This window comes from Wenyingzhuangia heitensis (genome assembly GCF_011762155.1).
Lineage (GTDB): Bacteria > Bacteroidota > Bacteroidia > Flavobacteriales > Flavobacteriaceae > Wenyingzhuangia > Wenyingzhuangia heitensis.
Map to the genome: position 1 here is coordinate 1,441,790 of NZ_JAASQL010000001.1, position 57,671 is coordinate 1,499,460.

Consider the following 57,671-nt stretch of genomic DNA (forward strand, 5'->3'; position numbering starts at 1 on the left):
ATTCATAATCTGTTCACTAGTAGTTGCTTTAAGTTTATGTAGCAGTTTTAAATAATATTTATAAGCCAAATAAACTCCCATTTTACTTTCTAAAGGCAATTTTTTAATTCCGATTAAAGCTTCTTCAAAATCATTTTCTATATCTAAAATAATATCCTGTTTGGTTTGTGCATCCATGGGGAAACTAGTTAAGTTAGGAAAGTAGGACCTATCTAAACCTTCAATGTCATCTTTTAAATCCCTTAAAAAATTTACTTTCTGAAAAGCTGAACCTAATTTCATCGCATAAGGCTTAAGCTCTTGGTATTTTTCTTCATCATTGTTTACAAAAACACGCAAACACATTAAACCCACAACATCTGCAGAACCATAAATATAAGCTTCATAGTCTTGTTGAGAGGCATAAGTGGTTTGAGACAAATCACGTCGCATACTTTTTAAAAAGTCTTTTACAAATGGCTGCAAATCATAACGATGAACTACTTCTTGAAATGCATTTAAAATAGGGTTTAAACTAATTTTTCTATCTAAAGATTTATGGTACTCTTCTTCAAATTCGTTTAATAATATTTTTTGCGGATAGTCCATAAAGGTATCTACAATCTCATCGGCATAGCGAACAAAACCGTAAATGGCATATATAGCAGGTCTTATAGTAGGTTTAAATAGTAAAATACCCATAGAAAATGAGGTACTGTAACTTTTGGTAATCAATTGGCTGCATTGGTAGCTGGTACTGTCAAAAAGTGCTTTCATAATTACTGATTTTTGTTGATTAAAGTACTTACAATTTCACCCGAAATAATGGCAGGTGGCACTCCAGGTCCGGGTACCGTTAATTGTCCTGTAAAATATAAATTGTTAATTTTTTTACTTTTTAATTTAGGTCTTAAAATATGTGTTTGTAATAAGGTATTTGCCAAACCGTAGGCATTTCCTTTATAGGAATTAAATTGCTCTTTAAAATCGTTTACACAATAACTCTCTTTAAAATGTACGAAAGGAGCAATGCTTTGGTTTGTTATTTTTTCTAATCTTTCTATGATAATATTAAAATAAGTTTCTCTAATTTTTGGAGTATCTTCTAATCCGGGTGCAATAGGAATTAAAAATGTACCTGCTTCTTTTCCTTCTGGTGCAAAATAAGCATCTGTAATACTAGGGAAACTTGCGTAGAATAATGGTTTTTCTGGCCATTCGGGAGTATCGTATATAGATTTTGAATGTGCTGAAAAATCGGTATCAAAAAACAAGGTGTGATGTGATACATTTTCTATTTTTTTATCAAAAGCCACAAAAAATAATAGGGCAGAAGGAGCAAAGGTTTTTTTGTCCCAATAGTTTTCAGAATATTGTCTAAACTGCTTGGGTAGCAATGTTTCTGTAAAATGATAATCTGCACCACTTAATAAAATATCACAAGTATAGGTTTTATTGTTTGTGGTAACAGAAGTAACCTTATTGTCTTTTAGGTTGATATTGGTAATGTCTTTATTACATAAAATTTTAACTCCCAATTCTTTTGCCAAATTGGCCATTCCCACAGCAACTTGATGCATTCCTTTGTTAGGATGCCAGGTTCCTAATTTAAAATCGGCATAATTCATAAAGTTGTAAAAACCAGGAGTAGTTTCTGGTTTGGCTCCTAAGAATAATACTGGGAATTCTAAAATTTGTTTTAACTCTGGATTTTTAAGATGTTTGGCAACTTGCGATTTTATATTGCTAAAAAAAGCTCCTACTTTTAAAGCTGTTTTGGGTGTAATAATTTCAAAAACATTTTCTCCAGGTTGATACACCAAATCTTTAATGGCTAAATTGTAGTTTTCTTCGGCATCTGCAATAAACTTTTGCAAAGCTTTTCCGGCACCTTTTTCTTTTTCTTCAAAAGTATTTACAATGGTATCAAAATTAGCAGCAATGCAAATGGAATTTTCAATATCTGAATAAACTTGATATCCAGGATCTAGTTTTGTAATTTGATAATAGTCTGAAGTTTCTTTTCCAAAATCGGAAAAAAACTTATCAAATACATCTGGCATCCAATAAAAAGTAGGTCCCATATCAAAAACATAACCTTCTTTTTTTAGTTGTTGCGCTCTACCTCCTACATGACTGTTTTTTTCTAAAATGGTGACATCATATCCCATTTTAGTCAAATAACAACTAGCAGATAAGGATGAAAATCCTGCACCAATTATGATTACCTTTTTCTTGTTCATACTCATAAATATAATCGTTTATTCGTTATCTAAGAACAATATTACAAATAGGATTTGTACAGAACTAAAAAAAGGGGTGGTTTGGTAGTATTTGTGATTGGTGGGATGATTGGACTATTTACAACACTAAAAATGGGTGAATTGGTTGCTTGTTACAGTAATTGTTCTTTGGGAAAAGATCTAGAAACAGGAAGTATATCGTCCGTTTGTTTTAAATATACTTGTAGAGATCTAGCGTTTCCTTCCACTTTAAAAATTTCATCTTTATTAACTAAATAGGAACGATGGCATCTTACAAATTGAGGATACTTTTCTAAAATAATAGCTACTTTTTTTAAAGTAATACGAATGAGTTCTTTTTTTTTTTTTTTGTTTTCTATAAAAAAGATAGTTGTGTAGTTGTTGTTAGATTGTGCGTATATAATAGAGTCAATATCTAAAACTAAAGGAGCTTCTTTTAAATTGTCTGATGGAATCTCTATTAGTTCCTTTCTTTCTTTTCTAATAGTTTCTATAATTTTTTGTGTAGGAATATTATGCTTTCTGTACAAATAACGTTCTATCATAAAAATGATAAAAAACACAGGGAATACTCCAATAGAAAATACAACAGAAACAAATCTTAAAAAAGAAAAATTAGGTAAATACTGCGCTACGTATATAGTATGATAAAAATAATTACTGCTACTAATAATAATAAAAGAAATAAGTAGGAATAAAGCTTCTTTTTGAACCGTCCAACTTTTAACGCTAAAGTAAAACGGGAAAAGTTTGGGTAAAACAAAATAGCTAATAAATAAACTTACACTTACCAAAGCTCCGTAACCTGCAATTAAAAAGTGATTAGTCTTAACTATTCGCTCAATTCCATAGGGTTGAAAGATGAATAAAAATAAATAAGTAAACAATCCAACACCTAAAACCATGGTTAGTTTAATTGATGTATTATCAATTAAAAAATAAGGTTTGTTGCACCATGTTTTAAATTGTTCTACCATGTTTATTTCTTTTTAACATATATTTTTTCGGTACTACCGTCTTTTTTCATGTGTTTAAACCTGTTGTGAGTCCAAAAATAAATTTCTGGATTGGCAGTAATATCTCTTTCTAATTTTTTCCAATAAAGATCTGTTAGCGGATATTTATCTGTTCTTTCCGGAGCTTTAGAAATTAGTTCAAAAGTAATTTCGTAATGACCACGTTTGGGCATTTCTACATGCATGTAAATTACAGCAAAATCAAAACGAGAAGCTAACATTTCTGCACCTGTATGAATAGGAACTAGGTTTCCAAAAATAGGAGCCCAATAATGTGTTTTGCTAGGTCTAGGAGATTGATCGCTAAGCAAACCATACATAGATTTTATACCCTTTTTGTGATTAGAAATAATAGTAGGAATGGTTTGGTAGGTAGGAATAAAATGAGAACCAAATCGACCTCTGTTTTCTTTTACGTATTTATCAAAATAAGGATTTTCTACCTCTGTATAAGCACCAAAACATTTTAAATTGGTGTGGTTGTTAATGTTAAAAAGCCATTCCCAGTTCCCTTGGTGTGCTCCTAAAAGAATTACGCTTTTGTCTAAACTTTCAATTTCTTTAAAAATCTCAGGATTTACGTATTTGTATCTGCGGTCTAATTCTTTTTGTGGAATGCTAAACCCTTTTAACATTTCTATAAAAATATCAACAAAATGTCTGTAAGATTTTTTTTCTATTTGTAGTCGTTCTTTATCTGATTTGTTAGGGAAACAAAGCTTTAAATTCTTTTTTATAACTTTTTTTCTGTAACCAAATATGTAGTAAATAAAATAATAGATGATATTTGATACTCCATATAATATCCAAAGTGGTAATTTTGATATTAGAAAAATAATAGGATATAAAATCCAAAATGTTATTTTGTCTTTATTCATTTTTTATAAATAGGTAAGAGCAAATATCGGATATATATCGGACAAAACTAAATCAATTAAAATGAAATTTATATCAATAGCCTTAATCGTAGCCAATGTATTGTTTAGCATACAAGGCTTTAAAGATCTTGTGTTTTTTAATAAGTATAAATTCAGTGTGTTAGCTGTGCAAAGAGGAGAGAAATACCGATTGTTTTCTTCGGGTTTTTTACATGCAGACTATATGCATTTGGGTTTTAATATGTTTGCCTTGTACTTGTTTTCGGAAACTGTGTTGAATTATTTTAGCCCCCTACAATACCTTATTATTTACGGATTAAGTTTGTTGGCAGGTAATTATTTGTCTTTGTTAATTCATAAATCAGAAAGTTACTACACCGCAGTAGGAGCCTCTGGAGCAGTTACAGGAATTGTGTATGCAAGTATTGTGTTATTTCCAGACATGTCTTTGTATATTTTTCCACTGCCCATAGCTATTAAAGGATATGTTTTTGGAATAGGGTACTTGTTTTACTCTATTTACGGAATGAAAAATCAGGTTGGGAATATAGGTCATACAGCTCATTTAGGCGGTGCTGTTGCAGGTTATGTTCTTTCTATAGTGTTTATGCCTAGTGTGTTGCAGGTGCATTCATTACAAACATTATTATTGGCAGTTCCTATTGTTGTATTAATTGTATTGCAAAAAAAGAACTTATTTCAATAAATAATTCAGAACTGTATTGTTGGTTTAGGTCACTTTTAAATCCTATTTTTGCCGTTCAAAATAAAGAAAATGAGTAAGTTTTTTAACGGGTTTACTATAAACCCAAAAGATGATATTTTAGCTGGGATGACTGTGTCTTTAGCTATGATACCCGAAGTAGTTGCCTTTGCTTTTGTAGCACAAATAGATCCTCTAGTAGCTTTATCAGGAGCTTTTATTATTGGAATTATTACGGCTGTTTTTGGAGGTAGACCAGGATTGATTTCTGGAGCTGCTGGTGCTGTAGCTGTTATTTTTGTTCATATGATTCAAGAAGGTCACCAAAAAGGTATGTTGTTTGATAATCCGATAGAAAATATGGGGTATTTCTATTTGTTAGGAGCCGTTATTTTGATGGGATTGATTCAGATTTTTGCAGGAGTTTTTAAATTAGGACGTTTTGTACGTTTAATTCCGCACCCCGTAATGTTAGGGTTTGTAAACGGATTGGCAATTGTTATTTTTTGGGCACAAGTAAAAATGTTTAGCCATAAAACGTTAGAGGTTTCTACAGAGGGAGTAAAAAACTACGTAACCACTTTTATGTCTGGTACCGAGTTGTATATCATGATTGGATTGGTGGCTTTTACTATGGCGATTATATTTTTATTACCTAAACTGACTAAAAAACTACCAGCATCTTTAACGGCTATTGTAGTGGTTACTTTAATTGTAGTTGTTTCTGGAATGGATGTTTCTACCGTAGGATCTTATATTCGTGAAGGTGGAGGAGAAGGTTTAAAAGGTGTGTTTCCTACACCTAATTTAGAATTGTGGCAAAATTTACCAATTAACTTAGACACATTTAGTTTTTTATTGCCTTATGCATTTTTAGCAGCTTCTGTTGGTTTGATAGAATCTTTAATGACCATGAATTTAGTTGATGAATTAACAGACACTAGAGGAGATGGAAACCGTGAGTGTATTGCACAAGGAGTTGGTAATATTACTAGTGGTTTGTTAGGAGGAACAGGAGGTTGTGGTATGATTGGACAAACCGTAATCAACATTAATGCAAAAGGTAGAGGACGTTTGTCTGGAGTTATGATGGCTTTAACTTTGCTATCTTTTATTTTATTTGCAGATAAATATATAGAGCAAGTGCCAATTGCAGCTTTAATAGGAGTAATGTTTGTAATGGTGATAGAAACTTTTGCTTGGTCTAGTATTCGTATTTTAAGAAAAATACCAAAAGCCGATGCATTTGTATTAATAGCAGTATCTGCCATTACAGTAGTGTTCGATTTAGCAATTGCAGTATTTGCAGGAGTAATTATTTCTGCCTTAGTTTTTGCATGGGAAAATGCGATTAGAATTAGAGCACGTAAAAGAATTAAAGACGGAGTTCCTACATACGAAATTTGGGGGCCTTTATTTTTTGGTTCGGTAAATGTGTTTAATGAAAAATTTGATCCTAAAAACGATCCTAAATACGTTGAGATAGATTTTATTGAATCTAGAGTAAGTGATCATTCAGGTCTAGAAGCTATTAAAAACATAGTAAATAAATACAATGAATTAGGAAAAGAAGTAAAGTTAAGACACTTAAGTACTGACTGTAAAATTCTATTAAAGAAAGCAGATCCTAAGTTTGCTGATATGATTGTAGAAGATATAGAAGATCCTCGTTACCATTTGGTAGAAGATCCTGAAAAATTTAAAAAAGGATTAAACGAAGCATAATAATTCGTTCACATAAACAAGAGAAGAGAAAAATGGTATCACTGTTTTTCTCTTTTTTTTTAGAGATTATTAGAAATTTATATACAGATTAATTGTAGTTTGGATTTATAGATTTTTTTATATTTTTAGGAGTTATTATTATAGGATCAAAGTCAAAATGCATAAAATATTATTAGTAGAAGATGATGTAAAAGTTTGTTCGTTTATCAATCAAGGGTTGACAGAGCAAAGTTTTGATGTGACCATTGCTTTAAATGGAACGCAAGGCTATGAATTGGCTAGTAATACAAATTTTGACTTGCTAATTTTGGATATTATGCTACCGGAAATGAATGGATTGGATATTTGTAAAGCCGTAAGAGCAAAAAATAACCAAGTCCCTATTTTATTTTTAACAGCTTTGGGGAGTTCAGAAAATATAGCTTTAGGATTAAATAGTGGTGCAGATGATTATTTGACAAAACCCTTTAAGTTTATTGAGTTGACAGCTCGTGTAAATAGTTTGATAAGACGTTCTGTTAATTTTAAAACACAAGATGTTGCCGAAACTGTTTTTTCTTATGCAGATGTAACTATAAATGATACCGCTAAAAAAGTCACAAGAAATAATGATACTTTAAACTTAACATCTACAGAATATAAGTTGTTATTGGCATTTTTAAAAATTCCTAATAGAGTTGTTTCAAGAACAGAATTATTAGAAAACGTATGGGGAGTAAATTACGATATAGGGACTAATGTGGTAGATGTTTATGTAAATTATTTACGTAAAAAATTAGAGAAAAATAATCCTCAAAGATTAATTCACACAGTGATAGGAATGGGTTATGTTTTAAAAGAAGAGAATGAAGACACAAACTAAAATACTCATAATTTCTACCTCAATATTTCTTACCTATATTCTTATTTTTAGTGGATTTATTTATTACTCAATTAGTGATTACACCTATACTGATTTTTATAAACGTTTAGAAATTAGAGCCATTACAATGGCCAAAATAGAACTAGAAAGTCATAAAAGTGTAGAAATGGTTAAAGAAATTCGACAAGAATTTTTAGAGCAACTCCCCGATGAAAAAATTTCTGTTATAGAAATAAATAAAGAGTCTAATTTACAGTCTAAAATAGACTTTCCAACTTCTTTTATTCAACAGATAAAGTTAAATGAAAGAGCCTTTTATCATAACGAAAATATTTTTTATTCAGGAATAAAATACCTAACCAAGGGGAAAGAATATTTAGTTATAGTATCTGCAAAAAACGAATACAGTATTAAGTTGGTAAAATATTTAAGGAACCTATTGTTTGTTGCGTTAGCTTTTTCAGTTCTTATTTTAGGAATGTTGGTTTTTGTGTTTTCTAGAAAAATAATGAGACCTATAAAAAAAATGGTATCAGAAATAAAGAAAATTAGCACAGAAAATTTAAACTTTAGATTAATAGAACCCAATAATAATGATGAGTTAAAAATATTGGCCTCTGCATTTAATGATATGCTAAATAGATTAGAAACATCTTTTGAAACTCAGAAAAATTTTATAAGTAACGCATCACATGAATTAAATACACCACTAACTTCTATTATAGGTGAAGCAGAAGTTGTACTGTCTAAAGAGAGAACCGTAAATGATTATATAAAATCGTTAAATACCATTTTAGAATCTGCAGGCAAGCTAAGTAAAAAAACAAAAGCATTGTTGTTTTTGGCTCAAACCGGGTATAATGGTAAAATTCAACAGGTTAGTGGGTTAAGAATTGATGAGTTGGTAATTGATGTAAAAACAACAGTAGCAAAAATATATCCCGAAGCTAAAATTCATTTAGATTTTAATTTATTACCAGACAATCCAGAAGATTTAAAGGTGAAAGGTAATGAACAACTGCTGCATTTGGCAATTTCTAATGTGGTGATGAATGCTTGTAAATATTCAGATTTTAAAAAAGTTGATGTAGCTATTTTAGTCCTTAATAAAGATGTGGTTGTAAAAATTAAAGATAATGGTATTGGAATACCAAGAGAAGAAATACAATACATTTACGATCCTTTTTTTAGAGCATCCAATACCTCAAAATATGGAGGTTATGGTATTGGGTTGCCATTAACAAGAAATGTAATGAGAATGCATAACGGAATTATTATTGTAAATTCTTATCAAGATCAAGGAACAATTATAGAATTAAAACTTCCTGTGGATCAACTTTAAATTCTAATCTCATTCTAATGTTGCTTTAATCTCTTTTTAAAGACTCGGTCATAGTTTTGTTTTAACAAAAAGAAACAAATTATGAGTAAAATTTTAATACCCACAGACTTCTCTGTATCATCATTGTCATTGTTAATAGATGCTATTGAAAACGAAAATGAACAAATAGATATTGTTTTGGTTTATGGTATGTCTTTGCCAACTTCTATAACAGAATTGTTATTCTTTTCTAAACAGCAAACCTTAAATGAATTACAAAGTGCGGAATTTTTAGATGCCTTATACAGCATTCAAAAAAGGTATCAACATAAATTAAATTCTGTTGTCTCAGATTTTTTTCATGGCTTAAATAAAAATGCTTTTCATAGTTATTTAGAAGGACAAAAGATTAACAAAGCATATATTCCAAACGACAAAAATTCCATTTTAACAAATACCAAAAAAGGATTTAATATGATTTCTTTTATTAAGAAGTCAACTATCAATGTGTGCGAAATTACGTACCCCAATGGAGATAATTTAAAGCTAGTAGGTCTTAATACATTAATTGCCAGGTAATGAAAAATAAGGTTTTGTATATATATACTGCCATTGTTATTGCTTGTACTTTTTTAGTTTCATTGGCTATACATAAAACAAAAAATCCTACAGAGGGGATTGTAGGAACTTGGAAAGAGGTTGAATGGAGATATGAGAAAATTCCGCATAAAAACACCCCTGTTTTAATAGAAGAAAACAAAAAACAAATTACAGAAGATTTAATGATTCATAAAGCTGAACTATGGCAGTTTTTGCCCAATGGAGAAATTAAATTGACCAGTGGAAAGGGAGGTACAAAACTTTTAAACTGGACCTTAAAGGGGAGAGGACACGTTTTAAAATTGACAGAGAAAAATGTAAATAATGAACATTATAATTTATACTATATAGGTAATAATACCATGGAATTACATTTTAGAACAGATTTACAAGCCAAGGGAATTGTAAAATTAACTTTTAAAAGAATAAACAACACAACAAAGTATGCTCAGGAAATTTAACAACAGTAGAACAGTAAAAGATAATATGCAATTAGGTGCTTTAACAGCTTTTTCTGCTGGAATGGTAAATGTAGTGTCTGTTATTATATTTTTTGCTTTTACGTCTAATGTAACAGGTCACTATGCAATTTTGGCAGAAGAGATGGCTAAAGGGAATTGGAATCAGGTTTTTGTAGTTTTAACATGGATTTTTTTATTTTTTATAGGAAACTTTGTATCCAATTTAATCATTATTAATTTTAATGAGAAAAATTCTTATATAGCTCATTCCACCCCTTTAATTTTAGAAATACTTTGTTTGTTTGCAGTGGGGACATATGGTGCATTTTACTATACAGAAACTTTGTGGGAAACAGAAATAATGGTTGGGTTTATGTTATTTGCTATGGGATTGCAAAATGGATTAACGGCAAGTATTTCTAATTTTTCTGTAAAAACAACTCATTTAACGGGTCTGACTACAGATCTAGGGATTCTAGCCTCCTTGTATACTCAAAAAAAATACAGAACGAACAAAGTGTTAATTGCAAAAAGAAAAATTTTATTATCTATTGTTGTGGCTTATTTGTTAGGAGGAGTTTTTGCAGGAATGGTATATTTAAAAATTCAGTTTTTTGTATTCTATGTTGCTTGTTTGGTAATTGGTGTTATTATAGGTTATGAGTACTATAAATTAAAAATAAATAAATTAATGCGTTATAAAAGGCATAATTTTTCTAGAATGAAAAGAAGAGTTGCTTAAAGGAATTTAGTTTCGTTAGTTTTTTTATGTAAAAGTCTCTCAGCAAATTTTTGTTGTAGAGACTTTTCTTTTACTATAAAATTTTAGATTATAGTAACGTGTAATTTATCCCACAAGGAATTCCCTTGTAAAAACAAAAAAACCTTATAAACATTAAGTTTATAAGGTTTTAGCAGAGTTTAAATAAACTCTTGCGGTCTGGACGGGACTCGAACCCGCGACCCCCTGCGTGACAGGCAGGTATTCTAACCAGCTGAACTACCAGACCGTTGCTGTTAGCGGTTGCAAATATACAACCTTTTTAGAGTTACACAATAAAAAAATAAAACTTTTTTCAAAAAAAATAGCGATGTAGAAACATCGCTATTTTATATTTTTTTAGTTGAATATTAGACCAGGTTTAACCAGGTGCTATCTTCTTTATAATCAGTTATTAATGCTGTGCTTTCTTGAAAAGTTAAAGAGCTTACACAAGCTGTAACTTCATGTTTTAAAGAGGTAATGCATTCCGATACCAAATCAGATCTAAACCCTTTAATCCCTAAATCTACTACAAAGTTAGCAGAAACTACTCTACCAATAATCTTACCTAAATCTACCATTTTACGTTGTGGCAACTCCATGTTTAAATTAAAGTTTAGTAATTCTTTAAAAAATTCAGACGACTTAATTGTTAAATCATAACTGCTTAAAAAATCAAATAAGTTGGTTACTTTCTTACGTCTCATTAATTTCATTACTGCTTCAGAAATTTGAGTATATAACATTTCGTTAGATCCTTCAAAAATCATAAACGCTCTACTGTCCATAATTCCTCTAGCACCAATGTTTTCTTCTTTGTATCCAGATGAACCAGATAGTTGAACTAAAGTTTGAGCAGAAAATTGCATCATGTCTGTAATTACAGATTTCATACTATTTGCTTCAACTTGACTCATAGCCAATTCATTGTCAATTCCGCTATTTTCACTACTACGTGCACACATGGCAGAACATACTGTAAAAGCAGCTTGAATATTAGAAATTTGTTCTCTAACCTTGTCTAAAGCTAATAAGTTCTTACCACCAACAATTCTGTTGTTACAGTGGTCAATAGCTTCATCCATCATTCTTTTAATGAATCCCATGGCCATACCCGGAAACTGCATTCTAGATCTGTGTAATAAATCTAGCATCAGTTTAATTCCTGTGCTACCTCCTTCTAATTTTTGATTTTCAGGAACTTTTAAATCTAGTTTGTTGTTTCCGTAAGGAATTGCATACAAACCAGCATTGTTGTAATATTCTTCTACAATCACTCTTTGTTCTGGATCTTGATTGTCTGCAATAAAGAAGTCAATATCTCTTCCTAATTGCCCGCTTTCAGCTTTTTTACGAGAAGTAATCAACCAATAATCGGCCAAACCAGTTAATCCTTGCCAGTGTTTGTAACCTTCTATATGGTATTTTCCATCTTTAAAAGTGTTTGATGTTTCCATGCTTAATGCATCCGAACCAAAACTAGGTTCTGTAATCATCAATCCTCCCATGTTTCTATCTTCTAAGAAACGCTTAAATATAGGGGCTTTCACTTCTGGTTTTGCATATTTAGCAACAGGTTCTAAAAACAAAGCAATGTTAATTCCAAATGTTAAAGAAAGGGGCAGCGATTCATATGAAGCAGCTTCTAAAACACCTAAACATTCTTTTACTTTTACACCTCTACCTCCAAATTCAGTTGGAATGGCTACAGATAAAGGTTTTTTAGCCATTATATCTCTAAAAACTAAAGAAGGAAAACCTCTTACTTGGCTAAATTTTTGAATATCATCTTTTTCGTAAAAAACACTCTTTAATGTTTCTTTAAAATCCTTTAAAAAATCATTGTAAGAAATGTTTTGAATATCTTTAATTGACATAAATTTATTGTCTTTACTATTTATTGTGACAAATATACAATTCTTAAAGTGATATAAATGACTACATTGTCTTAAATACCATTATTTATAATTAATTTTATGTAGATTAAAAGGGTGGTTTTTAAATAATTTCTTAATTTTGAAACCGTGAAAAATATAGAGACTACATATTTAACAACTTCTTTCTATACAACCCTTTGGGGTTCTTCTAGTTATTTATATATATAAACCGTAAAATCTTGAAGTTAATTGATATGATTTCCATTAAACATCAAGTATTGTCTTTTTTCTCAATCATTCCAAGAAACTTATGAAAATCTTAAAATTTGGAGGTTCATCAATCGCCTCAGCTCAAAATATCGTTCGTGTACTAGATATTTTAAAATCAAATAACAACCAACAAATAGCAGTGGTTTTTTCTGCCATTGGTAAAACGACCGATGCTTTATTAAATATAGCCTCTAAAGCACAAAAACAAGAAGATGCTTATAATAATTTATTAAGTGAATTAGAAAACATTCATTTTGATATTGTTAGAGAGTTAATTCCTGTAAACAATCAAAGTGGAGTTTTAAGTGGTGTTAAAAAAATATTTAACGAATTAGAAAATATTTTAGAAGGTGTGTACTTGTTACAAGAACTATCTCCTAAAACCAAAGATACTATTGTCAGTTACGGAGAGTTTTTATCAACTTTTATTATTACAAAAGCATTACAATGTCAAGAAATTGATGCTGTTTATAAAAACACAGGAGAACTAATTGTAACTAATAATTACTTTGGAAATGCAACTCCTATAGTAGATCTTACAAATAACAATATAAAAGAATACTTTACAAACAACAACCATAGTATCACAGTACTTCCTGGTTTTGTAGCTTGTACAGAAAACGGAGACAAAACTACTTTGGGTCGTGGAGGTTCTGATTATACTTCTGCCATTATAGCTGCTGCTTTAGAAGTAGAGCAATTAGAAATTTGGACAGATGTTAGCGGTATGTATACAGCAAACCCTACCATTGTAAAACAAGCAAAACCAATTAAAAGTTTGTCTTATAACGAAGCAATGGAGTTGTCTCATTTTGGAGCTTCTGTTTTGTACCCACCAACAGTACAACCTGTAATGCACAAAAACATTCCGTTATACATTAAAAATACGTTTAAACCCGAAGATTCAGGTTCTTATATTTCTAATGAAAATATTAAAGATGGAGGAGTGGTAAAAGGAATTAGTCATATAGATAATATTGCTTTGGCTACCGTTGAAGGAAATGGGTTAATTGGTATTCCAGGAGTTTCTAAAAGATTGTTTAGTGCTTTGTCTGAAAAAGAGGTGAATGTAATTTTAATTACTCAAGCATCATCAGAACATTCTATTTGTATTGCTATTGATGGAGATGATGTTGAAAAAGCAGAATTGGCTATTCAAGATGAGTTTGCTTTTGAATTAAGTTTGGGTAAAATAGATCCGTTACATACACAAACTAAAATGGCAATTGTAGCCATTGTAGGTGAAGAAATGAAAAGTCACCAAGGAATTAGTGGGAAAATGTTTAGCGCTTTAGGAAAAGACAATGTAAATATTCATGCCATTGCTCAAGGAGCTTCAGAAAGAAACATTTCTACTGTTATAGATAGTAAAAATGTAAGCAAAGCTTTAAACAGCTTGCACGAAGAGTTTTTTGAAGGACACATTACCAAATTAAACTTATTTGTAATAGGTGTTGGTAACGTAGGTGGTAAATTAATAGAACAAATAGAAAAGCAAAAAGCTTATTTATTAGATAAATTACAATTAAGTATAGAAGTTGCTGGAATGGCAAATTCTAAAAAAATGATTTTTAATGCAGAAGGGATTGATTTAACTTCTGAATGGAAACAAAACTTAATAGACAACGGAGAAGATTTAAATTTAGATTTATTTTTAGAAAACGTAAAAGAATTAAACCTAATTAATAGTGTATTTGTAGACAATACTGCAAACGCAACAATTGCAGGTTTGTATGCCGATTATTTAAAAGAAAGTATTGGAGTGGTTACTTGTAACAAAATTGCTGCTTCATCAGAATATAGTGTGTATGCAGATTTAAAAAGATTGTCTCAAGAATACAATGCTCCTTATTTATTTGAAACCAACGTAGGAGCAGGTTTGCCTATTATCAATACATTAAATAATTTGGTGCAGTCTGGAGATCAAATTGTGAAAATTCAAGCAGTAGCTTCAGGATCGTTAAACTTTATTTTTAACTCTTTTGTTGGTGATGCTAATTTTGCAGAAATTGTTGATGAAGCAGGAGCGTTAGGATTTACGGAACCAGATCCAAGAATTGATTTAAGTGGAGTAGATGTAGCTCGTAAAATTTTAATTTTAGCTCGTGAAAGTGGTGCTAAAATGGATTTAGAAGATATTGAAAATAAATCATTTTTGCCAAAATCTAGTTTAGAAGCAGAGTCTATAGCAGATTTTAAAAAGACATTAATTACAGAAGCTGCTCACTTTGAAGCAATCAAAGAAAAAGCTGCAGCTAACAATGCAGAATTAAAGTATGTAGCTGAATTTGTAAATGGAAAAGCCAATGTTTCTTTGCAAGAAGTAGATAATAAGCATCCGTTTTCTAACTTACAAGGAAGTGATAATATTGTTTTATTCTTTACAGAAAGATACCCAGAATATCCTTTAATTGTAAAAGGAGCAGGAGCAGGAGCAGATGTAACAGCATCGGGTATTTTTGCGGATATTATTAGAATTGGAAAAGGATAAAAAACAGTACAAAGTATTAAGTAAACAGGATTAAATACAGTGTTAAAACTCTGTGCTTAATCCTAAATACTATAAAATAATGAACGAAATTAAATTGTTTTGCCCAGGTACTATTGCCAACGTTTCTTGTGGGTTTGATGTGTTAGGATTGTGTTTAGATACTACAGGTGATGAAATGATCATCCGTAAAGTTGCAACTCCTGGTGTAAAAATCACAAAAATTATAGGTCAGGACTTACCTTTAGAAACAGAAAAAAATGTAGCTGGTGTAGCAGTTGTAGCGATGTTACAAAAGCTAAACAATACTACAGATGGTTTTGAAATTGAAATTTACAAAAACATAAAACCAGGTAGCGGAATTGGTAGTTCTGCTGCAAGTAGTGCTGGTGCTGTTTATGGGGTAAATGAATTGTTAGGAAAACCATATAACAATCACGATTTGATTGAATTTGCCATGAAAGGGGAAGAGTTAGCAAGTGGTGTACCACATGCAGACAATGTAGCTCCTGCTTTGTTGGGTGGTTTTACATTGGTTCGTTCTACAACTCCTTTAGATGTGATTAAATTAAATACACCTTCTCAATTATACGCAACGGTTATTCATCCACAAATAGAAGTGAAAACGGCTGATGCTCGTCAAATTTTAAAAAGTAAATTAAGATTAAAAACAGCCATCACACAGTGGGGGAATATTGGTGCTTTGGTAAGTGCTTTGTATACCGAAGATTATGATTTATTATCTCGTTCTTTACACGATGAAATTATAGAGCCTATCCGTTCTATATTAATTCCGGCTTTTGATAAGGTAAAAGAAGAATGTAAAAACGCAGGAGCTTTAGGATCTGGAATTTCAGGTTCTGGTCCCTCAATTTTTGCATTGAGTAAAGGTGAAGAAACAGCTAAAAAAGTAGCGGAAGCGATGAAAGCTGTGTATAATAAGGTGGGGGTTGATTATGATATTCACATTTCAAAAATAAATACAAAAGGAATAAAGATTATTTCTTAATTCTAAAAAAATAGATGATTGGTGTTCGATTGGATTCGAGAACCAAATAATATCAAACAATATAATACCATGAAATATTTTAGTTTAAACGAAAATGCACCAAACGTATCTTTTAGAGATGCTGTTGTTAATGGAATTGCTCCAGACAGAGGATTGTATTTTCCTGAAAGTATTACGCCTTTATCCAAAGAGTTTATAGATAACTTAGACAACTACAGCAATGATGAAATCGCTTATGAAATCATCAAACAGTTTGTAGGAGATGAAATTCCTGAACAAGATTTAAAGGAGATTGTAAAAGAAACATTATGTTTTGATTTTCCTGTTGTTCCTATTGAAGAAAATATAGGTTCTTTAGAGTTGTTTCACGGACCTACCATGGCTTTTAAAGATGTGGGAGGACGTTTTATGGCTCGTTGTTTAGGATACTTTAATAAAAAAGAAAAAAACGACAAAGATATTACTGTTTTAGTAGCAACTTCTGGAGATACAGGAGGAGCAGTTGCTAGCGGTTTTTTGGGAGTAAAGGGAGTTAATGTTGTAATCTTATACCCTAGTGGTAAAGTTTCTAACGTGCAAGAAAAACAATTAACAGCTTTAGGACAAAACATTACTGCTTTAGAGGTAGAGGGGGCTTTTGATGATTGTCAAGACATGGTTAAAACTGCTTTTTTAGATGAATCTTTAAAAGGACACAGAACATTAACTTCTGCAAATTCTATCAATGTTGCTCGTTGGTTGCCACAAGCGTTTTATTTTTTCTTTGCCTACAAGCAAATCAAAGACAAATCAAAAGACATTGTGTTTTCTGTGCCTAGTGGAAATTATGGAAACATTTGTGCTGGTATGATTGCACAGAGATTAGGATTGCCAATTAAAGAATTTGTAACAGGTACCAATGCAAACAAAGTAGTTCCTACTTATTTAGAAACAGGTAAATATGAGCCTAAACCAACCATTGCTACTATTTCTAATGCAATGGATGTGGGAGCACCAAGTAACTTTATCAGAATAGAAAAGTTACATGATTTTGATGTTGATAAATTACGTAAAAACTTAAAAGGATATTCTTATACAGATGCTGAAGCTACAGCAGCAATGGGACATTTATATAAAAAGTTTAATTACGTAGCAGAACCTCATGGAGCTATTGGTTATTTAGCGTTAAAAAATTATTTAAAAACTGCTGAAAATACACAAGGAGTTTTCTTAGAAACAGCACATCCTGTTAAATTTATGGACGTTCTATATCCAGGTGTAGCAGAAACTATTGAACTGCCAGAGCAGATAAAAGCGGTAATAGACAAGCCAAAAGTAGCCATCAAAATTTCGGACTATAAAGGATTGACAGATTTTTTGAAATCATAAAAAAGAAGAAATTAAATAAAAAAATCCTCAACAGCTGTTGAGGATTTTTTTATTTAGATGTTTTCAAACTTATTTTAAAAGACCTAACAAACCTGTTAATTCAGTAAGGTTTAAGCTAGAGTTGTTATTGGTGTCCAATACATTAAAGTTTTGAGAGACCTTACCAATAGCTTCAGTAGTACTAATAGCCTCATCATTATTAGTATCTAACAAACTAAAAAGAGAGGATATTTGTTGAACGGTTGAATTAGAACTCATAGATCCTAACAATTGTGCTGCACTAGCAACATTTGATGTGTTCATTTTTTTAAGACCATCACAACTAAACATCGTAAAAGCAACAGCTAACAATAATGTAATTTTTTTCATAAGTAAAAGTTTAATTTTTTAAAACTTTGGCTAAAGTAGTCTTCATTTCTGTTAAATAGAAGACGAATAGATAAACAACACTTATTTACCCGTTAATTAGTGTATCTAGTAGATAAGGTTGATTGTAATTTGTAAACTACTTAGTTCATGTAACTATTTAATTCAATTGTAAAAGGCATTCATAAAAGTCTTTTTTATGAATACATTATCCATTAAATTTGTTCTCTCAAAAGCATTACAATGAAAAACACAGCACTTACACATATACACGAACAATTAGGAGCTAAAATGGTTCCTTTTGCAGGTTTTAATATGCCTGTACAATACGAAGGAGTAAAAGCAGAACACGAAACGGTAAGAACTGCTGTGGGAGTTTTTGATGTATCTCATATGGGAGAGTTTTTATTAGAAGGGCCTAAAGCATTGTCTTTAATTCAGAAAGTAGTTTCTAACGATGCTAGTAAATTAGCCATTGGAGATGCTCAATATGCTTGCATGCCAAATAATACAGGTGGAATTGTAGATGATTTGTTGATTTATAGAGTAAAACAAGAATTGTATTTGTTGGTTGTAAATGCCTCTAATATAGAAAAAGATTGGAATTGGATAGAGAGTCATAACGACTTAAATGTAGCTATGAAAAATCTTTCAGATGTTTATTCTTTATTAGCTATTCAAGGACCAAAAACAACACAAGCTTTGCAAAGTTTAACTTCAGTTGACTTAACTTCTATTCCATTTTACAAATTTGTAGTGGGAGATTTTGCAGGAATTGAAAACGTAATTATTTCTGCAACAGGATATACAGGAGCTGGTGGTTTTGAAATTTACTGTAAAAATGATGAAGTTGCTCAGGTTTGGGAAAAAGTTTTTAAAGCTGGAGCTGAATTTGGAATTAAACCTATTGGATTGGCTGCCCGCGATACTTTGCGTTTAGAAATGGGATATTGCTTGTATGGTAATGATATTAACGATACTACTTCTCCTATTGAAGCTGGTTTAGGTTGGGTTACCAAGTTCAATAAAGATTTTATCAATAAAGAAAATATAGAAGCTCAAAAGAAAAATGGAGTTTCTAAAAAATTAGTTGGTTTTGAAGTAATTGATAAAGGTATTGCTAGACACGATTATCCTATTGTAGATGCTGATGGAAATGAAATTGGAATTGTAACTTCAGGAACCATGTCTCCAACTTTAAACAAAGCCATTGGTTTGGGATACGTAAAAACAGAATTTTCTAAAGTTGGTGATGAAATTTACATTCAAGTAAGAAAAAAACAGTTAAAAGCCAATGTAGTAAAATTACCCTTTTACAAAGGATAATCTAAAAAAGAATTGATTATGGAAATGATTTTTATGTTGATAAGCCTTTTAATAGGTGGAGGAATTGGTTTTGTAATAGCCAAAAAAATAACAGCTTTACAGGCAGATAAAGAAGCTACTGCTGCTAATGAACAATTGGTTTTGTTGCAAAAAGAAAATCAATACCAGCTACAAAACGCAAAAGAGCAAATAGCGCGTTTAGATCAATTGTTAGTAGATCATAAATTAGAGGCTCAAAAACAGTTAGAAAATTCTAAAAAGGAACTAGAGGAGTTGCGTACTCAAAAAGAAACTCAAATTTTAGAAATTAATAAAGAAAAAGAAGTATTAGCTGTTACTTTAGAAAGAGCTAATGCCAAAACAGAAGAATTAACTACAGATTTACAAGAGAATAAAGCTGAAATTGAAAAACTACAAGAAAAATTTACTAAAGAGTTTGAAAACTTAGCGAATAAAATTTTAGAAGAAAAATCTAAAACATTCTCAGATCAAAATCAGAAAAACATCAATGATATTCTTAAACCTTTACAAGAGAAAATTCAATCTTTTGAAAAGAAAGTAGAGGATACGAACAAAGAGGGAATTGAAAGAAATTCTGGTTTAAGACAGCAAATAGAAAGTTTAAAAGATTTAAACAACCGAATGAGTAAAGATGCTGAAAACTTAACCAAAGCACTAAAAGGAGATAGTAAAACCCAAGGGAATTGGGGAGAAATGATTTTAGAGCGTGTGCTTGAAAAATCAGGTTTAGAAAAAGGGAGAGAGTACGAGTTAGAAAAAAGTTTTGATACAGATGCTGAATCAAAAACCCGTTTAAGACCCGATGTTATTATTAACCTACCAGACAATCGTAAAATGATTGTGGATTCTAAAGTAACTTTAACAGCTTACGAAAAATTAGTAGGTTCTGATGATGAAACCGAGAGAGTTCAATATATAAAAGAACATTTATTATCATTACACAGACATATAGATCAGTTAAGTGCAAAAAAATATTCTGAATTGTATCAAATAGAATCACCAGATTTTGTGTTGATGTTTATTCCTATAGAACCGGCTTTTGCTTTAGCACTGGAACAAGATACAGATTTGTACAACAAAGCGTTTGCTAAAAATATTGTAATTGTTACTCCAAGTACTTTATTAGCTACTTTGCGTACTATAGAAAGTATGTGGAAAAATGAGAAACAACAAAAGAACGCTTTAGAAATAGCTACCCAAGCAACAAGATTGTACGAGCAATTTGTGTCTCTTACAGAAGAATTGATTAAATTAGGGAAACAATTAAAAACAGTTGAAGGAACCTATGACACAACAATGAAAAAGTTAACGGGTAGAGGAAACTTAATTGTAAAAGTTGAAAATTTAAAACAATTAGGAATTAAAACCAATAGTAAAGAGTTTAATCAAAAACTGTTAGAAAGAGCTTCTGAGGAATCATAGTAAAAACTTTTTTAAAGCCTAACAAATTGATATTAAATAAAATATAAAATGCGTTAAAAAAAGTTAATTTTTTCTTTTGCTATAACAGAGTTATCCCTTATATTTGCATCCGCAATGGCGAGGTAGCTCAGTTGGTTAGAGCGTCGGATTCATAACCCGGAGGTCACGAGTTCAACTCTCGTTCTCGCTACAAGTTCTTTTATAAGATGATTACCAAATAAAAAATAAGCGAAAGTAGCTCAGTTGGTAGAGCGTCAGCCTTCCAAGCTGAATGTCGCCGGTTCGAACCCGGTCTTTCGCTCTAAGTTTTTTATCTAAATTAAATATATTTTAATTATGCGAAAGTAGCTCAGTTGGTAGAGCGTCAGCCTTCCAAGCTGAATGTCGCCGGTTCGAACCCGGTCTTTCGCTCTAAGTTTATACTTATTAAATATATTTAATTATGCGAAAGTAGCTCAGTTGGTAGAGCGTCAGCCTTCCAAGCTGAATGTCGCCGGTTCGAACCCGGTCTTTCGCTCTACGAACACCATTTATTTGGTGTTTTTTTTTAGATGACTATTCGGGGTGTAGCGTAGCCCGGTCATCGCGCCTCGTTTGGGACGAGGAGGTCGCAGGTTCGAATCCTGCCACCCCGACAAAAGCCAGTAAACAATTTGTTTACTGGCTTTTTTTTACTCTTTACTTAACACTTGTTCTTAAATTGTCTAGTTATATAATAGTTTAATTGTTTTTATTCAAATAATCATCATTAAGCTTAAAAAACATATGTTCTATTCTTTTAATCTTATGTTTTTAGGTGAAAACGAATTAGTTATAACTTTAGTTTTCTAAACAATTAACTATGACAAATAAAACTACCTACATTTTTTTAGCTACGTTGATTTTCTTTACAGGAATCATAAAAACGGCTGCTCAAAGTGATATAAAATACGGAAACGACTATATAGTATTTGAAGCCGAAGACACGAATTTAAACAGCAATTGGACGATTAGGACTCCAACAGATCCAGACTATTTAAAATATTTAACGAACCTAGGTTCATCACCTGCTCCTGTTAATGATACTTACTTAGAATACACGGGACCTTGGCAGGGTGAAGGTACTGAGTTGACTTATGTTTTTACGGCTCCTAAAACAGGAACGTATCAACTGGCAATGCGTATGCATTCTCCGTTAAGAGATGGAGAGTTGGCTGATCAGAGAAATGATTTTTATATAAAAATGGAAGGAAACTTTACTAGTGGTTCTTCTAAGCATTCAGAGTCTGATTTAAGAACTTTTCATAAAATGTTTGGTAGAGGAGCTAACAAGTGGGGGACTTGTATCAACTTAGAACACAATGGAAATAATGGTGCTTTTTACAATTTAACAGAAGGAGAGTCTTATTCGTTTTATTTAAAAGGAAGATCATCAACCACAGTAGTTGATTATATAACTTTTTATGATACCAATTATTTAGCTCATGATATTAGTAATCAAGGGCCCGATTTGGCTTTACAGTTGCCAGAAGAAATAAGACCTTATGTGGCTCCTACAGCTATTAATTTTGTAAATAATATCACTAAAATTAGAGTAAATACATCTTTAGATTTAGGAATAAAAACGACTCCAACAAATGGCAATCCTTCGGTGGTATGGAGTTCTAGTAATACTAGTATCATTGCTGTTAATCAAACAGGAACAATTACAGCTCTAGGTAATATTGGAGATAAAGCAATTATTACAGCAACAAGTACTATTGATAATAGTATTATAGTTGCAAATGAAATAGAAGTGATTACGTTTTATACAATTCCAGTTACAGGTATTACAATCAGTCCTGATAAAACTGTAGTTATAGAAAGTTCTACAGAACAGTTAATGGCAACTGTAAATCCTATTGATGCAGATGATAAAACAGTTACATGGACAAGTAGTAATGAAACAATAGCAACAGTAGCTACTGATGGTACTGTAACAGGAATAAGTAATGGTGTTGTAATAATTAGAGCAACATCTAATGAAAATGCTACTGTTTTTGATGAAGCAGAAGTGGAAATAGGTCAGTTTTTTGCACAATCTATTAGTTTTGATGATAATAGTAAATACACATCAACCAATTATTATAACAACGGAAATATGGAGGTTTCCTTTAATTATCATGCAGGATCTTTAGAAACTATAAAAAGTCTTAAATTGTATTTAAGAGAGGTTGATAGTAGTTGGAAGGTAGTAAAAGATATAGTACTTGATTTAACAGACTCGCTAAGTGAAAATAACGGAAGTTATACTGCTAATATTTCTTTAACAGGTATTACTCCAACAGCAAATTTAACAGAAGGAAATTTTTATTACCTTTTTATAAAAAATGAAAACACTAGTGGTGGTAATGTTACCAAAGGTATACGAGATATTATTGTTTTAGATGAATCTGAATTATCTACAGATGAACATTTTTTTAATAAAAACTTTACCATTTATCCTATACCCGCAGATGATTATTTTATTATTGAGTCAAAGACAAGTATTGCTGAAATGAATGTAGATTTATATACAATAACAGGAAGAGTGGTTTATACGAACTTCTTTACATTAACGACTAATAGAATAGATACTTCTCTTTTAAATCCGGGTATTTATATTCTTAAAATAAAATCTAAAGGATTGGTTGTTAGTAAAAGAATACTTGTTAAATAAGTGGTTCTAAAACAACAAAGAATGCCAAGTATTTATACTTGGCATTTTTTTGTTTTCTTTATTTATGATTTTTTTTGCTTTTCTTAGCCATATTTCTTTCAAATGTAAGTAACAAAGATGGTAAAATAATCAAGTTAGATATCATAGCAAATAATAAGGTGATAGAAACAAGTCCACCTAAAGCTTTGGTTCCTCCAAAACTAGAAATAACAAAGACTAAGAAACCAAAGAACAATACAATTGAGGTGTAAAACATACTGATTCCTGTTTCTTTTAAAGCTTTGTATACAGACTTTCTAATTTTTCCGTTACTGGCTAATAATTCTTGTCTATATTTTGCTAAAAAGTGGATGGTATCATCAACAGAAATACCAAATGCTATGCTAAACACAAGTATGGTTGATGGTTTTAAAGGAATCCCTAAATATCCCATTAAACCTGCTGTTAATAGCAAAGGAAATAAGTTTGGAACTAAGGAAATTAGTACCATTTTGTAATCTTTAAAAAGAGATCCAATAAATAGTGAAATTAATAGAATAGCCAAGCCTAAAGAGATGGTTAAATTATTAATTAAATAATTAGTTCCTTTTACAAAGACCAAAGCCTTACCTGTCATACTAACCGTGTATCTTTCTGTAGGAAAATGATCGTCAATAATTAATTGTAGTCTATTTAAAATTTGCTCCATACGCTCTGTACCAATATCCTTCATAAAGGTGGTGATACGAGCATATTGTCCTTTTTTATCTACCATATTATCTAAAGCGTTTGTGTTACCGCCAGAGTTTTGTGCATAACTTAAAATAAAGTTTTGTTCTTGTGAAGTAGGCAAGGAGTAAAAATCTGCATTTCCATTGTAAAATGCTTGCTTGGAGTATTTTACTAAATTGTTAATTGAAATAGGTTTAGAGAGTTCAGGAATTTTTAAAATTTCTTCTTCCATTCTTTCAATACGTTTTAGGGTACTTAATTTCATGACCCCTTTTTCTTTTTTGGTATCTATTAATATTTCTAAAGGTAAAATTCCTCCAAACTCTTTTTCAAAGAAAATAATGTCTTTATAAAATTGAGTTTTTTTAGACATATCTTCAATCAAACTACCTGATACTTTTATTTGATCTGCTCCAATTAAAGCAACAATAGCTAAAATAAAGGTTGCTAAATATACGTAAGGTTTTTTGTGACGTACAATTTGCATCATTCCGTTAATAATATTGTCTGCCCACTTTTTTTCTAAATGCTTTAAATGCTTTGCTTTTGGCAAAGGCATAAAACTATATAAAATAGGAATTAGGCAAATAGAAAGAATAAAAATTCCTAAAATATTAATGGCCGCAATTACTCCAAATTCTTTTAAAATTTGACTTTTGGTAAAAATAAAAGTGGCAAAACCAGCAGCAGTAGTTACGTTGGTCATTAATGTTGCATTTCCAACTTTAGTTATAACTCTCTGTAAAGATTTTGCTTTGTTACCGTGTTTGTGTACCTCTTGTTGGTATTTATGAATTAGAAAAATAGCATTAGGTACTCCAATAACAATAATTAGTGGTGGAATTAAAGCGGTTAAAATAGAGATTCTGTAATCAAACAATCCAATAGTACCAAATGACCAAACAACACCTACAATTACAACAGATAGAGTAATTAAGGTGGCTCTAAATGATCTGAAAAATAAAAAGAAAATTAACCCTGTAACTCCTAAACCTAGTACCACAAACATTCCCATTTCTGATTTTACGCTAGCAGCATTCATACTTCTAACGTAAGGCATTCCTGAAACTCTAACTTGTAAGTTATTGTCTTTGTTAAATTTTGTTATTAATGGATTAAAAGTATTTTTGATAAAATCTGAACGTACTTTGGTGTTTACAACTTCTTTGTCTATATAAATAATTGTCTGTACCGTACCCGTCTTTTTATTGAATAATAAATTGTCATAAAAAGGTAAATCACTAAAAATATGTAATTTAATACTATCTATTTCTTTTTGATTGAATTGTTTTTTACTAAATAAAGGTTGTAATTCAAAACGTTTTTTTTCTTGATTCTTTTTTAATTCTTTTATGTTGCTAAAAGAAATAACACCTTCTATCTCTGTTTTAAAATTAGAAATGTCATCAGCTAGTTTTAGCCAATTGTTAAATTTAGAAACGTTGTTAAATAGGGTACTATCTTTTACCGCTAAAACAACAATGTTTCCTTCTTCTCCAAAAATGTCTAAAAATTGATTGTATTGTACGTTAACAGGATTGTCTTCCGGTAGTAAATTTGCTTCTGTATAAGAAAATTGTACATTTTTAAATTGCAGTGCTAACAAACAGGTGATTACTGCAATAAAAATAAGAGTAGCTACTCTATGAGTAAGTATGGTTCTAGCAAGATTGTTCCAAAAATTCATGCAAAAGGGGATCAAAAAAATAGTAGTTAATATAAAAGCTATCTAATGTAGCAATAAACGACTTTATTAGATAGCTTTAAGTAAGTTTTATAATGATTGAAATTAAACTTTCATTATTTCGGCATCTTTAACACCATATAATTCATCAACTTTTTTAATGAATTTGTCTGTTAAATTCTGAATATCATCTTCCGCTACTTTCTTTTCATCATCAGATACTTCTACTTTTTTAATATCATTATTAGCATCTCTACGAATGTTACGGATACTAATTTTAGCATGCTCTGCTTCTGATTTTGCTGTTTTAGAAAGTTCTTTACGTCGTTCTTCAGTAAGTGCAGGAACATTAATAATAATGTTTTCTCCGTTATTCATAGGATTAAATCCTAAGTTAGAAAGTAAAATACCTTTTTCAATTTCAGGAATCATTGCTTTTTCCCAAGGTTGTACGGTAATGGTTTGTGCATCTGGAGTACTTATGTTAGCTACTTGGCTTAATGGTGTTTTAGAACCATAATAATCTACCATTACGCTTCCTAACATTGCTGGACTTGCTTTACCAGCTCTAATGTTTCCAAACTCTTTTACTAAATGTGCAATGGCATCATCCATTCCTTCTTTAGCTGTGTCAATAATAAATGTAACTTCTTCGTTCATCTTATGTATTATTTATCTGTAACTATTGTACCAATATTTTCACCTTCAATTAATTTCTGTAGGTTTCCTTTTGTATTCATATCAAATACTAATATAGGTAAACTATTTTCTTCACTTAATGTAAATGCTGTAGAGTCCATCACTTTTAAACCTTTGTCTAATACATCTCTATAAGAGATAGAGTCAAATTTAGTTGCATCTGGATCTTTTTCTGGATCTGCTGTGTAAATACCATCTACACGTGTTCCTTTTAGAATAACATCAGCCTGAATTTCTATAGCTCTTAACACAGATGCTGTATCTGTAGTAAAATAAGGATTTCCGGTTCCTGCTCCAAAAATAACTACACGTCCTTTTTCTAAGTGCCTAACCGCTCTTCTTTTTATAAAAGGTTCTGCAATTTCTTCCATTTTAATAGCTGTAAGTAATCTCGTTTTAACTCCAACAGCTTCTATAGCGCTTTGTAAAGCCATACCGTTAATACAAGTTGCCAACATTCCCATGTAGTCTCCTTGTACTCTGTCCATACCTTGAGCAGCTCCAGAAACACCTCTAAAAATATTACCACCTCCAATAACAATTGCTATTTCTAAACCAGTATCTACGGCTGCTTTAATTTCTTGTGCATATTCTGCCAATCTTTTTGGGTCTATACCATACTGGTTGTTTCCCATTAAAGCTTCTCCACTTAATTTTAATAGTATTCTTTTGTATTGCATGATTGTTATTTAAGTAGTGCAAATATAAAATTTTAGATGAATATTTACAGATTGATGTATTGGTTTATTGATTTAATTACATAAAAAAACCTCTCATAAAAATGAGAGGTTTTAAATATGGGTATTAGGAATAAATTATCCTAAAGTAACTCTAGAGAAAGCCACAACTTCAACGTCAAAACCAGCAACATAATCAGCAACTGTTTTCTTTTCGTCTTTAATAAAGTTTTGGTCTAATAAACATTGCTCTTGATCTAAAGTAGTGTTGTCAGAAACAAATCTTTCCATTTTACCTGGTAAAATTCTATCCCAGATTTTTTCTGGTTTTCCTTCAGCAGTTAATTCAGCTTTTGCAGCCTCTTCAGCTTTAGCTAATACTTCTTCAGTTAATTGAGATTTAGAAATAAATTGAGGAACGTTTTTTAACGTTTTTCCTAATCTACCTAATTCGATGTTATCTTTTTCAATAGCAGCAATTCTAGCTTCAGTTTCAGCAGCAACAAATGCAGCATCAAAATCTTTGTAAGATAATGAAGTAGCTCCCATAGAAGCAACTTGCATAGCGATGTCTCTAGATAAACTATCAGCATCATCAATTACTTTTGATAAACCAACTAAAGAAGCAATTTTGTTTCCTACGTGAATGTAAGATCCTACAAAAGGAGCTTCTACTCTTGAGAAATCATTGATTTCTAATTTTTCACCAACTACACCTGTTTGCTCAACTAATTTATCTGCAACAGAAACTCCACCAAATTGAGAAGCTAAAAATTCTTCTTTTGTGTTATAGTTTAATGCATGTGCAGCTAATTCTTTTGCCAAAGCAACAAAATCATCATTCTTTCCAACAAAATCAGTTTCACATCCTAATACGATAGAAACTCCTGCAGTGTTAGATTCGTTAACAACAGCAATAGCAGCACCTTCGCTAGACTCACGGTCAGCTCTTTTTGCAGCCATTTTTTGACCTCTTTTACGTAGAACGTCAACAGCTTTGTCAAAATCTCCTTCAGCTTCGATTAAAGCTTTTTTACAGTCCATCATTCCAGCTCCAGATGATTTTCTTAATTTCATCACGTCAGCTGCCTTAATATCTGCCATAGTATTGTGTTTTAAAGTTTTTATAAAAATGAACGGTACAAAATTATAATTTTTTTGTACCGTTACATGTTAAGTTTGTGTGATTATTTAGCTTCTTCTACTGGAGCTTCTTTTGCTTCAGGAGCAGCTTCTTTACCAGCTTTTCTTTCGCTTAACGCATTAGCAACAGCCGATGTAGTTAAAGTTAAGATTTTGTCAATAGACTTAGAAGCATCATCGTTAGATGGGATTACGAAATCTATATCGTTAGGATCAGAGTTTGTATCTACCATCGCGAAAACAGGAATATTTAATTTCTTAGCTTCGGCAACAGCAATGTGTTCTTTTTTTACGTCAATTACAAATAACGCTCCTGGTAAACGAGTCATATCAGAGATAGAACCTAAGTTCTTTTCTAATTTAGCACGTTGACGATCGATTTGTAATTTTTCTCTTTTTGATAAAGCATCAAAAGAACCGTCAGTCTTCATTCTATCAATTTGAGACATTTTTTTAACTGCCTTACGGATAGTAACAAAGTTAGTTAACATTCCTCCAGGCCATCTTTCAGTGATGTAAGGCATGTTTACAGCTGCAGCTTTTTCAGCAACAATATCTTTAGCTTGTTTTTTTGTTGCAACAAATAAGATTTTTCTTCCTGATGCAGCAATTTTAGCTAAAGCAGCTGATGCTTCGTCAATTTTAGCTGAAGTTTTGTATAAATCGATGATATGTACTCCGTTACGTTCTGTATAGATGTAAGGAGCCATACTTGGATTCCATTTTCTTGTTAAGTGTCCAAAGTGTACACCAGCTTCTAATAATTCTTGAATATTTGCCATAATATGGGATCTTGTTTAGATGTTAGCAATAGCGGAGTAGTTCTGTGTAGAAGTCTCTACTATTTTTGCTAAACAATCGATTAATTTTATTATATAATTGTAAAAGATTAACGCTTTGAGAATTGGAACTTCTTTCTTGCTTTCTTTTGACCAAATTTCTTACGTTCAACCATTCTAGGGTCACGAGTTAATAATCCTTCTGGTTTTAAGATCAATCTGTTTTCAGCATCAAGTTCACATAAAGCTCTAGAAATAGCTAAACGGATAGCTTCTGCTTGTCCTGTTACACCACCTCCAAATACATTTACTGTAATATCGAAAGATTCTAAGTTGTCTGTTAATAATAAAGCTTGTTTTGCTTTGTACTGTAAAGTTCCAGTAGTAAAGTAAGCAGGTAAATCTTTACCATTAATAGTCATGTTTCCTGTACCTTCAGAAACATATACTCTTGCTACGGCAGTTTTACGTCTACCAATTTTGTGAATAGTATCCATAATTATAAAAGGTCGTTTAAGTTAATAGCTGTTGGCTGTTGTGCTTCTTGAGCATGCTCAGTACCAGCATATACATATAAGTTTTTGTAAAGAGCGCTTCCTAATTTGTTTTTAGGTAACATTCCTTTTACTGCTTTTTCAATTAATCTTGTAGGATCTTTTTCAAACATTTCTGTTGCAGTTAAACTTCTCTGACCTCCTGGATATCCTGTGTGACGGATGTAAGACTTATCAGTCCATTTTTTTCCAGTTAAATTAATTTTTTCAGCGTTGATAATAACAACGTTGTCTCCACAATCCACGTGAGGAGTGTAGCTAGGTTTGTACTTACCTCTAATTAGTTTTGCAACTATAGAAGATAAACGACCCAATGTTTGTCCGTCCGCATCAACCAAAACCCATTGCTTGTCAGCAGTTGCTTTGTTAGCCGATACTGTTTTGTAACTTAATGTGTTCATTTACACTAGTTTTTGTAATAATTAAACAATAATTCTTCTTGGATTCTCCAAGGGATTGCAAAAGTATAATTATTTTTCTGAATAACAATAAGATAGTACGGCTGTTTTTCTTAAAAATTAATAAATAAAATTTGATTTTTGTTTATTAAGGTTTTTAATATTAATGTGCATCTAACCAATTGTCTCCCATGTCAGTATCAACAACTAATGGAACACTAATTTTATAAGCATTTTGCATTTTTGAAATAATCAAAGGTTTTAAGGTGTCAATTTCGTCTTTGTGCATATCAAAGACCAATTCATCATGTACTTGTAGTAACATTTTTGTTTGATAACCTCCTTCTTCTAATGCTTTTTGAATATCAATCATGGCAATTTTAATAATGTCTGCAGCAGTTCCTTGTATAGGAGCGTTTACAGCATTACGTTCATCTGCAGAACGAACAATAGCATTGGCAGAGTTGATGTTTTTTAAATATCTACGTCTGTCTAAAAGTGTTTTTACATATCCGTGTTCTTTGGCAAAATCTACTTGACTTGCCATGTATTTTTTTAAGGTAGGATAGGTTTCGTAATACGTATCAATCAACTCTTTAGATTCTTTTCTACTCAAGTTGGTTTGTTGACTTAATCCAAAGGCAGAAACACCATAAATAATTCCAAAGTTTACGGTTTTTGCATGACTACGTTGTTCTCTGGTAACTTCATCAATAGTGACTCCAAATACTTTGGCAGCGGTAGAACGGTGAATATCATCTCCGTTTTTAAAAGCAGATAACATTTCTGGATCCTGACTTAACTCGGCAATTAAACGCAATTCTATCTGAGAATAATCGGCAGCGAATAATGTATAATCCTCATTTTTTTTAATAAATGCTTTTCTTACTTGTTTTCCTCTTTCTGTACGAATAGGAATGTTTTGTAAGTTAGGGTTTGTAGAACTTAATCTACCTGTAGAAGCCGTTGCTTGGCTATAGGTTGTGTGTACTCTTTGGGTAATTGGGTTTACTTCGTTTGGTAACGCATCTACATACGTATTTTTAAGTTTTACCAATCCTCTATATTCTAAAATTTTAGCCACAATTTCATGCTCAGTAGCCAACTTGCTTAAAATGTCCTCTCCAGTTGCGTATTGTCCAGTTTTGGTTTTTTTAGGTTTTTCTACCAGTTTCATGTTTTCAAACAAGACAATCCCTAGTTGTTTTGGTGATGCTATGTTAAACTCTTCTCCAGAAAGGCTGTAAATGTTTTCTTCTAAGGTTGTAATATCTGTAGTTAAAGTTTTTGATAATGTAGCTAAATAATCAACATCTAAATTAATTCCTTCTAATTCCATTTTAGCCAACACTTTTAATAAAGGAAGTTCTATGTTGTTAAATAGATTTTCTAAGTTGTTTTCTACAAGTTCTTTACTAAAATGAGTTTCTAACTGAAAACAAACATCTGATTGTTCACAACAAAAAGGAGTGATAGTAGCTAAATCTACTTCAGCTAATTTTACCTTGTTACGACCTTTACCGATTACATTGTCTTGGTGAGTTACTTCATAATTTAAATAGGTTTCTGATAAAACATCCAATTGATGTCTCATGTCTGGGTGCAATAAATAATGAGCCAAACTAATATCAAAAATAGTTCCTTGTAGGTTAATGTTGTAATGGGCTAAAAACTTAATGTTGCTCTTAAGGTCGTAAGCTATTTTTTGAATGTTGTCACTTTCAAAAAAAGGTTTTAATTCATTTAAAATAGCATTGGTGTTTTCTGTTACGGGAATATAATATCCTGTTCCAGTATCATAAGAAAAACCAAAACCAATAATAGTATCTATAAAATTTTCTCGTTGGGTAACAATTTCAAAAGCTACTTTAGGTTGATTCATCAGTTTGTTGATGAATAATTTTCTAGCAGTAGTTGTATTTATGTATTGATAAACTGGTTTTAGGTTGCTTAATGTATCAAAACCAAAAGAAGATGTTGTGTTTGAGGTTTGTTCTGGGCTTGCAAATAAGTCTAATTGTGGTTCTGTACCTGTATTAGTTGTAATTGTTTCTTCTTTTTTAGGAATTTCCATTTTAGGAGCATCCATTCCAAAAAGTTTGTTAAAACTATCTGCAATTCTTCTAAACTCTAATTCCTGAAAAATTTTAGCAGTTTCATCAGCATTGGGCTTACACATGGTAAAATCCTCTTCATGATATTCTACAGGACAATCTAAAATAATAGTTGCTAGTTCTTTGGAAAGGATTCCTAACTCTTTATTAGCTTCAATCTTTTCTTTCATCTTTCCTTTTAGCTCGTGTGTGTTGGCTAAAAGATTTTCCATAGAACCGTACTGTTTTATAAATTTTTTAGCTGTTTTGTCTCCAACTCCAGGTAAACCAGGAATGTTGTCTACGGCATCGCCCATCATACCTAGATAATCTATAACTTGTAAGGGATTTTCTACTTCAAATTTTTCTTTTACTTTTTCTACATCCCAAATTTCTATACCATTTCCCATTCTAGCAGGACGGTACATAAAAATATTTTCAGAAACTAGTTGAGCGTAATCTTTATCGGGAGTTACCATATAAACTTGGCATCCTTCTTTTTCGGCCTGTTTTGCTAAAGTTCCAATTAAATCATCAGCTTCAAAACCAGCTACTTCAATAATAGGAATATTCATAGCTTTTAAAATCTCGTGAATATAAGGAATGGCAATTTTAATAGCCTCAGGTGTTTCTTGTCTATTAGCTTTATATGCTTCAAAAGCTTCTGTTCTAGTTGCAGATCCTCCTTTGTCAAAAGCTACGGCTAATAATTCGGGTTTTTCTCTACGGATTACATCTAATAAAGAGTTGGTAAAGCCTAAAATTGCAGAGGTATCCATCCCTTTGGAATTAATTCTAGGGTTTTTAATTAATGCATAATAACCTCTAAAAATTAAAGCAAAAGCATCTAGTAAAAAAAGTCTTTTTTGACCAGCCATAAATATAGTTTTGAAAGTCGTAAATGTAATTAAAAACTACTAATTTAAATCGTCTTCAGGTCTTGTTTTTGCGTATTATATAAGTCATTATAGTGTTCTTTGTTAAATTATTGATGAATTTTGTTAAAAATTAACTTGTTTTTTTTGTTTAATTCAAAAAAAAGTTACATTGCATTGTAATTCGTGTCTATTTGTCAGATAGATGACATAAATTTTACAAACTTTATACATTTATATATGACTAAATTTGGTGATTTAATTAATGTTGAAATTCCTGTGTTGATTGATTTTTATGCTCAATGGAGTGATGAAGAAGATGAGCCAACAGGATTGGTGTTAAGAGATGTGGTTGCTGCTTTAGGAGACAAAGCAAAGGTGATTAAGATAGATATTCAAAAGAATGAAATTTTAGCATCTGCTCTAAAAGTAAAGTCAAATCCTACGTTTGTTATTTACAAAAATGGAGTAATGAAATGGAGACAAGGAGGAGAACAAGATGCAAATACGTTAATTAACTTGGTACAACAATATGTTTAGGGAATTACTTTAAACAAAAAACCTTTTTTGCTTAATTCTTCTAAGACTTTAGGAAGTGTTTCTTTTAGTCTTGGGTAGGCTTTTTGGCTATCGTGAAAAACGATAATACTTCCGTTTTTAACATTTTTTAGTACATTTTCTGTACAGTTTTTAGCCGTTAATTGTTGATCAAAATCGGCACTTAAAACGTCCCACATAATAATTTGATAACCTAGTTTTCTTAGTTTTTTAGATTGAGTATTGGTAATTTTACCATAAGGAGGTCTAAAAATTTTAGGATTATTGTGTGTTTCTAATTTTTTTTCTGCTTTTAAAACGTTTTGTATATAAACATTTGTATTGGTTTTCCATCCTTTTAAATGATTAAAGGTATGGTTTCCAACTCGATGTCCTTTGTTTGTGATTTGATTGAAAATACGTGGATATTTTCTAATATTATCACCAATGCAAAAAAAGGTAGCTTTTGCGTTGTACATTGATAATTGTTCTAGAACCCAAGGAGTAGTTGTTGGGATAGGTCCATCGTCAAATGTAAGGTAGATTTCTTTTTTATCTGTATCAAAGCTCCAAATCCATTTGTTAAAAATGGATTTGAAAATTGATATTGTTTTTACAGGATATAGCCTCATTTATTCTTGAAAGAGTTCTTCAAATAATTTAATGTGTCCTATAAATTCAGTTTCTACTTTTTTCTTGTAATTATCGTCTTTTTCGTATTTATTTACATCCGAAGCGATGGTTTGATACATTTTAAATTCTGTTTCCACTTCGCTAAATAAATATTCTAAGTCTGTGGTGTTAAATTGTGAGTAATACAATAGTTTTTCTTGAAATACTTTAATTAGTACATCTGCAGCATTTCTTGCTTTTTCTGGACGATTTAATAGATAGTATTGTTCTGGAAATGCCAAACAAACACCGTATTGGTGGTATTTTAGAATTGGCATTTTTGTATAGCTAAGATCTAGTATTTCTTCGGCTTCTTTTAATTTGTTTTCATTCATTAAAGCCTCTACCAATCTAGAGATGTTGTTTCTGTATGAAATAGAATTTTTTCTAGATTCTACATCTACATAAAAATCTTTTCCATGGTTTCCAAAATCCCAGTTCTTAACCATACTGTACATTTTGTCAGTATCAATTCTACCCATTCCTAGAATACCATATTCACTTTTGGTTCTTATTGGAACTAATTGAAAAGCCATCCCATCTAATTGTAAATAATCTTTAAGCCATAAATATTCTTCATCGGCATTAGATCCTCCTGTAAAATAAATAGGTCTTTCCCAATTGTTGTTAGCCAAAATATCTAACATTAAAGTTCTATTTTTTGTTAGACCACGGTTATCAATATCTAAATCCATATAGGCTACAATAGAATCTGCATCTTTAGCATTTACAATTCCGTTTTTTAAAACAGTTTCTTTATTTACGGGTAATCTTAGTTTATTTGTAGGATAGAATTTTTCAAACTTTCCATCTCCCACTTCAATATAAGTACGTTTGTCAGAAGAGGCAATCCACTTCATAAAATTGTCTATATCCCATCTTTCTTTAACCTGTCCTGTATGATAGGCAACATCTAAAGTACCGTGTCTGTATTGTTTGTGTTCTAGTTGAGACGGAATAGGGGGGGCTGTATATGTTTCGCGTTTCATTTGGTCTATGTACCAATCTGTAGCTAACAAGCTAGTGTTTACAATTTTTACATCAGTTCTGTAGCCTTCTACCTCTTGCATGTACCATAGTGGAAAAGTATCATTGTCTCCAATTGTAAATAGAATTGCATTCTTGTCGCAAGAATCTAAGTAGGTTTTTGCGTTAAAATAAGCGGTGTATTTGTTAGATCTATCATGATCGTCCCAATTTTCTGATGCCATTACAATAGGAGAAAGTAATAGGCATAAAGTAGGAACTGCAATGGCTATAGATTTGGATGCTTTGTAGCTATTTATTTTATCAAAAACAGCATATACTCCAAATCCTACCCACATGGCAAAAATATAAAAAGAACCTACAATAGCGTAATCTCTTTCTCTAGGTTCAAAAGGTTTAGGGTTGGTGTAAAAGATAATAGCAAAACCTGTAAACACAAAAAATAATAGTAAATTATAAAAGTTACGAGGATCTCTTTTTAATTGATAAATTAATCCAATTAGCCCTAATAGAAAAGGAATACCGTAATAGAAATTCCTTCCTTTGTTCTCTAGTGTTTCACTAGGTAAATTTTGTTGAGTACCTACAAACATTTCATCTATAGCTGTAATACCAGACATCCAATTTCCGTTTAAAGGATCCATTCTACCTTGAATGTCATTTTGTTTTCCAATAAAGTTCCAAAACAAATACCTAAAATACATATAGCCAAATTGGTACTTTACCATAAACTCTATATTTTCTGAAAAAGTAGGTCTTACTTGGCTTTTTTGAGGAATGCCTACAATAGACTTGTAGTTTTGTTCTAGGCCAGGGTTTACCATTCTAGGAATAAAACCTTTGTGTTTGTCCGATGTTTTTTCTTGAGCATTCTTGTAATCATTTACAATAATATACTTTCCACTTTTATCATCTTTTTCGTATTTGGGTTTTACATCTTCCATAATAGGCTCTCCATTAGCATCTAGTGCAGCCTCTCTATGGTATTTAGATGAATAATAAGTATCATAAAAAATATTAGCATCTCCATATTGCTCACGGTTGTAGTACGCTAACAATTCTCTGGCAGATGATGGATTGTTTTCATTAATAGTGGTATTTGCATTGGCTCTAATTGGTAACATTAACCAACAAGAAAATCCAATCATAACAAACAAAACAGATAGTAAGGCTATATTAGCTAAGTATTTTTTGTTTTTACGAGTGTAATTTAATCCAAAGTAAAAACCAGCAATAATTAGAATTGCCGCAATAATAGTTCCTGTATGAAACGGCATGCTTAAATTGTTTACAAAAAACAATTCTGAAGCACTGAAGAATTTAAGTGTGAAAGGAAATAAGAATTTAAAAATAAAAATTAAAGCTCCAATAGCAATTGCATTGGCTATTATAAAATTCTTGATCGTATATTTTTGATAGTAGTGATTTAAATAGATAAATACCAATGATGGAATTACTAATAAGGATAATATGTGTACACCAAAAGAAAGTCCAATAATAAAACAGATTAAAATTAACCATTTATTACCTCTAGGTTCAGAAAATGATTTTTCCCATTTTAAACCTAACCAAAAAAGTAAAGCCATTAAGAAAGAAGACATGGCATATACTTCTGCTTCTACGGCACTAAACCAAAAGCTATCAGAAAACGTATAAGTTAAACTACCTACTACGGCTGCACCTAATACTGCAATTGCTTTATTGGTGGTTAATTCAGCGTTTTTTAAAGCAACTCTTTTAATAAGGTTGCTTAAAGACCAAAACATAAACAAAATGGTAAAGGCACTTACCAATCCAGACATAAAGTTTACCATATAAGCCACATTACTGGCAGTGTTACTAAACATAGCAAAAAAGGCACCTAACATTTGAAATAAAGGAGCACCTGGTGGATGACCTACTTCTAGTTTTACAGCGGTTGATATATATTCTCCACAATCCCAAAAACTAACAGTGGGTTCTAGGGTTAATGTGTAAGTTGCTAAGGATATAATAAAGACAATCCATCCAAGGATTGTATTCCACTTTTGATAAGTATTTTGTTTCATTTGAAGTGTTCGAACTAAAATTTTAGTCACAAATTTAATTAAATATTAATGCTGATAGTGATATTGATGAAAAATGTTCTGATGAATTCATAAAAATGAAATCATCTATTTCATTAAACGATTGATATTCAAACATTATTATAGGGGCTTAAAAAAAAAGTGAATTTTTTTGCAAAAAAATTTTGCAGAATTGTAGATGTACTGTATATTTGCACCCGCAAACGCACTGTCCCATGGTGTAATGGTAACACAGCGGTTTTTGGTACCGTCGTTCAAGGTTCGAGTCCTTGTGGGACAACAAAAAAGTCTTAAATCTTTGATTTAAGGCTTTTTTTTATTTTAATAACTTTTTTATTTTTTAAAAAGTATCATCTTCTTTATGTTTTGTAAATTGTACTGTATTTAAATGTTGTACAAATGAAAAAAGTCTTCTCTTTATTAGTTACCGTTGTTATTACTTCAATATCATATTCACAAAATCCTTTTATTAAACATAAGTACACGGCAGATCCTTCCGCTAGAGTATTTAATGGAAGGTTGTATGTGTATACGTCTCACGATAGAGATGATGCAACTTATTTTGATATGTTAGATTGGGCATGTTTTTCTACTGATAATATGAAAGATTGGAAAGATCATGGGGCTATATTTTCTTTAAAAGACATTAGTTGGGCAGAAAAATGGGCTTGGGCTCCAGATGCAGTAAAGAGAAACAATAAATATTATTTGTATTATCCTGTAGAACGCAAAAAAATAGGAGTTGCTGTTGCAAATAAACCAGAAGGGCCTTTTAAAGATATAATAGGTAAGCCTTTGGTTGATGGAATTGCTGAACCTTTTGCAGGGGCAGAACCTATTGACCCTGCTATTTTAATAGATGATGATGGACAGGCATATATGTATTTTGGTTGTAGAGAGGCAAGAGTGGTAAAGTTAAAGGAGAATATGGTAGAGCTAGATGGTTCTTTGCAAGAGGTGATTATTTTAGACAAACAAGGAAAACGTTTGTTATGGAAAGAGAAATCTGAAAAAGAGCCTAATCTACAAATAAATCATGGAGGAGATGGGGTTTATGGTGAAGGACCTTGGATGTTTAAACGAAACGGATTGTATTATTATGTATATTCTAATGGATGGTCTAAAGATGCAACAATGATATATGCAACCTCTCAAAATCCAATGGGGCCTTTTGTGTATCAGGGTAAAGTAATGAAACCTGTTAGTTCAGGAACCTCACATGGTTCTATTGTAACGTATAAAAATCAATGGTATGTTTTTTATCACACACAAGATTTATCAGGAAATGGATTTAAAAGATCTATTTGTGTAGATAAATTATTTTTTAATAAAAATGGAGACATTATACCTGTTGCTCCAACAAAAGAAGGAGTAAAAAAAGTAGATTAAAAATATTGAAACTATTCAAATAAAAAAGTCATAAGCAAAAATGTTTATGACTTTTTTATTTTATAATACTATGAGGTACATTTAATATATTCAGAGACAAATAAGCGTAGATACTTTCTGTTAGTTTTGAAATAATCAAAAATAACAACATGAAGTATCAATTTTTATTAATAGTGTTTTTAAGCACTGTTAATTTTTCTGTATTTGCTCAGAAAGAAGAAGTTAGAAAAAAAGTAAACTTTAATGCGGATTGGAAATTTACCCTGTCTGATAGTTTAGAGTATTCAGAAGTAGGTTTTGATGATGCGAATTGGGAAAAAATAAATTTACCTCATGATTGGAGTATAGAAACAAAGCTGAGTAAAGAAAATTCAGGAAGAAATGCTTGGTTTTCTTGTGGTATAGGTTGGTATAGAAAAGAGTTTACAATAACTAAAGAACAAAAAGGAGAACACGTAGAATTGCAGTTTGATGCTATTTATCGAAATTCTAAAATTTGGATAAACGGTACCTATGTAGGGGCTCAGTATAATGGTTTTACAAGTTTTTATTTTGATATATCAGAATATTTAAATTATGATAAGCCTAATAGAGTTGCTGTAAGAGTAGATAATTCTATACAGCCAAGTGCACGTTGGTATACAGGATCTGGAATATACAGAAATACTTGGTTAACAATCACACATCCAACTCACGTAAAAAATTGGGGAACTAAAATAACAACTCCTTCTGTATCGTTAAAAGAAGCATTAATTTCTATAGAAACTACTATAGAAAATTACAAAAACAAAGAGGAGGTAGAAGTGCAAACAACGCTGTACGATGCAAACAATACTAAAGTAGGAATTGCTAAAACTAAAATAAAAACAACTTTAAATAAATCGTATACAGCTTTACAAAACATAAAAATTATCAATCCAAAATTGTGGACTATTGATAGCCCTAATATGTATACGGCAAAATCAGAAGTGCTAATAAACGGAAAAGTAGTAGATGATTATATCAGTTCTTTTGGAGTTAGGTCTATTCGTTTTGATGCTAAAAAAGGTTTTTTCTTAAATGATAAAAACATTAAAATGAAAGGGGTCTGTTTACATGTAGATGCAGGTTCTTTAGGAGTTTCCGTTCCTATTCAGGTTTGGGAACGTAGACTAAAGCACTTAAAATCTATAGGTTGTAATGCTATTAGAACTGCTCATAACGTTGCTGCTCCAGAGTTTATGGACTTATGTGATCAAATGGGGTTTTTAGTGATGGATGAGTTTGCAGATAAGTGGAATGATGATGGATTTGTAAGAAAAAAAAATAAAAAAGGAAATTTCTTTAACCCAAGTGGGTTTGCCAATCCGTATTTTGAATTAGAGTGGCAAAAAAACTATGAACAATCAGTTAGGAGAGATGTAAATCACCCAAGTGTTGTTATTTGGAGTGTTGGTAACGAGAATCACGCTCCAGAAAGTATAGAACAAAAAGTAGGATTGAAAAAATATACCAGTTTTGTGAGGTCTATAGATGATACAAGACCTGTAATATCTGGAATGGAAAGAGGAAGAGATGGAGTTCCTGCTCAAAAAGTAAAACAAATTATAGAAACTTGTGAATATATGGATTTGATTGCTCTTAATTATGGAGAACAATGGTGTACTGCTATAGGAAATCAACATCCTGGAAAACCTTTTGTAAGTACAGAAAGCTATACGTATTTTAATAGTACTCCAGAAAAAAGATTTGCCAATATAGAAAAATCTCCTTGGTTAGATGTTTTAGAAAATGATCATAATATGGGCTTATTTTTATGGGTAGGAGCAGATTATTTAGGAGAATCTAAAAAATGGCCAAAATTAGGATCAGATAGTGGTTTGTTAGATTTTGCAGGTTTTAAATCTAACAAAGCCGATTTTTATCAATCTCAATGGACAGAAGAACCCATGATAAAAACGTATGTGTATAATGGAGATGCCGATGATTTTTCTACATCAGGTCGTTGGGGGTGGCCTCCTATGCATAGCAGTTGGAACTTAGAAAAAGGAAAACAATACGATTTAGTAACCTATACCAATTGTGAAGTTGTTGAGTTGTATTTAAATGGTAAAAAAATTGGAGCTCAAAATAGGGTAGATTTTCCAAATAAAATAATGAAATGGAAAAACATCACTCATCAACCAGGAGAATTAAAAGCGGTTGGTTTTATTAATGGAAAACAGGTTTGTGATTTTATGCTTGTTACCACCGGAAATACATACAAATTAAAATTGTTGCCTCAATCTAGTAAGGTGAAGTCTGGTGATGTTGTTCATGTAGAAGTAAATATGTTGGACAAAAAAAAGAATTTGGTGAATGACTCTAAAGCAATCGTAGATTTTACAGTAGAGGGAAATGCTAAAATATTGGCTATTGAAAACGGAGACGTTAATGATGTAGCGTATTTTGGAAATAAAAAATCAATGGTGTTAAATAACGGAAAGTGTTTGGTGATTTTAAAAATCTTAAATACAGATAAAGAGATTGTTTTAAAAACAACATCAAAAAAAAATAAAGGAGATATGCTTGTTTTTAAAACTAAATAAGCTTTATCTATACTATTAAAAGCACTATGAATTCTTATAGGCTTGTCTAAAAATAATAAATATTAACATTGTAATCCTGTTAATAAAAGGAACTGAAAAACTAGAAATATGATATCATTTATTGTCTCAATTATCATTTTAATTGTAGCTTATTTTGTGTACGGAAACATTATCGAAAGAATTTTTGGAATAGAAAAAGATAGAGAAACTCCAGCTATATCTCAGCGTGATGATGTAGATTATATGCCACTTCCTACATGGAAGGTTTTTTTAATTCAGTTTTTAAACATAGCAGGTCTAGGGCCTATTTTTGGAGCCATTGCGGGAGCTATGTATGGTCCGTCTGCTTTTTTATGGATTGTTTTTGGGTGTATTTTTGGAGGAGCGGTTCACGATTATTTTTCAGGAATGTTATCGTTAAGGCATAATGGATTAAGCATTAGTGAGGTAGTGGGAATTTATTTGGGGCCTTATATCAAACAGTTTATGCGTTTGTTTACCGTGGTTTTGTTAATTTTTGTAGGAACGGTTTTTTTAGTAGGGCCTGCAAAAATTATTGATGGAATGACAGATAGTATGTTGGGAATAGGTGTTTGGGTATCTATTATATTGGTTTATTATGTATTGTCAACTTTGTTACCTATAGATAAATTAATAAGCAAACTGTATCCTGTTTTTGGAGCAGCAATGTTATTTATGGCCTTAGGTTTGTTGTTGGTGTTGTTTGTGGGCGATTATCAAATACCCGAAGTGATTCCTGCCAATTTAGTGAATATGAAACACAATGCAGAAAATACTCCTATTTTTCCTATGTTGTTTGTGACCATTGCTTGCGGAGCTATATCAGGGTTTCATGCCACACAATCTCCTTTAATGTCTAGGTGTATTCACAACGAAACAGAAGGGAAAAAAGTGTTTTTTGGAGCTATGATAACAGAAGGGATTGTGGCTTTAATTTGGGCAGCAGCAGCTATGACATTTTTTGGAAATGTAGATGGATTGAATGTAGAAATGGCAGCGAATGGAAATAATGCTGCATGGGCAGCAAATGAAATTTCGTTAAATATGTTAGGTAAGTTTGGAGGTGTATTAGCGGTATTGGGAATTGTAGCTGCTCCCATTACTTCTGGAGATACAGCTTTTAGATCTGCTAGGTTAATTTTAGCAGATACTTTTAAGTATGACCAAAAATCAATATTAAAAAGACTGTATATATCTATTCCTTTATTTGTGATAGCTTTTGTGTTAACAAAAGTAGATTTTGCAATAATTTGGAGGTATTTTGCTTGGTCTAACCAAACATTGGCTATGATTGTTTTGTGGGCTATTACAGCTTTTTTAATATATACTAAAAAGGCTTATTTGGTAACTTTTATACCAGCTGTGTTTATGACCATGGTTTGTAGTCTATATATTTTAATTGCACCAGAGGGGTTTCAGTTAAATAACACTATTTCTTATGTGCTTTCTGTAATTGTGACAATCATTATTTCTGTGTTTTTTCTATTATATGTTAAGCGCAATAAGCCTAAAAGTGAGTAATATAGGTATCTGTTGATTTTTTTATGGATACACACATTTGGTTTATTTAAGAACACACATTAATAATAAATTGATTGTTAATTTGTGAGTATACTAAACTTAATAATGTATTATTATGAAAAAACAATTACTTAAAATTTCAGCTTTGGCAGTTTTGTTAGGGGCTGGTTTACAGTCAAACGCACAAATTTTAAATGCAGATGCCTTTGGGTTTGAATTGACAAATGTTGATTGGTCTACACCAAGCAACCCAACTACAGGTCCAGGAAATATTGTACAGGCATGGTCTCAAACGGCAGGTTTTACTCAGTCTAATGAAGAGGCACATTCAGGTACCTACAGTATGAAAGCAATTTTTGATTATACTGCGGGAAATCCAACACCAAAATTACAAACCTTTCGTTCTAACACTAATAAAGAAGGAGCATTTAGTTTAACCGTACGTGATTATTTAGTTTCTGCATGGATAAAAGTAACTAGTGGTACACAACCTTCTCAATTAAACTTAGCGATAAAAGGAGCTGGGGTTAATATTGATATTTCTGCAGTTCCTGCAAATGAATGGACTAAAGTGTATACGGTGATTACTACTGTAGCAGATGCTGCATTAGGAGATAACAAAAACTGGATGACAGTGAATTACACAGGAGCTGAACCAGAAACTGGTGCTTGTACTATTTATTTAGATGATATTAAAATAGTAGAATATAATGGTATACAAAGTTATACTTTTGATGAGTACTACGGTTTTGAAGGAGCAGATGCTGTTGTAGACGGTAGTATTGAACCAGAAACAAATGGAAATTCAAGTGCAACAGGGTGGTTTTTACAACACAATGATTATTTTTCTTTTTCTGATGAACAAGCTAAAACAGGAGATTATAGTTTAAAGTTTGATTCTGCTGTTGGTGCTGCTGAAAAGCAAATTCAAGGAGGATCTGAAGATACTGAAGGAACGTCGTTAATTTCTTTTGCGGCAGGAGATTATGTAATTCAAGCAGATATCTATATTCCTTCAGGAAAATCGATACCTTCTAAATTAACATTAAATGTTAAAGATAATGCAAGCTCTGTTCCTGCAACTTCTTTTAAAGCAGCAGTAATTAATATAGATCCTAGTTTAACCAAAGATACTTGGCATACTATTGTATCAGAGACTGTTACTTATGGACAAACTACAGATGCAGGTAGTGCATTTAAATTAAAGGCAGATGATGCCAACACGGTTGCTTATGTAGATAATTTAAAGTGGGTAGATGCTGCAACTTTATCAACTACTACCTCTAAAATAGAAGGAGCTTCTGTAAATGCTAGTAATGGAACTATTTCGGTTTCTGGAGCAACTTTACAAGCAGTATATTCTATAACAGGACAAGCAGTAGGAACTTCTGGTTTGGCAAACGGAGTTTATATTGTTAAAATATCTAAAGGAGCTAAGCAAGATGCTATAAAAGTAGTTTTGTAATCAATTAAACATAGTTAATTTTTATTTATACAAAAGAGGTTCTTAAGATTGTATTCTTATGGCCTCTTTTTCTTTTTAAATAAATGTAAGCATACATACTATGTATGTTTGCGCACGTATAAAAGAGGTATAATTAAGTTATTTGTAAACAAGCATATAAGCCTAATTACTAACCATTAAAACAGATTAAAAATGATTCAAAAATTATTTAAAAACACATGTGTTGCTTTCACGGTTTTGGGAATTTCTTTTGCTGCCAGCGCACAAATTTCGGGAGTAGACAAAGCTTCTTTTGATTTTGAAAATGGATCACCAGAAAATTGGACTCAATCTAAAGGTTTTGAAACTTCTACAGAACAAGTTGCTTCTGGTAAAAAAAGCATGAAAGTTACTTTTAAGAGTTATGATAATATTGGTGCAGGTCCAAAACTGCAATCTTTTAGAGGGAAAAAAGTGTCACCAGGTTTTTTCAATCTTAAAGCAGGTACTTACGAGGTTTCTGCTAAAGTATTTTTAGAAGGAGAGGTTCCTGGGTTTTTACAAATTTCGTTATCAGGAGATCCTAAAGTAAATTCAAAATTTAAACGCTTAGACAAGTTGCCACAAAAATCTTGGCAAACATTAACGTCTACCTTTACTATAGATAAAGATTCTCATAAAAATTGGTTGTCTATCGGTTTTTTTGTATTTCCAAAATCGGGATCAGGAACAGTTTATGTAGATGATTTAAACATTGTTAAAAAGTAAAAGCTATTTTAATTAGTAAACTCCGTTATCAACTAAATTTTAGTATTGATAACGGAGTTTTTGTTTCTATATACTTTGGAGGACAAAAAATAAATTTTCAGATAAAATATTATGCTAATAAATAGATAGTTTTATAAAAATATATCAAATTAAAATGAATAAAAAATACAGTTATTTAATAGTGTCACTTTTGTTAAGTGTACTAACTATTTATCCGTCTTTTGCGAATAACTCTAAAGGGTTATCGAAAAAAAAATCAAAAGAATTATATAGTATAGAAACAGGTTATACTATTCAGAAAGTTAGAACCGCCAATTTTAAAAATAAAACCAATATTATAGCCAGTTCTTATGAAGGGACTATATTGGCAATTGATTTTGACGGAAAAAAACTATGGGAAAATAAACTCTCAGGTTTTATGGTGTATGATATTTGGTGTGCAGATATTAATGGAAACGGAAATGATGAAATTTTAGTAGCCAATGCAGATGGAGCTGTTTATTGTATAAATGCTAAAGGAAAAACACTTTGGAAACATCAAAAAAATGAAGTGCCTATGTATGCTGTTTGTACAGTTCAAAAAGAAGGAACTTCTTATGTTGTTGCAGGTGGATACGATTTAAGTGTTTATTATTTGTCTGCCAAAGATGGTAGTTTGGTTAAAGAATTAAAATCATCTACCTATTCTAAAGCAAAACCTTGGGGGGCAAATAAACCCAAAGCAGGGTTGCATTACGCTAATTTTTTAAGACCTATTAAAAAAGCAGATGGAACAGATATGTTGGCTATTCATGGAAGTAGTAACCATATGCAAGACAAGGGTATTATTTATTTGTTTGATGTGTTGGCAGATCAACCTTTAAGAGATATCAAAATAACGGCTTCTGCAACTATAGGAGAGTTTAGAACATCGGATTATAATAAAGACGGGATTCCAGAAATATTATTAGGGATTTCTGGACATCAAAATAATGTAGGAACGGTTCGTGTAGATTTGGCAAAAGAAAAGTCAGAACAATACAAACTTAAAAAATTAGGATTTGGGTATTCTGTTACACAGCCAGAGTTGATAAATGACCAAGGAACTGACAAGTATTTGTTTTTAACAGGAAATCACATATCATTAGTTGCAACTAATTTTAGCTCTAAATCAGAAGAAAAACTAGAAACTAAATTTTCTTACAACGATATATGGAAAGTACCTGGTACCAATCAATTGGTTTTAGCAAGTGCACAAAGTGGAGGGAGTGAAATACATGTAATTGATACTGAAAAATCAGGTTGGAAATCTGCTTATGAAGCTTTAAAACCTAAAGGGAAAATAGAGCAAATTATAGACAATACTGCTAAAATAAGAAAGGATTTGGAAAATTATAAAAAGCCAAAATCGGAAAGAGATCCTTTGCCTGTTTATTTTATGACTTCTCAAACAAAAAACGGAGTCGCTAAAAAAACGGCAGATGAAATAAAATCAAAATACCAAAGTCCTGTATTTTTAGGAGGTAGTCATATGTCTCAAGCAGAAAATTGGGATAGGTCTGCCATGCCAAATGAAAAGTATAAAAAGAGAAAAGACAGAAGACGAAAGTATGTGTATTCTCAAGAACAAGCAGTAGATCATATTACGAAATGGTACAAAGGAGAACCTGGAATTGCATACTGGGGAGGACATGGTAATGATCCGTACATGTTTCAATTAAGTACTACTAAAAAAATAATTGACTATGCTGATGGTAAAAAAACAGTATTAATATACCCTGAATTAGAAGATCATACGAAAGATTTTGCTTGGGTAATGGACGATTTGTTTTATCCGTTGGCAAAGTATGCACAAGGTAAAAATGCAAATATCTTTGTGCGTACCAAACATAACTTTTGGCAAGGGAATATTTACTTGCCAATGTGGGAACCTGTAATGGATGGAGGTTTTTCTGAAGTTTTTGTGCCTTCTATGGAAGAGACTACGGACAAAGCCATGGATATTAGTATTGCTGGTAGAGCAGGAGTATGGGCAAGTGGAGCTTTTAATAGCTGGGGAACTCGTGCAGTACCAGACAACCCAAGTTTTGATAGATCTAGACAATTTAGCAACCAAAGATTACCAAATCATTTTTTACGTCATTTGGTGTTTCATATGGCTAACGGTGCTCAGTATATTAACAATTTAGCAGTAGATTCAGATTATATTAGTGTGTTGTGGGAGTTGGTAGCTAAAGGAGCTTTGTATGTACCCAAACCGAATGAAATTGTAAGTTTTTCGCCAGTGCATTTAAGTATGATGACTCCAGATCATGAATTTATAGAAAGAGGAAGCAATGCAAAATGGTCTACATTTTACGAAGAAAGTAAAGAGTCTTATTTTGATAATTTTGTTTTTAGTAGACAAAACGGAACTTGGCCAGCAGCAAAAGTAACTCCTTGGGATTTTTCTAGCTACGCTGGAAACGTTAAAGACCGTCGTCAAAACTTTTTACCAAATTATTCAAATGGATTGGTATTAATTACACCACCTCAAGCAGGCACATCGGCTAGTAAAACAGCTAAGAGAAAACCTTTAAAAGAGAACTTAAATCCTATTTATAAAAATATTTTAAAGGAATATTATACAGATGGTCATTATTACTATTCGGCAGACGGAACTCAAAAATACAATGCAAACGAGTATTACAAAACAATAGAAAAAGATATTAAGGAAAGCGCTAATAAATTACCGTTAACTGTTACAGGTGATGTTGCTTGGGTGGTGGCTCAAACATCTCCTACCAATTTAAGATTAACGCTTATAGATGGAGGTTATTTAAACCCGAGTGATAAAGTTGCTACAGTAAAATTACATACCATACAACCAAAAAGCATGACTGATATTTTAAATGGAGAAACTTTTGATACTAACAAATCAGAAATAAAAATAGAAATTCCGTGTGGAGCTTTTCGATTTATTGATATAGAATTAAAGAAAAGTTTATAGTTTTTAACAAATAACCAATAGTAAACAGTGTCTAAACGTAAGTTTTGACACTGTTTTTTTATGTGAATACATTAATTATTGAAATTAAGTCAAAAAAGTACTATGGCTTGTGATTTAGATGTTTATATTTTTTTTAATGATTTATTATTTTTATCGAATATTACTAACTAAAAAATTATTAAAATGATAAAAAAACTACTAAAATCAACAATTGTTGTTAGTTTCTTGTTTTTAGGAACAGCATTACAAGCACAAACATTTAACTTTAATTTAGATTTACAAGATTGGGCAGTCAGTTGGGGAGCAACAAGTACGGTAACTCACGATGCTTCTGAGGGAGTGTCTGGGAGTGGTTCTTTAAAATTAGAAAGAACAGGAGCAAATTCAAACTTTGGAATTAAAAATAACGGTTCTGGAACAGTGGTTACTGGAATAAACGCTACAACGGCTAAATTTATTAAACTAGTTTATAAGAATGAAACCAACGGAGTAGAGTTAAGACTAGGGGGAACCAATGGAGATGAAGCCTCTATTAAACCAAATGGAGGGTCTGGAAACATTACTTTTTCTATAGGGGCTAATTCAGATGAATATATTACTACTTATTTAGATATGAGTGATTATACTTTGTGGACAGGAGATTTAACCAATTTTTATTTAATGGTTAGGCAAAATGAACCAGATACTGTAGGAGATGCTTTTTATTTAGATGAAATTGAATTTTTAACTTCTATGCCAGCCATTACGTATTCAGAGTTTATTAAAAACCCTGGTTTTGATGGTCCTAGTGGAACCACCCATTTGACTGGTGATAAATCTTTTGTTTCTAGAGGAGTTACATCTAGACAAGCACATGACGGAACTCAGAGTTTGAAATTAAATTTTACAGACAATGCAGATTCTTCTTTTTGGACTTTTAGTTCTTATGAAAAAGTGTATGGAAGTGCTTTTAATGCAGGAAGCACCATTCAGGTAAAAATGTGGGTAAAAACCAATCGTGCTTCTGTAATTAATATGTCATCAAGAGTTAAATTAACCAATGGAGGTGTAGACACAGCAACCAAGCCTATAGCAAGTGTTTCTACAACTAACACAGCTATGGGATGGGAAGAGTTAACGTTTGATTTAACTTGTCCTGATGCTTTTGATGGAGTAGCTTTTTGGTTCTCTGTGAACTATAATGAAGGAAGTGCTGAGAATTTAGCAAGTGGAGATCTTGTATATGTAGACCAAATTACAGCAACTATTACAGATGCAACTTTATCTACAACTAGCAAAAAAATAGAAGGGGCTTCTATTAATGCTACCAATGGAACAGTTTCTGTTTTGGGAGCAAATTTAGATGCTGTTTACTCAATAACAGGACAACAAGTGAATAATACAGGATTGTCTAGTGGAGTTTATATTGTTAAAATATCAAAAGGAAACTTACAAAATGCTGTAAAAGTTGTTTTGTAAAATTCTATTTATATAGGGTTTAAAAGGGAATTAACGCAAAAGCGTTAATTCCCTTTTTTTATGCTGTAGCCTAAAAAGTTTTTAAACACTATTTTTTGTACCAAAAAGCACATTTAATATACGTACAAAATCATCCTATTGTTATTTGCTATGTATTTTTAAATGCTGAACAATTAGTAACAACATTTTTTATGAATTTAAAAAACTACTTTTTAATATTACTTCTTTTTTTAGGTAATACATTTATGTTTTCTCAAAAAACATACAATTTTGAAGAGCAATCTGCCAATTGGCAGACAAGTCAATCAGATCAATGGAGTTTTACAACAAGTAAATCTTATGAAGGATCAGAATCCTTAAAATATAATGTACCTGCTAATTCATCTACTAAAGAATTGGGGGCTATTTATAGTATAGAAACCAATCATACTATTCATAAAGTTAGAACTGCTAATTTTAATAACACGACTACTATTGTTGCAAGTTCTTATGATGGAATTGTAATGGCAGTAGGTTTTGATGGAGTTGTTCTTTGGAAAAATTCATTGTCTGGTTTTATGGTGCACGACTTATGGTGTGCCGATATTACAGGAGACGGAAATGATGAAGTCTTAATTGCAAATGCAGACGGTACTATTTTTTGTTTAAATGCAATGGGGATTGAGCAATGGCAGTATCAAAAAAATGAAGTGCCAATGTATGCAGTTACGGTCGTTAAAAAAGAAGGAATCCCTTATGTCGTTGGAGGAAGTTTAGATTTGAATTGTTATTATTTGTCGGCAACAGGATCTTTGGTAAAAGAGCTAAAATCTGCAGATTATTCTCAAGAAAAAACATGGGGAGATACTACCGCTAAAGACTTTGTGCATTATGCAAATTTTTTAAGACCGTTAAAAAAAGATACTACTAATGATTATTTAATAATGCATGCAAGTAACAATCCGTCTCAAGACAAAGGAGCTATTTATGTGTTTGATGTTTTAGAGGATACTCCAATTAAAAGGGTAGAAACTGAAGCTACAAGTCCTATAGGAGAATTGCGTTTTTCAGATTATAATAACGATGGAACTTCGGAAATATTGATGGGGGCATCTAATCATCAAAATAGTGCCAATGTTTCTCGCTTAAATTTAGCAGATGACACAACCGACCAATATAAATTATCAGGATTAGGTTTTGGATATTCTGTAGTACAACCAGAATTAATTACAGATGTTTCTGCTGATAAATATATGTTTTTAGTAGGAAATCAAATGATGTTGGTGAATAAGGAATTTGATATTGCTAGCCAAGAAAAGTTACAAACTAAGTATTCTTATTACGATATGTGGAAAAAGCCAAATTCCAATCAAATTGTTTTGGCGAGTTGCCAAAGTGGAGGAAGTCAAATTCATATTATGGATACCGGTAATCCAGATTGGAAAACAGCCTATGAAGCCTTAATTCCAACAGGTAAAATTAAAGATATTATTGATAATACTGCTGCTGTAAGAACAAACTTGGCTTCCTATTCAAAGCCATCTACCCAAAGAGCTACAAGAGATGTGTTTTTTATGACAGAAGATACAAGTGAAGGATTGGCTAAAACTACGGCAAATAACATTCGAAATAATTACACAACTCCTATGTTTTTGGGAGGGAGTCATTTTAGCAAAACAGAAAATTGGGACAGATCTACCATGCCTAATGAAAAATATAAAAACAAAAGAGATGGTAGAAAAAATTATGTTTTAACACAGCAACAATCTATAGATATGATTACTGCTTGGTATGACGAAAGTCCTCAAGGTGATAAAGGAATTGCTTATTGGGGAGGTCACGGAAACGATCCTTACTTTTTTCAACTAGAAACAAGAAAACAAACTTTAGACTATGCCAGTGGAAAAAAAACAGTCATGATTTTTCCAGAATTAGAAGATCATTCAGATGATTTTACTTGGGTTATGAATGATTTATTTTATCCGTTAGCACAATATTCAAAAACTAGAAATGCAAATATTTTTGTAAGAACCAAACATAATTTCTGGCAAGCAAATGTCTATTTACCTATGTGGAGTGGTTTATTGTCTGGAGAGTATGCAGATGTATTTGTACCTTCTATGGAAGAAACCACTGACAAAGCTATGGATATTAGCATTGCTAGTAGAGTAGGTGTTTGGGCTAGTGGATCTGTAAATGATTGGGGAACTAGAACAGTGCCAGACAATCCTAGTTACGATAGGTCTAGACAGTTTTGTCATCAAATGTTACCCAACCATTTTTTACGTCATTTAGTTTATCATATGGCAAATGGAGCAACATATATTAACAACTTTGCCGTAGATCCAGATTATATGAGTATTGTTTGGGATTTGGTGGCTAAGGGAGCGTTGTTTGTGCCTAAAGCCAATGAATTATTAAGTATATCTCCGGTACACATTAGTATGTTAGAACCAGATGATGACTTTTTGTTAGAAGGTAGTAGTTTGAAATGGGGAACACATTATGATGAACAATTTTTGAACAATAATCCTTTTGTCTTTAGTAGGCAAAATGCCAATTGGATGGGAGCTAAAAATACCCCTTGGGATTTTTCTAGCTATGCAGGAAACGTAAAAGACAGAAGACAAAATTACTTGCCAAATTATCCTAATGGATTGGTCTTGATTACACCACCACAAACAGGAGCTAATGCAGATGTAACGGCTCCCAGAGGTTTGTTAAAAGACAATTTGCATCCGTTATACAAAGATATTTTAAAAGAATACTTTACAGATGGACGATATTATTATTCGGCAGATGGAACACAAACATTTAATGCGGATCAATTTTATACAACCGTTGAGGCTGATATTAAAGAAAGTGCTAAAAAAATACCATTAACTGTAAGTGGAGATGTCGCTTGGGTAGTAGCACAAACATCACCTACCAATTTAAGACTAACAATTATTGATGGAGGTTATTTAAACCCTGAAGACAGAACAGCTTTGGTAACTTTTCAGAGTTTGTCTGCTGTAGGAATGAAAGATATTTTAGATGGGACTACTTACAATTCGTCAGGGACTGTAGAGGTTAAAATACCAAAAGGATCTTTTAGGTTTTTAGATATTACATTAAGCTCACCTTTAAATTAATTTCATCATGAAGAATAAAATAACACAGAACATTTTTTTGTTGAGCTTGCTGTTAACAATATCTGTTTTTGCACAAGACAAAATAAATATTTTAGATACAAATTATTACGGGTTTGAAGTCTCTTCTGGTGATGATGGTTGGTGGATGCAGCAACCCGAGAATTTTTCTATAGCAACCAATAAAGGAGCAGAAGGTTCTAGTAATAGTTTAAAATATACTAACAGCACAAGTTTTACAGGGTCTAAAAAAGCATTTGGAAGTACTACAATATCAGATATGTTAATTGATTTAGATCCAGGAACGTATACTGTTAAAGCAATGATTTGGTTAGAATCTGGTACAGATATTTCAGCAATAAAAGTGAATTTTAGAACAGATAGTCAAAATGATACCAATGCAGTTTTAGACTTGTCGTCCATAGTAAAAGATAAATGGGTCGCTGTTTCAGTATCCTTCACAACAACATATGCTTTTGCAAACACGAATATTAGAATTTTAATGGATTCTAGTTATGGAGGAATAGGAACTTTATATTTAGATGATTTGCAATTGTTAAAAGATATTTCAGAAGAAGTTTTAGAAATCCCTTTTCAAAGTCAAATAGAGACTACAGAAAGTGAAAATATAACTATGGATAAAGGGAGCTATAATATTAGCTTGCAGGTTTTTGTTGATGAAAACACAACTATTTCTAATTTTTATACACAAGTATTAAATCCTTGGGTAACGTTAAAATGGGATATATCATCTATAGCAAAAAATGAATGGGTTCAGTTAAGCCAAAAAATGATTTTATCAAAAGAAGCGACAAATTCTACGTTTAGATTTCAAGTAAATAATCAACCTGAGTTTGGAGGAGGAAAAGGAACTTTTTATGTAGATGAATTAAAAATAGAAAAGGCAGAAGAAGCAGAATTATCTGTAGGAGAATTACTACCTAATAGAATTGCTTTGTTTACTCCCAATCCAACAAAAGATTATATTAACTTTAGTGGAGCTGTAGGTGCAACGGTAGAAATATATAACTCTTTAGGTAAAAAAGTAAAAGCATTTAAAATAAGTAATTTAGGACATAGAGAAAACGTTTCTAATTTAAGCAGTGGTGTGTTTTATGTTAAAATTTATAGAGAAAAAGAAACGATTGTTAAACAATTAATTATTCATTAATATTTACCAAACTCTAATTAAATAACAATCTGTTTACTCAGAACGACTTCAAGTAAACGCTCACGTACAAAAAAAACAATTAATACAATTAATTTTGTTTTAAGTATAAATACAAATATGAAAAAAACAATCAAGTCAGTATTATTAACAAGTGTTATTTTTTTAGCAGCCTGTAGTCCTAAAGAAAAAAAGGAAACGGTAAAAAACACAAAACCAAACATTGTGTTGTTTGTGGCCGATGATCATGGTAAAGATGCTTTGGGAAGTTATGGGAATCCAATAATTCAAACTCCTAACTTAGATAGAATGGCATCAGAAGGTGTCCGTTTTAACAATGCTTATTGTACTAGTGCTAGTTGTGCAGCAAGTAGATCTGTAATTTTAACAGGAAAATTTGGTCATGCAACAGGTTCTTATGGTCACGTTCACGATTACCATCACTTTAGTACGTATGATAATGTAAAGTCTTTACCTGTTTTGTTAGAAAAAGCAGGTTATGAAACGGCTAGAATTGGTAAATACCATGTAGCTCCAGAAAAAGTATATCATTTTAATACTGTTTTAAAAGCTGACCCTAGAAGTACGCTAGAAATGGCAGATGCTTGTGTAGATGTTATCCAATCAGAAAAACCATTTTTCTTGTATTTCTGTACCGATGATCCACATAGAGGACATCCATTTGTTTCTGAACCTTGGAATTTGCCCAATACGTTTGGAAATAAAACAGAACCTTACCCAGGAGAAAATCAAATTGTATACGATCCTAATGATGTAGTTGTCCCCGATTTTTTACCAGATACTAAAGAAAGTAGAGAAGAAATTGCTCAATATTACCAAAGTATTTCTAGAATAGATCAAGGTTTTGGTCGATTGATGACTCATTTAAAAGAAGCAGGAAAGATGAATAATACAATTGTTTTTTACATTTCGGACAACGGAATGGCTTTTCCTGGTGCAAAAACAACGGTTTATGAACCAGGAATTCAACTACCTTGTATTATTAAAGATCCTACCAAAAAAGGAAATAAAGGTGGTGTGAATAATGCTAAGATTTCTTGGGTAGACTTAACACCAACTATTTTAGATATGGCTAATGTTCCGTTTGATACAAAAGAATTTCACGGAAAATCTTTCAACGCTATTATAGAACAAGAAAATCCAAAAGGTTGGGATGAGGTTTATGCATCACACACGTTTCATGAAATTACCATGTATTACCCTATGAAAGTAGCAATAGAGGGTAAGTATAAATTGATATGGAATATAGCCTGGCAGTTAGATTATCCTTTTGCTTCAGATTTATGGGCATCTTCTACTTGGCAAAGTGTGTATAGAAACCATTCAAAAATGTATGGGAACAAAACAGTAGAAGAGTATTTAAAACATGCCGAATTTGAATTGTTTGATTTGGAAAAAGATGCAGGAGAAACCAACAATTTGGCCGATAAAAAAGAGTATCAAGAAGTATTAAAACACATGAAGGCAAAGCTGAAAAAGTTTCAGTTAGAAACAAGAGATCCTTGGTTAATTATGTGGGATCATGACAATACTTTACAAGGAACAGGAGTAGATTTATAAAAATAAAACAAACATATTTTAGAAAGATATATATCATGGAAAGAAGAAAATTTTTAAGAAATGTAGCAGGGGTAGCCGTAGCATCTAGTGTGTTACCTTTAACAACTTCGTGCAAATCTTTAGAAGGTTCTGCAACAAGCTTAGGAGCAAGTGGAAATGGAGGAGATGAACAGTGGTATCAATTAGGAACAGGAAAAAAAGTTGCAAACCCAACACGTAAAAAGACAGAGGAGTATGATGTGGTAGTAGTTGGAGCTGGTATTGCCGGTATTTCTGCAGCAGTAGCTTCTGCAAGAAATGGAGCCAAAACGGTATTGATTAATGATAGACCTGTGTTGGGAGGAAATGCTTCTAGCGAAATTCGTGTAACACTAAATGGAGTAAACCGTTTGTCTACAGGGTTGGCAGAACGTGAAACAGGTATTGTTGAAGAAATGATGTTAGAAAACCGTTTGTACAACCCGCAACAATCTTATCCTGTATGGGATCATATTGTGTACGATTATGTATCTAGAGAACCTAATTTAACCATCATGTTAAATACACAGGCTATAGATGCAGAGACTAAAGGAAATAAAATTGTATCTGCTCGTTGTTGGCAATTAACTACAGAAACAGAATTTACCATTAAAGCACCTGTGTTTATAGATTGTTCTGGTGACGGATTGATGGCTGCTAAAGCAGGAGCATTGTACAGAACAGGTCGTGAAGGAAAAGCAGAGTTTAATGAATCTTATGCACCAGCTGAACCAGATGGATGGCAAATGGGAGCTTCAATTTTATTGCAAGGTAGAGATTATGGTAGACCAATGCCTTATACTCCACCTGCATTTGCTAAAAAATATGATGGAGACAATGCCAATCACGAAAGAAAAATCAATAATTATTTAGATGGTTATTGGTGGGTTGAGTTAGGGAGTGATCATGATATTATTGATGTGCAAGAAGACAATAGACATGATTTGATGGGGTATTTACATGGAGTTTGGGATTATATTAAAAATTCAGGAAAATTTCCAGATTCAGAAAATTATGCTTTAGACTGGGTAGGTTCTTTGCCAGGACGTAGAGAGTCTCGTCGTTTTATAGGTGATCATATGTTGTCTGAAACCGATTTAACTGGGCACAGACATTATGAAGATGCTATTGGTTATGGAGGTTGGTCTTTAGATGAACACAATCCAGGTGGAATTCTAGATATTAAGGAAAGACCAAGTTTTTTTCATGAAAAATTTAAAACTGTTTATCAAGTACCTTTTAGTTCTTTGTATTCTAAAAATATAGAAAACTTAATGTTTGCCGGACGTAATGCTAGTTTAACACACATTGCTTTGTCGTCTACAAGAATTCAGGGAACTTGTGCATTAATGGGGCAGGCTGTAGGTACCGCAGCAACTATTTGTGCAAGTAAAGGAATTACACCAAGAGAGGTAAAGCAAAAATACATCAAACAATTGCAAGAAATGTTAATGCGAGATGATGTATATATTCCTAAAGTTGCCGCTAACGACCCTAAAGATTTGGCTAAAAAAGCAAGTGCTGTTTTTGGTTCTTCAACCAAATCTGGAGCAGCTAAAAATGTAATTAACGGAATTTCTCGTGATATTGATGGGGAAATCAATCACTGGCAGTCTGAAGGTTTGCCAGCTACTTTTCAAATGGAGTGGGATACACCTATTCAACTGTCAAAAGTTGAGATTAAGTGTGACACCAATTTACACAAAAACATCACCATGCGTAAGCAACCTTTGTCAGATTGGCAAAAGAAATCGTTTATAGAAACGGTTCCTCCAGAATTATTAAAAGAATTGGATTTAGAGGTTAGAGTAAATGGAGCTTGGGTAAAAGTTGGAGTAAAAGATAGAAATATAGCTCGTTTGATAAAATTTAATTTTGATGAAGTTAAAACATCAGCTATTAGAATTCGTTTAAAAGAAACTTACGGACATCCTACTGCTAAATTGTTTGAAGTACGTGCGTACGAATCTTAAGAACAATTGGTTTAAAAAAGTACAATAAGTGTTGTTGTTGGTATATTCTATTTGATAATTACCAACAGCAAACTTGTTTGTATCTAAAAATATTTCATCAATTTTGGTAGTTGACTTGAGTAAATCTAAAAACACAAAAATGAATCAGAAGCAATTCTCTTTTTTTAAAAATAAACAACCAAAAACAACAAGTTTTTGGGTTGTAAAGTTTGTAATGGGGCTTTTGTTTTTGGTTACTGTTTTTGGTTTGCAATCAAGTACAACTCCTAACCCACAACAAAAAGTACACAATATAGAAGTGTTTCAGCCTGCTGTAGACAAAGTAAAGCCCATAAACTGTAAGTTAGTTGAAGAAACTTTACTAGACGGGACACAACGTTTTTATGTAGATGTAAATTCGGTAAACTGCGGAGA

42 protein-coding genes and 7 tRNA genes (2 of these 49 running past the window's edge) are annotated in these 57,671 nt (G+C 31.8%); 32 read left to right on the forward strand and 17 right to left on the reverse strand.

The window, feature by feature from the left end:
• From FHR24_RS06190 to FHR24_RS06205, 4 genes are all read right to left on the reverse strand, one after another.
• A protein-coding gene (locus FHR24_RS06190) for a phytoene/squalene synthase family protein (RefSeq protein ID WP_167185449.1) crosses the window boundary here: on the reverse strand, positions 1 to 756 show its 5' portion. It extends 81 nt beyond the left edge of the window; 756 of the gene's 837 nt are visible here — the first part of the coding sequence; its start codon is at positions 754 to 756; the stop codon falls past the left edge of the window.
• A gap of 2 nt (positions 757 to 758) precedes the next feature.
• A complete protein-coding gene (locus FHR24_RS06195) occupies positions 759 to 2,222 on the reverse strand; it encodes a phytoene desaturase family protein (protein ID WP_167185452.1) in 1,464 nt (487 codons plus the stop codon).
• A gap of 152 nt (positions 2,223 to 2,374) precedes the next feature.
• Positions 2,375 to 3,220, reverse strand: a complete 846-nt coding sequence (locus FHR24_RS06200; protein WP_167185455.1) for a LytR/AlgR family response regulator transcription factor — start codon at positions 3,218 to 3,220, stop codon at positions 2,375 to 2,377.
• Between the two features lie 2 nt (positions 3,221 to 3,222).
• Entirely contained in the window at positions 3,223 to 4,137 is a 915-nt protein-coding gene (locus tag FHR24_RS06205; protein WP_167185458.1) for a lysophospholipid acyltransferase family protein, read from the reverse strand.
• 61 nt (positions 4,138 to 4,198) lie between these two features.
• Here FHR24_RS06205 and FHR24_RS06210 point away from each other — a divergent pair, with 61 nt between their 5' ends.
• The 7 genes from FHR24_RS06210 (at position 4,199) to FHR24_RS06240 (ending at position 10,551) form a co-directional block, all read left to right on the forward strand.
• Positions 4,199 to 4,843, forward strand: coding sequence for a rhomboid family intramembrane serine protease (locus FHR24_RS06210; protein WP_167185461.1), 645 nt, complete (start codon positions 4,199 to 4,201; stop codon positions 4,841 to 4,843).
• 69 nt (positions 4,844 to 4,912) lie between these two features.
• Positions 4,913 to 6,565 (forward strand): SulP family inorganic anion transporter, encoded by a 1,653-nt coding sequence (locus tag FHR24_RS06215; protein WP_167185464.1) that lies wholly within the window; start codon positions 4,913 to 4,915, stop codon positions 6,563 to 6,565.
• A 157-nt stretch (positions 6,566 to 6,722) separates the two neighbouring features.
• Positions 6,723 to 7,427: a response regulator transcription factor gene (locus FHR24_RS06220; protein ID WP_167185467.1), complete on the forward strand. Its 705-nt coding sequence runs from the start codon at positions 6,723 to 6,725 to the stop codon at positions 7,425 to 7,427.
• Positions 7,411 to 8,769 (forward strand): sensor histidine kinase, encoded by a 1,359-nt coding sequence (locus tag FHR24_RS06225; protein ID WP_167185470.1) that lies wholly within the window; start codon positions 7,411 to 7,413, stop codon positions 8,767 to 8,769. The genes FHR24_RS06220 and FHR24_RS06225 overlap by 17 nt, the downstream gene beginning before the upstream one ends.
• An 81-nt stretch (positions 8,770 to 8,850) precedes the next feature.
• On the forward strand, positions 8,851 to 9,327 hold the full coding sequence (locus FHR24_RS06230) for a hypothetical protein (protein WP_167185473.1): 477 nt from the start codon (positions 8,851 to 8,853) through the stop codon (positions 9,325 to 9,327).
• On the forward strand, positions 9,327 to 9,809 hold the full coding sequence (locus FHR24_RS06235) for a hypothetical protein (protein ID WP_167185476.1): 483 nt from the start codon (positions 9,327 to 9,329) through the stop codon (positions 9,807 to 9,809). Before FHR24_RS06230 ends, FHR24_RS06235 begins: the two co-directional genes overlap by 1 nt.
• Positions 9,793 to 10,551, forward strand: a complete 759-nt coding sequence (locus tag FHR24_RS06240) for a YoaK family protein (RefSeq protein WP_167185479.1) — start codon at positions 9,793 to 9,795, stop codon at positions 10,549 to 10,551. Before FHR24_RS06235 ends, FHR24_RS06240 begins: the two co-directional genes overlap by 17 nt.
• Positions 10,552 to 10,745: 194 nt before the next feature.
• Here FHR24_RS06240 and FHR24_RS06245 read toward each other — a convergent pair.
• Positions 10,746 to 10,819 (reverse strand) — tRNA-Asp (locus tag FHR24_RS06245).
• 121 nt (positions 10,820 to 10,940) lie between these two features.
• Positions 10,941 to 12,449: an acyl-CoA dehydrogenase family protein gene (locus tag FHR24_RS06250; protein WP_167185483.1), complete on the reverse strand. Its 1,509-nt coding sequence runs from the start codon at positions 12,447 to 12,449 to the stop codon at positions 10,941 to 10,943.
• A gap of 310 nt (positions 12,450 to 12,759) precedes the next feature.
• Between FHR24_RS06250 and thrA the strand changes: the two genes are divergently transcribed.
• From thrA to thrC, 3 genes are all read left to right on the forward strand, one after another.
• Entirely contained in the window at positions 12,760 to 15,210 is a 2,451-nt protein-coding gene (gene thrA / locus FHR24_RS06255) for a bifunctional aspartate kinase/homoserine dehydrogenase I (protein ID WP_167185486.1), read from the forward strand.
• A gap of 79 nt (positions 15,211 to 15,289) precedes the next feature.
• The gene (locus FHR24_RS06260) at positions 15,290 to 16,216 is read left to right on the forward strand and encodes a homoserine kinase (protein WP_167185489.1); all 927 of its coding nucleotides are present in this window, start codon (positions 15,290 to 15,292) and stop codon (positions 16,214 to 16,216) included.
• 69 nt (positions 16,217 to 16,285) lie between these two features.
• The gene (gene thrC, locus FHR24_RS06265; protein WP_167185492.1) at positions 16,286 to 17,584 is read left to right on the forward strand and encodes a threonine synthase; all 1,299 of its coding nucleotides are present in this window, start codon (positions 16,286 to 16,288) and stop codon (positions 17,582 to 17,584) included.
• Between the two features lie 69 nt (positions 17,585 to 17,653).
• Here thrC and FHR24_RS06270 read toward each other — a convergent pair whose 3' ends face one another.
• Positions 17,654 to 17,953, reverse strand: coding sequence for a hypothetical protein (locus FHR24_RS06270; RefSeq protein ID WP_167185495.1), 300 nt, complete (start codon positions 17,951 to 17,953; stop codon positions 17,654 to 17,656).
• Positions 17,954 to 18,193: 240 nt separating this feature from the next.
• Between FHR24_RS06270 and gcvT the strand changes: the two genes are divergently transcribed.
• The 8 genes from gcvT (at position 18,194) to FHR24_RS06310 (ending at position 23,396) form a co-directional block, all read left to right on the forward strand.
• Positions 18,194 to 19,276 (forward strand): glycine cleavage system aminomethyltransferase GcvT, encoded by a 1,083-nt coding sequence (gene gcvT / locus FHR24_RS06275; protein ID WP_167185498.1) that lies wholly within the window; start codon positions 18,194 to 18,196, stop codon positions 19,274 to 19,276.
• 15 nt (positions 19,277 to 19,291) lie between these two features.
• On the forward strand, positions 19,292 to 20,719 hold the full coding sequence (gene rmuC, locus FHR24_RS06280; RefSeq protein ID WP_449441503.1) for a DNA recombination protein RmuC: 1,428 nt from the start codon (positions 19,292 to 19,294) through the stop codon (positions 20,717 to 20,719).
• A gap of 116 nt (positions 20,720 to 20,835) precedes the next feature.
• A tRNA-Met gene (locus FHR24_RS06285) sits at positions 20,836 to 20,909 on the forward strand.
• A 38-nt stretch (positions 20,910 to 20,947) separates the two neighbouring features.
• Positions 20,948 to 21,020 (forward strand) — tRNA-Gly (locus tag FHR24_RS06290).
• A gap of 37 nt (positions 21,021 to 21,057) precedes the next feature.
• Positions 21,058 to 21,130 (forward strand) — tRNA-Gly (locus FHR24_RS06295).
• A 33-nt stretch (positions 21,131 to 21,163) separates the two neighbouring features.
• Positions 21,164 to 21,236: transfer RNA gene (locus tag FHR24_RS06300), tRNA-Gly, on the forward strand.
• Positions 21,237 to 21,279: 43 nt separating this feature from the next.
• Positions 21,280 to 21,354, forward strand: a tRNA-Pro gene (locus tag FHR24_RS06305).
• A 206-nt stretch (positions 21,355 to 21,560) separates the two neighbouring features.
• Positions 21,561 to 23,396 carry an Ig-like domain-containing protein gene (locus FHR24_RS06310; RefSeq protein ID WP_167185506.1) on the forward strand — a complete coding sequence of 612 codons (1,836 nt, stop codon included), beginning with the start codon at positions 21,561 to 21,563 and terminating at the stop codon, positions 23,394 to 23,396.
• Positions 23,397 to 23,454: 58 nt separating this feature from the next.
• On the opposite strand, the gene FHR24_RS06315 is transcribed toward FHR24_RS06310, so the two are convergent.
• The 8 genes from FHR24_RS06315 to polA all read right to left on the reverse strand — a co-directional run bounded on the left by FHR24_RS06315 (position 23,455) and on the right by polA (position 33,012).
• Positions 23,455 to 25,794 carry an efflux RND transporter permease subunit gene (locus FHR24_RS06315; RefSeq protein WP_167185509.1) on the reverse strand — a complete coding sequence of 780 codons (2,340 nt, stop codon included), beginning with the start codon at positions 25,792 to 25,794 and terminating at the stop codon, positions 23,455 to 23,457.
• 102 nt (positions 25,795 to 25,896) lie between these two features.
• Positions 25,897 to 26,451: a ribosome recycling factor gene (gene frr / locus FHR24_RS06320; RefSeq protein ID WP_167185512.1), complete on the reverse strand. Its 555-nt coding sequence runs from the start codon at positions 26,449 to 26,451 to the stop codon at positions 25,897 to 25,899.
• A gap of 8 nt (positions 26,452 to 26,459) precedes the next feature.
• Positions 26,460 to 27,170, reverse strand: a complete 711-nt coding sequence (gene pyrH / locus FHR24_RS06325; RefSeq protein ID WP_167185515.1) for a UMP kinase — start codon at positions 27,168 to 27,170, stop codon at positions 26,460 to 26,462.
• Positions 27,171 to 27,305: 135 nt separating this feature from the next.
• A complete protein-coding gene (gene tsf / locus FHR24_RS06330) occupies positions 27,306 to 28,271 on the reverse strand; it encodes a translation elongation factor Ts (protein WP_167185518.1) in 966 nt (321 codons plus the stop codon).
• 83 nt (positions 28,272 to 28,354) lie between these two features.
• Positions 28,355 to 29,092 carry a 30S ribosomal protein S2 gene (rpsB, locus tag FHR24_RS06335; protein ID WP_167185521.1) on the reverse strand — a complete coding sequence of 246 codons (738 nt, stop codon included), beginning with the start codon at positions 29,090 to 29,092 and terminating at the stop codon, positions 28,355 to 28,357.
• Between the two features lie 107 nt (positions 29,093 to 29,199).
• Positions 29,200 to 29,586 carry a 30S ribosomal protein S9 gene (gene rpsI, locus FHR24_RS06340; RefSeq protein ID WP_167185524.1) on the reverse strand — a complete coding sequence of 129 codons (387 nt, stop codon included), beginning with the start codon at positions 29,584 to 29,586 and terminating at the stop codon, positions 29,200 to 29,202.
• Positions 29,587 to 29,588: 2 nt separating this feature from the next.
• Positions 29,589 to 30,044, reverse strand: coding sequence for a 50S ribosomal protein L13 (gene rplM, locus FHR24_RS06345; RefSeq protein WP_167185528.1), 456 nt, complete (start codon positions 30,042 to 30,044; stop codon positions 29,589 to 29,591).
• Positions 30,045 to 30,204: 160 nt separating this feature from the next.
• The gene (gene polA / locus FHR24_RS06350) at positions 30,205 to 33,012 is read right to left on the reverse strand and encodes a DNA polymerase I (RefSeq protein WP_167185531.1); all 2,808 of its coding nucleotides are present in this window, start codon (positions 33,010 to 33,012) and stop codon (positions 30,205 to 30,207) included.
• A 237-nt stretch (positions 33,013 to 33,249) separates the two neighbouring features.
• On the opposite strand from polA, the gene FHR24_RS06355 reads away from it, so the two are divergent.
• Complete coding sequence (locus FHR24_RS06355) at positions 33,250 to 33,549, forward strand: thioredoxin family protein (RefSeq protein ID WP_167185534.1); 300 nt, start codon at positions 33,250 to 33,252, stop codon at positions 33,547 to 33,549.
• Here the strand turns inward: FHR24_RS06355 and FHR24_RS06360 are convergent.
• Together FHR24_RS06360 and FHR24_RS06365 are read right to left on the reverse strand one after the other, a co-directional pair.
• Complete coding sequence (locus FHR24_RS06360; protein WP_167185537.1) at positions 33,546 to 34,178, reverse strand: polysaccharide deacetylase family protein; 633 nt, start codon at positions 34,176 to 34,178, stop codon at positions 33,546 to 33,548. The genes FHR24_RS06355 and FHR24_RS06360 overlap by 4 nt on opposite strands.
• On the reverse strand, positions 34,179 to 37,253 hold the full coding sequence (locus tag FHR24_RS06365) for a glycosyltransferase family 117 protein (protein WP_167185540.1): 3,075 nt from the start codon (positions 37,251 to 37,253) through the stop codon (positions 34,179 to 34,181). It lies immediately after the preceding gene.
• A gap of 227 nt (positions 37,254 to 37,480) precedes the next feature.
• Here FHR24_RS06365 and FHR24_RS06370 point away from each other — a divergent pair.
• The 13 genes from FHR24_RS06370 to FHR24_RS06430 form a co-directional block, all read left to right on the forward strand.
• Positions 37,481 to 37,551: transfer RNA gene (locus tag FHR24_RS06370), tRNA-Gln, on the forward strand.
• A 119-nt stretch (positions 37,552 to 37,670) separates the two neighbouring features.
• Positions 37,671 to 38,660 carry a family 43 glycosylhydrolase gene (locus tag FHR24_RS06375; protein ID WP_167185542.1) on the forward strand — a complete coding sequence of 330 codons (990 nt, stop codon included), beginning with the start codon at positions 37,671 to 37,673 and terminating at the stop codon, positions 38,658 to 38,660.
• A 149-nt stretch (positions 38,661 to 38,809) separates the two neighbouring features.
• Positions 38,810 to 41,227 (forward strand): glycoside hydrolase family 2 TIM barrel-domain containing protein, encoded by a 2,418-nt coding sequence (locus tag FHR24_RS06380; RefSeq protein ID WP_167185545.1) that lies wholly within the window; start codon positions 38,810 to 38,812, stop codon positions 41,225 to 41,227.
• A 108-nt stretch (positions 41,228 to 41,335) separates the two neighbouring features.
• Positions 41,336 to 42,769: a carbon starvation CstA family protein gene (locus FHR24_RS06385; protein ID WP_167185549.1), complete on the forward strand. Its 1,434-nt coding sequence runs from the start codon at positions 41,336 to 41,338 to the stop codon at positions 42,767 to 42,769.
• 115 nt (positions 42,770 to 42,884) lie between these two features.
• The gene (locus FHR24_RS06390) at positions 42,885 to 44,234 is read left to right on the forward strand and encodes a hypothetical protein (RefSeq protein WP_167185552.1); all 1,350 of its coding nucleotides are present in this window, start codon (positions 42,885 to 42,887) and stop codon (positions 44,232 to 44,234) included.
• A 192-nt stretch (positions 44,235 to 44,426) separates the two neighbouring features.
• A complete protein-coding gene (locus tag FHR24_RS06395; RefSeq protein ID WP_167185555.1) occupies positions 44,427 to 44,981 on the forward strand; it encodes a carbohydrate binding domain-containing protein in 555 nt (184 codons plus the stop codon).
• Positions 44,982 to 45,135: 154 nt separating this feature from the next.
• Positions 45,136 to 47,949 (forward strand): outer membrane protein assembly factor BamB family protein, encoded by a 2,814-nt coding sequence (locus FHR24_RS06400; RefSeq protein ID WP_167185558.1) that lies wholly within the window; start codon positions 45,136 to 45,138, stop codon positions 47,947 to 47,949.
• A 183-nt stretch (positions 47,950 to 48,132) separates the two neighbouring features.
• Positions 48,133 to 49,407, forward strand: a complete 1,275-nt coding sequence (locus FHR24_RS06405) for a hypothetical protein (protein WP_167185560.1) — start codon at positions 48,133 to 48,135, stop codon at positions 49,405 to 49,407.
• 191 nt (positions 49,408 to 49,598) lie between these two features.
• Positions 49,599 to 52,520 (forward strand): PQQ-binding-like beta-propeller repeat protein, encoded by a 2,922-nt coding sequence (locus FHR24_RS06410; RefSeq protein ID WP_167185563.1) that lies wholly within the window; start codon positions 49,599 to 49,601, stop codon positions 52,518 to 52,520.
• A 7-nt stretch (positions 52,521 to 52,527) separates the two neighbouring features.
• Entirely contained in the window at positions 52,528 to 53,688 is a 1,161-nt protein-coding gene (locus tag FHR24_RS06415; RefSeq protein ID WP_167185567.1) for a T9SS type A sorting domain-containing protein, read from the forward strand.
• A 117-nt stretch (positions 53,689 to 53,805) separates the two neighbouring features.
• A complete protein-coding gene (locus tag FHR24_RS06420; protein ID WP_167185570.1) occupies positions 53,806 to 55,266 on the forward strand; it encodes a sulfatase family protein in 1,461 nt (486 codons plus the stop codon).
• A gap of 35 nt (positions 55,267 to 55,301) precedes the next feature.
• Positions 55,302 to 57,257 carry an FAD-dependent oxidoreductase gene (locus tag FHR24_RS06425; RefSeq protein ID WP_167185573.1) on the forward strand — a complete coding sequence of 652 codons (1,956 nt, stop codon included), beginning with the start codon at positions 55,302 to 55,304 and terminating at the stop codon, positions 57,255 to 57,257.
• Positions 57,258 to 57,396: 139 nt separating this feature from the next.
• Positions 57,397 to 57,671, forward strand: partial view of a hypothetical protein gene (locus tag FHR24_RS06430; RefSeq protein WP_167185576.1) — the beginning only. 919 nt of this gene lie beyond the right edge of the window; 275 of the gene's 1,194 nt are visible here — the first part of the coding sequence; it begins with the start codon at positions 57,397 to 57,399; its stop codon lies off the right edge, out of view.

What these genes read in the sequence shown, in the direction of transcription:
- FHR24_RS06195 (WP_167185452.1), bottom strand. Translation starts at nt 2,222, where the DNA reads ATGAACAAGAAAAAGGTAATCATAATTGGTGCAGGATTTTCATCCTTA.
- FHR24_RS06200 (WP_167185455.1), bottom strand. Translation starts at nt 3,220, where the DNA reads ATGGTAGAACAATTTAAAACATGGTGCAACAAACCTTATTTTTTAATT.
- FHR24_RS06205 (WP_167185458.1), bottom strand. Translation starts at nt 4,137, where the DNA reads ATGAATAAAGACAAAATAACATTTTGGATTTTATATCCTATTATTTTT.
- FHR24_RS06210 (WP_167185461.1), top strand. Translation starts at nt 4,199, where the DNA reads ATGAAATTTATATCAATAGCCTTAATCGTAGCCAATGTATTGTTTAGC.
- FHR24_RS06215 (WP_167185464.1), top strand. Translation starts at nt 4,913, where the DNA reads ATGAGTAAGTTTTTTAACGGGTTTACTATAAACCCAAAAGATGATATT.
- FHR24_RS06220 (WP_167185467.1), top strand. Translation starts at nt 6,723, where the DNA reads ATGCATAAAATATTATTAGTAGAAGATGATGTAAAAGTTTGTTCGTTT.
- FHR24_RS06225 (WP_167185470.1), top strand. Translation starts at nt 7,411, where the DNA reads ATGAAGACACAAACTAAAATACTCATAATTTCTACCTCAATATTTCTT.
- FHR24_RS06230 (WP_167185473.1), top strand. Translation starts at nt 8,851, where the DNA reads ATGAGTAAAATTTTAATACCCACAGACTTCTCTGTATCATCATTGTCA.
- FHR24_RS06235 (WP_167185476.1), top strand. Translation starts at nt 9,327, where the DNA reads ATGAAAAATAAGGTTTTGTATATATATACTGCCATTGTTATTGCTTGT.
- FHR24_RS06240 (WP_167185479.1), top strand. Translation starts at nt 9,793, where the DNA reads ATGCTCAGGAAATTTAACAACAGTAGAACAGTAAAAGATAATATGCAA.
- FHR24_RS06250 (WP_167185483.1), bottom strand. Translation starts at nt 12,449, where the DNA reads ATGTCAATTAAAGATATTCAAAACATTTCTTACAATGATTTTTTAAAG.
- thrA (WP_167185486.1), top strand. Translation starts at nt 12,760, where the DNA reads ATGAAAATCTTAAAATTTGGAGGTTCATCAATCGCCTCAGCTCAAAAT.
- FHR24_RS06260 (WP_167185489.1), top strand. Translation starts at nt 15,290, where the DNA reads ATGAACGAAATTAAATTGTTTTGCCCAGGTACTATTGCCAACGTTTCT.
- thrC (WP_167185492.1), top strand. Translation starts at nt 16,286, where the DNA reads ATGAAATATTTTAGTTTAAACGAAAATGCACCAAACGTATCTTTTAGA.
- FHR24_RS06270 (WP_167185495.1), bottom strand. Translation starts at nt 17,953, where the DNA reads ATGAAAAAAATTACATTATTGTTAGCTGTTGCTTTTACGATGTTTAGT.
- gcvT (WP_167185498.1), top strand. Translation starts at nt 18,194, where the DNA reads ATGAAAAACACAGCACTTACACATATACACGAACAATTAGGAGCTAAA.
- FHR24_RS06310 (WP_167185506.1), top strand. Translation starts at nt 21,561, where the DNA reads ATGACAAATAAAACTACCTACATTTTTTTAGCTACGTTGATTTTCTTT.
- FHR24_RS06315 (WP_167185509.1), bottom strand. Translation starts at nt 25,794, where the DNA reads ATGAATTTTTGGAACAATCTTGCTAGAACCATACTTACTCATAGAGTA.
- frr (WP_167185512.1), bottom strand. Translation starts at nt 26,451, where the DNA reads ATGAACGAAGAAGTTACATTTATTATTGACACAGCTAAAGAAGGAATG.
- pyrH (WP_167185515.1), bottom strand. Translation starts at nt 27,170, where the DNA reads ATGCAATACAAAAGAATACTATTAAAATTAAGTGGAGAAGCTTTAATG.
- tsf (WP_167185518.1), bottom strand. Translation starts at nt 28,271, where the DNA reads ATGGCAGATATTAAGGCAGCTGACGTGATGAAATTAAGAAAATCATCT.
- rpsB (WP_167185521.1), bottom strand. Translation starts at nt 29,092, where the DNA reads ATGGCAAATATTCAAGAATTATTAGAAGCTGGTGTACACTTTGGACAC.
- rpsI (WP_167185524.1), bottom strand. Translation starts at nt 29,586, where the DNA reads ATGGATACTATTCACAAAATTGGTAGACGTAAAACTGCCGTAGCAAGA.
- rplM (WP_167185528.1), bottom strand. Translation starts at nt 30,044, where the DNA reads ATGAACACATTAAGTTACAAAACAGTATCGGCTAACAAAGCAACTGCT.
- polA (WP_167185531.1), bottom strand. Translation starts at nt 33,012, where the DNA reads ATGGCTGGTCAAAAAAGACTTTTTTTACTAGATGCTTTTGCTTTAATT.
- FHR24_RS06355 (WP_167185534.1), top strand. Translation starts at nt 33,250, where the DNA reads ATGACTAAATTTGGTGATTTAATTAATGTTGAAATTCCTGTGTTGATT.
- FHR24_RS06360 (WP_167185537.1), bottom strand. Translation starts at nt 34,178, where the DNA reads ATGAGGCTATATCCTGTAAAAACAATATCAATTTTCAAATCCATTTTT.
- FHR24_RS06365 (WP_167185540.1), bottom strand. Translation starts at nt 37,253, where the DNA reads ATGAAACAAAATACTTATCAAAAGTGGAATACAATCCTTGGATGGATT.
- FHR24_RS06375 (WP_167185542.1), top strand. Translation starts at nt 37,671, where the DNA reads ATGAAAAAAGTCTTCTCTTTATTAGTTACCGTTGTTATTACTTCAATA.
- FHR24_RS06380 (WP_167185545.1), top strand. Translation starts at nt 38,810, where the DNA reads ATGAAGTATCAATTTTTATTAATAGTGTTTTTAAGCACTGTTAATTTT.
- FHR24_RS06385 (WP_167185549.1), top strand. Translation starts at nt 41,336, where the DNA reads ATGATATCATTTATTGTCTCAATTATCATTTTAATTGTAGCTTATTTT.
- FHR24_RS06390 (WP_167185552.1), top strand. Translation starts at nt 42,885, where the DNA reads ATGAAAAAACAATTACTTAAAATTTCAGCTTTGGCAGTTTTGTTAGGG.
- FHR24_RS06395 (WP_167185555.1), top strand. Translation starts at nt 44,427, where the DNA reads ATGATTCAAAAATTATTTAAAAACACATGTGTTGCTTTCACGGTTTTG.
- FHR24_RS06400 (WP_167185558.1), top strand. Translation starts at nt 45,136, where the DNA reads ATGAATAAAAAATACAGTTATTTAATAGTGTCACTTTTGTTAAGTGTA.
- FHR24_RS06405 (WP_167185560.1), top strand. Translation starts at nt 48,133, where the DNA reads ATGATAAAAAAACTACTAAAATCAACAATTGTTGTTAGTTTCTTGTTT.
- FHR24_RS06410 (WP_167185563.1), top strand. Translation starts at nt 49,599, where the DNA reads ATGAATTTAAAAAACTACTTTTTAATATTACTTCTTTTTTTAGGTAAT.
- FHR24_RS06415 (WP_167185567.1), top strand. Translation starts at nt 52,528, where the DNA reads ATGAAGAATAAAATAACACAGAACATTTTTTTGTTGAGCTTGCTGTTA.
- FHR24_RS06420 (WP_167185570.1), top strand. Translation starts at nt 53,806, where the DNA reads ATGAAAAAAACAATCAAGTCAGTATTATTAACAAGTGTTATTTTTTTA.
- FHR24_RS06425 (WP_167185573.1), top strand. Translation starts at nt 55,302, where the DNA reads ATGGAAAGAAGAAAATTTTTAAGAAATGTAGCAGGGGTAGCCGTAGCA.